The sequence below is a fragment of the Aliarcobacter sp. genome (genome assembly GCF_041672065.1).
In the GTDB taxonomy this organism is placed as follows: Bacteria; Campylobacterota; Campylobacteria; order Campylobacterales; family Arcobacteraceae; genus Aliarcobacter; species Aliarcobacter skirrowii.
In genome coordinates this window covers 1-43,690 of the sequence record NZ_JBAZAH010000009.1, presented here as the reverse complement: position 1 = coordinate 43,690, position 43,690 = coordinate 1, and the positions used below count along the sequence as shown (strand labels likewise).

At 28.8% G+C, this 43,690-nt stretch carries 45 protein-coding genes; 17 read left to right on the top strand and 28 right to left on the bottom strand.

The features are described 5' to 3' along the window. The 5 genes from WC168_RS02760 to plsY form a co-directional block, all read right to left on the bottom strand. Positions 1–599 (bottom strand): phosphatidylglycerol lysyltransferase domain-containing protein (locus WC168_RS02760; RefSeq protein WP_372617406.1); only part of this gene is annotated, 599 nt, incomplete at its 3' end. 245 nt (positions 600–844) lie between these two features. Beyond that, on the bottom strand, positions 845–1,942 hold the full coding sequence (gene prfB, locus WC168_RS02755) for a peptide chain release factor 2 (RefSeq protein WP_372617404.1): 1,098 nt from the start codon (positions 1,940–1,942) through the stop codon (positions 845–847). A 25-nt stretch (positions 1,943–1,967) separates the two neighbouring features. Then, positions 1,968–2,564, bottom strand: a complete 597-nt coding sequence (locus WC168_RS02750) for a hypothetical protein (RefSeq protein WP_066356291.1) — start codon at positions 2,562–2,564, stop codon at positions 1,968–1,970. A gap of 12 nt (positions 2,565–2,576) precedes the next feature. Further along, entirely contained in the window at positions 2,577–2,888 is a 312-nt protein-coding gene (locus WC168_RS02745; protein ID WP_066352784.1) for a dihydroneopterin aldolase, read from the bottom strand. Next, positions 2,885–3,508, bottom strand: coding sequence for a glycerol-3-phosphate 1-O-acyltransferase PlsY (plsY, locus tag WC168_RS02740; protein ID WP_279133307.1), 624 nt, complete (start codon positions 3,506–3,508; stop codon positions 2,885–2,887). The genes WC168_RS02745 and plsY overlap by 4 nt, the downstream gene beginning before the upstream one ends. A gap of 91 nt (positions 3,509–3,599) precedes the next feature. Between plsY and nadA the strand changes: the two genes are divergently transcribed. From nadA to ribD, 12 genes are read left to right on the top strand one after another with little or no spacing between them, the layout of a single operon-like run. Next, complete coding sequence (nadA, locus tag WC168_RS02735; RefSeq protein ID WP_066162826.1) at positions 3,600–4,589, top strand: quinolinate synthase NadA; 990 nt, start codon at positions 3,600–3,602, stop codon at positions 4,587–4,589. Next, positions 4,586–5,407: a carboxylating nicotinate-nucleotide diphosphorylase gene (nadC, locus tag WC168_RS02730; RefSeq protein ID WP_372617401.1), complete on the top strand. Its 822-nt coding sequence runs from the start codon at positions 4,586–4,588 to the stop codon at positions 5,405–5,407. The genes nadA and nadC overlap by 4 nt, the downstream gene beginning before the upstream one ends. A 6-nt stretch (positions 5,408–5,413) precedes the next feature. After that, complete coding sequence (locus WC168_RS02725) at positions 5,414–6,400, top strand: bifunctional oligoribonuclease/PAP phosphatase NrnA (RefSeq protein ID WP_066162819.1); 987 nt, start codon at positions 5,414–5,416, stop codon at positions 6,398–6,400. Beyond that, positions 6,393–7,772, top strand: a complete 1,380-nt coding sequence (locus WC168_RS02720; RefSeq protein ID WP_129098581.1) for a M23 family metallopeptidase — start codon at positions 6,393–6,395, stop codon at positions 7,770–7,772. Before WC168_RS02725 ends, WC168_RS02720 begins: the two co-directional genes overlap by 8 nt. Next, entirely contained in the window at positions 7,769–8,674 is a 906-nt protein-coding gene (gene lpxC / locus WC168_RS02715; RefSeq protein ID WP_066162813.1) for a UDP-3-O-acyl-N-acetylglucosamine deacetylase, read from the top strand. The genes WC168_RS02720 and lpxC overlap by 4 nt, the downstream gene beginning before the upstream one ends. A gap of 8 nt (positions 8,675–8,682) precedes the next feature. Then, positions 8,683–9,135 carry a hypothetical protein gene (locus tag WC168_RS02710; protein WP_372617398.1) on the top strand — a complete coding sequence of 151 codons (453 nt, stop codon included), beginning with the start codon at positions 8,683–8,685 and terminating at the stop codon, positions 9,133–9,135. 11 nt (positions 9,136–9,146) lie between these two features. Then, the gene (thrB, locus tag WC168_RS02705) at positions 9,147–10,028 is read left to right on the top strand and encodes a homoserine kinase (RefSeq protein WP_066162807.1); all 882 of its coding nucleotides are present in this window, start codon (positions 9,147–9,149) and stop codon (positions 10,026–10,028) included. A gap of 33 nt (positions 10,029–10,061) precedes the next feature. After that, positions 10,062–10,337, top strand: coding sequence for a DUF448 domain-containing protein (locus WC168_RS02700; RefSeq protein WP_066162804.1), 276 nt, complete (start codon positions 10,062–10,064; stop codon positions 10,335–10,337). Then, the gene (gene infB / locus WC168_RS02695; RefSeq protein ID WP_066352774.1) at positions 10,327–12,924 is read left to right on the top strand and encodes a translation initiation factor IF-2; all 2,598 of its coding nucleotides are present in this window, start codon (positions 10,327–10,329) and stop codon (positions 12,922–12,924) included. The genes WC168_RS02700 and infB overlap by 11 nt, the downstream gene beginning before the upstream one ends. A 1-nt stretch (position 12,925) precedes the next feature. Beyond that, entirely contained in the window at positions 12,926–13,288 is a 363-nt protein-coding gene (gene rbfA / locus WC168_RS02690) for a 30S ribosome-binding factor RbfA (protein ID WP_066162801.1), read from the top strand. Then, complete coding sequence (gene rimP, locus WC168_RS02685; RefSeq protein ID WP_066162799.1) at positions 13,285–13,713, top strand: ribosome maturation factor RimP; 429 nt, start codon at positions 13,285–13,287, stop codon at positions 13,711–13,713. Before rbfA ends, rimP begins: the two co-directional genes overlap by 4 nt. A 12-nt stretch (positions 13,714–13,725) precedes the next feature. Further along, positions 13,726–14,733, top strand: coding sequence for a bifunctional diaminohydroxyphosphoribosylaminopyrimidine deaminase/5-amino-6-(5-phosphoribosylamino)uracil reductase RibD (gene ribD, locus WC168_RS02680; RefSeq protein ID WP_372617395.1), 1,008 nt, complete (start codon positions 13,726–13,728; stop codon positions 14,731–14,733). Positions 14,734–14,778: 45 nt separating this feature from the next. On the opposite strand, the gene efp is transcribed toward ribD, so the two are convergent. The 7 genes from efp to pheS all read right to left on the bottom strand — a co-directional run bounded on the left by efp (position 14,779) and on the right by pheS (position 24,113). Next, on the bottom strand, positions 14,779–15,339 hold the full coding sequence (efp, locus tag WC168_RS02675; protein ID WP_066162793.1) for an elongation factor P: 561 nt from the start codon (positions 15,337–15,339) through the stop codon (positions 14,779–14,781). Between the two features lie 9 nt (positions 15,340–15,348). Beyond that, positions 15,349–16,935 (bottom strand): phosphoglycerate dehydrogenase, encoded by a 1,587-nt coding sequence (gene serA, locus WC168_RS02670; RefSeq protein WP_066409603.1) that lies wholly within the window; start codon positions 16,933–16,935, stop codon positions 15,349–15,351. A 13-nt stretch (positions 16,936–16,948) separates the two neighbouring features. Further along, complete coding sequence (locus WC168_RS02665) at positions 16,949–18,601, bottom strand: 30S ribosomal protein S1 (RefSeq protein WP_320340466.1); 1,653 nt, start codon at positions 18,599–18,601, stop codon at positions 16,949–16,951. A 64-nt stretch (positions 18,602–18,665) separates the two neighbouring features. Beyond that, entirely contained in the window at positions 18,666–19,505 is an 840-nt protein-coding gene (locus tag WC168_RS02660) for a 4-hydroxy-3-methylbut-2-enyl diphosphate reductase (RefSeq protein WP_066162785.1), read from the bottom strand. Between the two features lie 9 nt (positions 19,506–19,514). Next, on the bottom strand, positions 19,515–20,792 hold the full coding sequence (gene aroA / locus WC168_RS02655; protein WP_372617391.1) for a 3-phosphoshikimate 1-carboxyvinyltransferase: 1,278 nt from the start codon (positions 20,790–20,792) through the stop codon (positions 19,515–19,517). A 10-nt stretch (positions 20,793–20,802) separates the two neighbouring features. Continuing rightward, on the bottom strand, positions 20,803–23,124 hold the full coding sequence (gene pheT, locus WC168_RS02650) for a phenylalanine--tRNA ligase subunit beta (protein WP_372617389.1): 2,322 nt from the start codon (positions 23,122–23,124) through the stop codon (positions 20,803–20,805). After that, positions 23,121–24,113: a phenylalanine--tRNA ligase subunit alpha gene (gene pheS / locus WC168_RS02645; RefSeq protein WP_066162776.1), complete on the bottom strand. Its 993-nt coding sequence runs from the start codon at positions 24,111–24,113 to the stop codon at positions 23,121–23,123. Before pheS ends, pheT begins: the two co-directional genes overlap by 4 nt. Before the next feature lie 107 nt (positions 24,114–24,220). On the opposite strand from pheS, the gene WC168_RS02640 reads away from it, so the two are divergent. Next, on the top strand, positions 24,221–24,565 hold the full coding sequence (locus WC168_RS02640; protein ID WP_066162773.1) for a histidine triad nucleotide-binding protein: 345 nt from the start codon (positions 24,221–24,223) through the stop codon (positions 24,563–24,565). A gap of 19 nt (positions 24,566–24,584) precedes the next feature. Continuing rightward, the gene (locus WC168_RS02635; RefSeq protein ID WP_372617387.1) at positions 24,585–25,322 is read left to right on the top strand and encodes a TIGR04219 family outer membrane beta-barrel protein; all 738 of its coding nucleotides are present in this window, start codon (positions 24,585–24,587) and stop codon (positions 25,320–25,322) included. Between the two features lie 25 nt (positions 25,323–25,347). Here WC168_RS02635 and accA read toward each other — a convergent pair whose 3' ends face one another. The 7 genes from accA to queC all read right to left on the bottom strand — a co-directional run bounded on the left by accA (position 25,348) and on the right by queC (position 30,781). After that, positions 25,348–26,283 (bottom strand): acetyl-CoA carboxylase carboxyl transferase subunit alpha, encoded by a 936-nt coding sequence (gene accA / locus WC168_RS02630; protein WP_279133338.1) that lies wholly within the window; start codon positions 26,281–26,283, stop codon positions 25,348–25,350. Between the two features lie 41 nt (positions 26,284–26,324). Beyond that, entirely contained in the window at positions 26,325–27,584 is a 1,260-nt protein-coding gene (locus tag WC168_RS02625) for a beta-ketoacyl-ACP synthase II (protein WP_372617384.1), read from the bottom strand. 108 nt (positions 27,585–27,692) lie between these two features. Beyond that, entirely contained in the window at positions 27,693–27,923 is a 231-nt protein-coding gene (gene acpP, locus WC168_RS02620) for an acyl carrier protein (protein WP_066162759.1), read from the bottom strand. A gap of 91 nt (positions 27,924–28,014) precedes the next feature. Then, entirely contained in the window at positions 28,015–28,758 is a 744-nt protein-coding gene (gene fabG / locus WC168_RS02615; protein WP_372617382.1) for a 3-oxoacyl-ACP reductase FabG, read from the bottom strand. A gap of 57 nt (positions 28,759–28,815) precedes the next feature. Continuing rightward, entirely contained in the window at positions 28,816–29,580 is a 765-nt protein-coding gene (locus tag WC168_RS02610; RefSeq protein WP_372617380.1) for a 7-carboxy-7-deazaguanine synthase QueE, read from the bottom strand. Continuing rightward, complete coding sequence (locus WC168_RS02605) at positions 29,567–30,094, bottom strand: 6-carboxytetrahydropterin synthase (protein WP_372617378.1); 528 nt, start codon at positions 30,092–30,094, stop codon at positions 29,567–29,569. The genes WC168_RS02610 and WC168_RS02605 overlap by 14 nt, the downstream gene beginning before the upstream one ends. Continuing rightward, positions 30,095–30,781, bottom strand: coding sequence for a 7-cyano-7-deazaguanine synthase QueC (gene queC / locus WC168_RS02600; RefSeq protein WP_372617376.1), 687 nt, complete (start codon positions 30,779–30,781; stop codon positions 30,095–30,097). A 108-nt stretch (positions 30,782–30,889) separates the two neighbouring features. Here queC and WC168_RS02595 point away from each other — a divergent pair, with 108 nt between their 5' ends. Beyond that, positions 30,890–31,294, top strand: a complete 405-nt coding sequence (locus WC168_RS02595; protein WP_066162747.1) for a hypothetical protein — start codon at positions 30,890–30,892, stop codon at positions 31,292–31,294. After that, entirely contained in the window at positions 31,294–31,965 is a 672-nt protein-coding gene (locus WC168_RS02590; RefSeq protein ID WP_372617374.1) for a 16S rRNA (uracil(1498)-N(3))-methyltransferase, read from the top strand. The genes WC168_RS02595 and WC168_RS02590 overlap by 1 nt, the downstream gene beginning before the upstream one ends. A gap of 27 nt (positions 31,966–31,992) precedes the next feature. Here WC168_RS02590 and WC168_RS02585 read toward each other — a convergent pair whose 3' ends face one another. From WC168_RS02585 to argB, 6 genes are all read right to left on the bottom strand, one after another. Then, positions 31,993–32,388: a hypothetical protein gene (locus WC168_RS02585; RefSeq protein ID WP_320340475.1), complete on the bottom strand. Its 396-nt coding sequence runs from the start codon at positions 32,386–32,388 to the stop codon at positions 31,993–31,995. A gap of 29 nt (positions 32,389–32,417) precedes the next feature. Next, positions 32,418–33,446 carry a c-type cytochrome gene (locus WC168_RS02580; RefSeq protein ID WP_372617371.1) on the bottom strand — a complete coding sequence of 343 codons (1,029 nt, stop codon included), beginning with the start codon at positions 33,444–33,446 and terminating at the stop codon, positions 32,418–32,420. Between the two features lie 3 nt (positions 33,447–33,449). Next, positions 33,450–34,694 (bottom strand): cytochrome bc complex cytochrome b subunit, encoded by a 1,245-nt coding sequence (locus tag WC168_RS02575; RefSeq protein ID WP_066352730.1) that lies wholly within the window; start codon positions 34,692–34,694, stop codon positions 33,450–33,452. Positions 34,695–34,704: 10 nt separating this feature from the next. Then, positions 34,705–35,205 (bottom strand): Rieske 2Fe-2S domain-containing protein, encoded by a 501-nt coding sequence (locus WC168_RS02570; protein ID WP_066162731.1) that lies wholly within the window; start codon positions 35,203–35,205, stop codon positions 34,705–34,707. Positions 35,206–35,356: 151 nt separating this feature from the next. Then, on the bottom strand, positions 35,357–36,838 hold the full coding sequence (gene thrC / locus WC168_RS02565) for a threonine synthase (protein WP_372617368.1): 1,482 nt from the start codon (positions 36,836–36,838) through the stop codon (positions 35,357–35,359). Between the two features lie 13 nt (positions 36,839–36,851). Beyond that, entirely contained in the window at positions 36,852–37,751 is a 900-nt protein-coding gene (gene argB, locus WC168_RS02560; RefSeq protein ID WP_372617366.1) for an acetylglutamate kinase, read from the bottom strand. A gap of 79 nt (positions 37,752–37,830) precedes the next feature. Here argB and WC168_RS02555 point away from each other — a divergent pair, with 79 nt between their 5' ends. Next, complete coding sequence (locus tag WC168_RS02555; RefSeq protein ID WP_372617363.1) at positions 37,831–40,560, top strand: RecB-like helicase; 2,730 nt, start codon at positions 37,831–37,833, stop codon at positions 40,558–40,560. A 60-nt stretch (positions 40,561–40,620) separates the two neighbouring features. Here the strand turns inward: WC168_RS02555 and WC168_RS02550 are convergent, their stop codons facing one another. From WC168_RS02550 to metE, 3 genes are all read right to left on the bottom strand, one after another. After that, the gene (locus WC168_RS02550; protein ID WP_066162718.1) at positions 40,621–41,304 is read right to left on the bottom strand and encodes a F0F1 ATP synthase subunit A; all 684 of its coding nucleotides are present in this window, start codon (positions 41,302–41,304) and stop codon (positions 40,621–40,623) included. 90 nt (positions 41,305–41,394) lie between these two features. Next, complete coding sequence (gene ilvA / locus WC168_RS02545; RefSeq protein WP_066162713.1) at positions 41,395–42,600, bottom strand: threonine ammonia-lyase; 1,206 nt, start codon at positions 42,598–42,600, stop codon at positions 41,395–41,397. Positions 42,601–42,725: 125 nt separating this feature from the next. Further along, positions 42,726–43,690: 5-methyltetrahydropteroyltriglutamate--homocysteine S-methyltransferase (gene metE / locus WC168_RS02540; RefSeq protein ID WP_372617360.1), on the bottom strand; the 965-nt coding region annotated here is incomplete at its 5' end.

Below are 43,690 nucleotides of genomic sequence, written 5' to 3'. Positions count from 1 at the left end.
GTTCTATCACTAACCCATTTATTAAATAGATTTAAAATTAAAGTAGAGTGAACTTTTGTATCAAGAATCTCAATTCTATAGTTTGGATAAGCTTTTTTAAACTTATTTATCTCATTTCTTTTTGATTTATAAGCATCACCTTTTAGCTCAATTAAGTCATCAATTTTATAAATATAATCTACCAGTTTTTTCTCAATTAAAAAATCTTCTAAAGCCTCAAAGATTAATGTACCCTCTTCAAGATGATTTACAAACCCTTCTAACATCTCTTCGTGAACATACTCAATTTTTGAGTAGTATTTGTTGCTATTGTTTGCATTCATAATCTCAAAGCATTTAAAAATTGCTTTATGAACACTCTCTTTTTTACCCAAAGGTGGAAGAAGCATAGATAACTCTCCACCACTTAAAACAAAAAAGCAAAAAGTATCTTCTATAATGCAATAAAAACCGCTAGAAGAGCTTAACCAAATATAGTTTTGTGCAAATGTATAGTCGCTTAAATCGACATTTATCTCTTTTAAATATTTTTTCATTTGATCTTTTGCTTTTATATCAAATGGAATTAATGGTACACTGTTTATTGTCAAAGTTGACAAGATTTACTCCTTTAGAATTTTGCGAATTATACTACTATTTTAAGGTTTTGCAGTTGATAAAATAAGAAAAAATGAATTTTGTATAAAGTGCCATTTCTTGGCACTTTATGAAGTTATTTTGTAAAAATTTTAGATTAGAATTTTAGATTTAAACCAATATATGGTTTAATACTATTTTGAGTAAATTTATATTCAGTAGAAGAAATATCTTCAAATTTTTCCCATTTTTAATTTAAAATTAATTTTTAGTTTGTATTTGTAGCTATTAAAACATCTTCCATCATTTTAGTAATATCACCATCCAAAATTGCATCTACATTTGAATATCCAATGTTACTTCTACTATCTTTTATTTGTTGATATGGTTGTAAAACATAAGATCTAATTTGATGTCCCCAACCAATCTCACTCTTATCACCACTATTTTTACTATCTCTTTGTTTTTCAAGTTCAAGCTCATATAGTTTTGATTTTAGCATTTTAAATGCACTATCTTTGTTTTTGTGTTGAGATCTATCATTTTGACACTGAACAACAATTCCAGATGGAATATGAGTGATTCTAATAGCACTCTCTGTTTTGTTTACGTGCTGACCACCAGCACCACTTGCTCTGTATGTATCAATTCTAATATCTTTATCTTCAATTACAATATCAATATTATCATCAATTTCAGGACTCACCATTACAGATGTAAAAGATGTGTGTCTTTTTGCATTTGAATCAAATGGAGAGATTCGCACAAGTCTGTGAATTCCATTTTCAGTCTTCATATATCCATAAGCATTTTCACCTCGTATTACAAAGCTTACATCTTTTATTCCAGCCTCATCTCCAGCTTGATAATCAAGAACTTCAACTTTAAAATCATTTCTTTCAGCCCATCTTAAATACATTCTGTACAATATACTCGCCCAATCTTGAGACTCTGTTCCACCAGCTCCTGGATGAATTGTAACAATAGCATTTAGTGCATCATCAGGATTTGAAAGCATTACAGATATTTCAGTTGATTTAATTAAATCTTCTAAATCTTCAGCCTCTTCATATAAAAGCTGTAATGTATCTTCATCTTTTTCACTATACGCCATTTCATAAAGTTCATTTGTACCATTTAAAGAGTCATAAGCTTTATTAAACTTATTTAATTTTCCTAAAATTCTATTTTTTTCTATTCCAATTTTTGTGGCATTTTCAACATCATTCCAAAAATCTTGACTAGCTTCAAGCTCAATTATCTCTTTTAATCTAGCATTTAACTCATCTGGTTTTAAAATACCTTTTATATTATTTAGTTTTGTATTTAGTAATTTTAGTAATTCCGAATATTCGTACGCATCCATATATGCTTAATCCTTATTTTAATTATTAGTTAATTGAATCTAAATATTTTTTAATATCTTTTACAGTTTTATCATTTAAATTATTTATATGAAAACTTGAATATACTGAACTTGATTTATTTCCAACTCCATGAACATACTCTTTATAACCAGCTAACATATCATCTTCGCTAAGTTTATTTAGTCTTGAACCACCAATATAGCTCTCACCTTTTTCTCCATGACAGTTTTGACATTTTGAGATATAGATAGTTTTTGCATCTTCAACTCTAACCTTTGCTTCTTGCTCTTTTTTTAAGTCCTCTTTCTCTTTTTGTTTTGCTAAAACCGAAGCACTAATAGCATCTAAATCCATTTGAGCAATATTTTGATTAGAGTTACTGTTTTGTTGCTCTTTTTTAAATATATAAATATAGTTATTTCCATTTATTTTTATATCTGAAACAATATAACCCATTTTTTTCATATCATTAACTGAATGTTTTCCAGCACACTCACCACCATCAAGTGCTACTGTCTCAATTGTTGATAAAGATTTATGATTCTCTTTAAAACACATTGTTGTATTTGCAGATGCAACTGTAGCTAAAAGTGAAATAGCCAATAAAACTCTTTTTTTCATAATAATTCCTTTTTAAATAGATAGACTAACAATACAATCTTTCATAATTGTAGGTTTAGTAATTTTTAGTTTAAGATTAAAAATATCATAATTTTCATTTAAAATTTGTTTTAAATCTTCTAAAGCATCTTCAAGTAAAAAATATTTCATCTGTTTTACTCTATTTTTGATAAGTTTTGAAACTTCAGCATAATCTATAAATTCACCATTTTTAAACTCATACTCAAAAGATATATTAATTATAACTTTCTGTTTTTTTACTCTTTCAAAATCAAGTATTCCAATAATTGTTTTAAAAGATAGATTTTCAATCTCTATTTTCATACAACTTTTTTCTCTTCACCTTTTACAAGTCTAATGATATTTGGGATATGTTTATAAAAAACTATAAAAGCTATTAGATACATTGGTACGTTTGATCCAACATTTAAACCATCATATATAAAATTTGCACTTACTAAAACAGCTATTAGTGCAATTAAAGAAGATAAAGATGATATTTTTAAAACTTTTGCGCAAAATGCCCAAACAATAGCACCAATAATAGTAGCATAAGGAATTAAAACTATATAAGCACCAAGTCCTGTTGCTACACCTTTTCCACCTTCAAATCCTAAAAATATTGAGTAGCAATGACCTAAAACTCCTAAAACTGCAATCATCCAAAGTGTCTCTTGGCTTACATTAAAGCTAATAGCAATTAAAAGAGTAATAGTAACTTTAATTGCATCTAAAATAACTGTTGCAAGACCTAGTTTTTTTGCCAACTTTGGGTCTTTCTCTTTTACAACTCTTAAAACATTTGTAGCTCCAATACTTTTGCTTCCAGACTCTTTTACATTAACACCTGCAAAAATTTTTGCCAAAATAAGACCAAAAGGAATAGAACCAAATAAATAGGCTAATATATAGAAAATTATATTTTGATTTGTCAGAAAATCCATCAAATACCTTTGTTGTTTTTTAAAATTAAATGAGATTATAACTAAATTTTTGATATATTCCCACTTAATAAAAATTTAGAAGGTACTACTATTGAATTTAAAAGAAGAGATTTTAAAACTAAAAAAAGAGTTAGATGTTACTGTTGTAGCCCATTTTTATCAAAGAGATGAAGTTTTTGAATTAGCTGATATTACAGGTGATAGTTTAGAGCTTGCTAAAAAAGTTATGGATACTAAAACAAAATATGTAGTCTTTTGTGGTGTTGGTTTTATGGGAGAGAGTGTAAAAATAATGAGCCCCGAAAAAATAGTTCTAATGCCAAGAATTGCTTGTTGTGCAATGGCAAGAATGATAGATGAGGGTTATTTTGAAGAGAATTTAAAATTAATAAATGAAGCTGGAATTTCAAATGAAAATATTTTACCAATCACATATATTAACTCAAGTGCAAGAGTAAAAGCAAGAGTTGGAATGATGGGTGGAATGGTTTGTACATCATCAAATGCTTACAAAATTATAGAAAAAGGATTAGAATCTGGTAAAAAAATATTTTTTGTTCCAGATCGTTGTTTGGGACAAAATTTTGCTAAAAGTTTAAACCTTAAATCAGCAGTTGTTGGAGATGGAACTAATTTAAAAGATGCAGATATTATCTGTTACAATGGATTTTGTAGCGTACATCAACAATTCAATGTTGATGATATAGATTTTTATAGAGCTAAATATCCAGGTATTTTGGTTGCAGTTCATCCTGAGTGTGATCCAAAAGTTTGTGAAAAAGCTGATTTTATTGGATCAACTTCACAACTTATAACATATATAAAAAATTTACCAATTGAGCAAAAAGTTGTTGTTGGAACAGAGTTTAATATGGTAAATCGTTTAAGAGAGAAAAATACATATATTTTAAGTTCAACAAAACCAGAGTGTCCAACTATGAATGAGACAACTTTAGAGCATTTATATGCAACTTTAAAATCTATAAAAGATAACAAAATATCTCCACTAACAGAGATAACAGTAGATGAAGATACTATAAAATGGGCGAAAATAGCTCTACAAAGGATGTTTGAGATATGATAAATATAAAAAGATTTGTAAAACATGCAATCAATGAAGATAATGGAAGAGGGGATCTGTTTTATGATATTGCTCCTGAAGGTAAATTTACAGCAAAAATAATTTCAAAAAGTGAAGGAATTTTAGCAGGTGCTAAGTATGCAGAGATTTTGGCTCAAACAGAAAAAATAAAGATAAATTTTTTAAAAAAAGATGGAGATAAAATTCTTGCTGGTGATATTTTAGCAACACTTGAAGGAAGAGCTGCAAAACTTCTATCATGCGAGAGAACACTTTTAAATATGCTTCAACACGCAAGTGGAATTGCAACAATGGCAAATAGGTATGTAAAAAAACTTGAAGGTTACAAAGTTGTTTTACTTGATACTAGAAAAACACGACCACATTTAAGAGATTTTGAAAAGTATGCTTCAAGAGTTGGAGGAGCTATAAATCATAGGCTTGGACTTGATGATTGTTTGATGTTAAAAGATACTCACTTAAGAACTATTGATGATCTTTGTGAGTTTGTAAAAATAGCTAGAAAAAGAATCTCTTGGGTTACAAAAATAGAGATAGAGTGTGAGACAATGGAACAAGTTATTAAAGCTATGAGTGCTGGTGCTGATATTATTATGTGTGATAATATGACTTTGGATCAAATAAGAGAAGTTGTAATGTTTAAAGATAGCTCATATCCTCATGTTTTAATTGAAGCAAGTGGAAATATAAATCTTGATACTATTTGCGATTATGCAAAAACAGGTGTTGATGCTGTTAGTAGTGGAAGTATAATTCATCAAGCAACATGGCTTGATTTTTCAATGAGAGTTGATTAATAAATTATGAAAAAAGATTTTACTTTTAAAAATCAAGTTGATACAAATTTATATCAAGAGGCTTTAGAGCTAATAAAAAATAGTAGATATATTTTATTAATAACTCATGTAAATCCAGATCCAGATTCTATTGGGTCTGCTTTAGCTATTTCAAACCTTTTGTATGAAAATAAGATAAAACATAAGGTTTTTAATATTAGCTCTGATTTGCCACAAAACTTAGATTTTTTAAGTAGATTTGAAAAAATAACAGATATTTTTCCACCATTTTATGACTTAGCTATAAGTTTTGATTGTGGAACTTATAAACGACTTGGATTTGAAGTTCCAAAAGATATACCTTTAATAAATTTTGATCATCATGCTTCAAATGAGAATTTTGGAACTATAAATATAGTAGATCCATATAAAAGTAGTACAGCTGAACTTGTATTTGAGTTTTTTAAATATAATGGTTTAAATATTTCAAAAAATAGTGCTATTGCACTATATAGTGGTATTTATGATGATACTTTAGCCTTTTCTCTTCCAAGATGTGATGAGAAAACATTTAAAAAAATAAACTTTTTAGTTGAGTGTGGAGCTAATCCTTCATTTATTGCAAGTAAGCTTTTACGAAGAGACTCTTTGGCAAAATATAGAATTATTCCAAAAGTTTTAGATAGTTTAGAGCTTCATCAAAGTGGAGAAATAGCAACTATTTATGCTCTTGGTGAGTGGTTTAAACAAACAGGAGCTCATAGTAGAGATTGTGAAGATGCTCTTGATATGGTTATGAGTATGAGTATTGTAAAAATAGCTCTTTTTGTTAGATATATAAATGGAAGTTGCAGAGTATCTTTAAGAAGTAAAGGTGATATTGATGTATCGAAAATAGCAAAGATTTTTGATGGTGGAGGTCATTTTAATGCTTCTGGATGCACAATACAAATTGGTGATGTAGTTGAAGTAAAAAATTTAGTGTTAAAGGAAGTAAAGAAGATTTATGCGTAAAAAAGGTTATTCAAATATTATAATTATTGTTGTTTTATTAGCTATTGTAGGTTTAGGTTCATATATTTTTTTATTAGGTAAAAGTAAACCAGATATATATTTTCAATTAGAGACAAATGAAGAGAAAATCTATTGGAATCTTAAAAAAGAGTTAGCTGTTGATATAGTTAGTAAAAGAAAAATTGCAAATTTTAAAGCAGTTTTAAAAGATGGTGAAAACCTAATAGAACTTGATAGTAAAATTTTAAAAGAGGATTTAGATTCACAAGTTCATACATATTTAATTTTTCCACCAAAAACAAATAATTTAAATTCATCATCGAATTTAATTTTAGAAGTTACTGCAATGGATGATAATAAAATAAACCATTTATTAAAAGAGGAATCAACAAAAAGTGTTGATATTGTTATAGATAGAACATATCCAAAAGTAGAAGTTTTATCAAACTCTTACTCTATAAAACAAGGTGGAAGTGCTGTTGTTGTTGCAAAAATTGAAGATGCTAATTTAAAAGATTATTATGTAACTTTTAATGACGATGTTATATTTGAACTATTTCCATTTGAAAAAGAGGGTTATTTTGTATCAATTGTAACTTGGCCAATTGATTTAAAAGAGTTTAAAGGGTTCAATATTGTAAGTATGGATAAGGCTGGAAATAAAACAATTCAAAGAGTTCCTTATTATATTCAATCTTATGAACCAAAAATTGATAAACTAAAGATTAGTGACTCATTTATATATAGTGTCTCTAAAAATGTTTTAGAGATGAGTAACTTGCAAGTTCCAAATAGTGCTGAAGAGATTTTTATAAAAACAAATAAAGAGCTAAGAGAGAACAATCTAAAAACAATTAGAAATGTTGTAATAGAGAACTTTAATCAAGAGCCAGTCTTATTTGATATAAAACCATTTCTAAGAATGAAAGGTGCAAAAACTTTTGCAAGATTTGGAGAGAGAAGACACTACTATTATAATGATGTAAAAATAGATGAGGCTTGGCATTTAGGAATAGATTGGGCTAGTGTAAAACATGCAAATGTATATACATCAAATAGTGGAAGAGTAATATTTAAAGATTATTTAGGTATTTATGGAGAGAGTATAATAATTGATCATGGATTAGGTTTATCATCACTATATGCACATACAAGTAGTCAAAAAGTTGAAGTTGGTGATATGGTTGAAGCTGGAACATATATAGCAAATACAGGTTCAACTGGTGCAGTTTTTGGAGATCATTTACACTTTGGAATATTAATACAAGGAATAGAGGCAAATCCTAGTGAGTGGCTAGATGCTAAGTGGATTGATGAAAATATTGTAAATATAATATATAATGCGAAAGATATTATAAAGGGCATAGAATGAAACAAAGAACTTTACAAAAAAGTGTAGAGATAGTTGGAATTGGTTTACATAAGGGTGTACCTGTAAAAATGAGGTTAGAACCACTTCCTTCAAATAGTGGAATTATAATTTATAGAAGCGATGCAGGTGTTACAATACCTCTTAAAAAAGAGTTTGTTGTGGATACAAAAATGGCAACAGTTTTAGGAAAAGATGGAGTAGTAGTTTCAACTATTGAGCATCTTTTAAGTGCAATATATGCTTATGGAATAGATAATTTAAGAATTGTTTTAGATAATGATGAGATACCAATTTTAGATGGAAGTTCTTCTGGATATTGTATGTTAATAGATGAGGCTGGAATAGAAGAGCAAGATCAACCCAAAAAAGCAATTAAAATTAAAAAAGAGGTTGTTGTCGAAACTCCTGATGGAAAAAGAGTAGCTTTAAAACCATCAAATAAAATAGTTTATGATTTTGAAATAAAATTTGAACATCCAGCAATAGGAACTCAAAATTATCATTTTGATTACTCAATAGAGGAGTACAAAGAGAGTATTGCAAAAGCAAGAACATTTGGATTTTTGCATGAAGTTCAATATTTAAGAAGTATAGGACTTGCTCTTGGTGGAAGTATGGAAAACGCAATAGTTTTGGATGAAACTAAAATATTAAATCCAGAAGGTCTTAGATATGAAAATGAGTTTGTAAGACATAAGATTTTAGATGCAATTGGTGATATGGCACTTTTAGAGTACACAATGATTGGTGAGTATGAAGCAGTTGCTGGAAGTCATCATCTAAATCATCTTTTAACAAAAAAACTTTATGAAGATAAAGAGAATTATGAAATAATTGATTTAGAAGAGGCAAAAGAGGAGGCAAATGCCTTTGAATTAGCCTATGCTAAAGAGTTAAATTAGAGGTAAATTTGACAGAAGCTTTAGTTATAACTATATCAAATCCACTTTTAGTTGGAATTTATGAAAATAAAAAATTGATTAAGGAGTATAGATTAGATGGTCTTACATCTGATTTGCTCCCAATAAAATTTAAAGAGATATTTGAAGAGTTTGATATAAAAAGGGTATCTTATGTAAATACTCCTGGTTCTTTTATGTCAATAAAAATTGCTTATATATTCCTAAAAACTATTACAATGATTAAAAATATAGATTTTTGTGCAGTTGATGGATTTAAATTTAATGAAAATAGTCCAATAAAAGCTTTAGGAAAAAAATATTTCATAAATACAAAAGATGGTCTTAAAGTAGATTTTTTAGAAAAAGGTTGTAAAATCTCGGATTTTAAATTACCAAATGGTTTAGAAACTTTGGAGTTTTCTAAAGATACTCTTCCAATATATAATTTACCAGCAGTTTAAAAGGAGAATATTTGAGAGTAAGTGTACCAGCAACTAGTGCAAATTTAGGGCCAGGATTTGATTGTTTAGGATTAGCAGTAAATCTTAAAAATCAAGTCATTATAAAACCATCAAAATTTCACAGTGTTTCACTAAAAGGTGAGGGTTCTAATAACCCTGTTTTAAAAGACAATAATATGTTTATCTCTATTTTTAATGATTTTTATAACAATTTAACTTCAAGAAAGAGACATTTTAGATTTGAATTTTTTAATGAAATTCCACTATCAAGAGGTTTAGGAAGTTCATCTGCTGTTATAGTATCTGCAATTGCAAGTGCTTATGCAATTGAGGGAATAAAACTTGAAAAAGATAAATTATTGAATTTAGCTTTAGCTTATGAAAATCATCCAGATAATATAACACCTGCAGTGATGGGTGGTTTTTGTGTTGCAAGTGTTCAAGAGAATGAAGTTAAATATATAAATAAATCTATGCCAAAAACTTTAAAAGCTGTTGTTGTAATACCAAATAGAGCAATCTCAACTCAACTATCAAGAAAAACTCTTCCATACAAATACTCAAAAGAGGATGCAATTTTTAATATTTCACACTCATCGCTTCTAACAGCATCTTTTATGAGTGAAAACTGGGATATGTTAAAGTATGCTTCACAAGATATGTTTCATCAAAAATATAGAATGAAACATATGCCAGAGCTTTTTGAAGTTCAAAAAATAGCACTTTTAAATGGTGCTTTAATGAGTACACTTTCAGGCTCAGGTTCTACAATGTTAAGCATTTGTTTAAATGAAGATAGCAATAAATTAACTACTATTTTAAAAGAGAAGTTTCCTCATTTTAAAGTGCTAAGTGTAGATTTTGATAATGTTGGAGTTAGAGTTGAACTTTAAAAATCATATTTTAAGAAAAATTGGATATAATGTTTGGCTAATTTGAAAAAAATCTTAAGAACTTGTATTTTTTGTAGATCAAAAATAGAACAAAAAGAGCTTTTGAGATTTGTATATCAAAACGGTAGTTTGCTATATTATAATAAATTTGGCAGAAGCTTTTATCTGTGTGAACCTTGCACAATAAAGCTAAAAGATGATCTTAGTATAAAAGATAGTAAAAGATTAGAAAAAGTGCTCCAAAAAGAGTGCAAAGATAAAGAAAACCATGTTAAACAACTTAAGGAGATTTTATTAGATGTCAGATAAAGTAAAAGTTTTTGAAATTGCTGAAGAGGCTGGATCAACAAGCGCTGAGGTAATGCAAAAAGCAAAAGAGTTAGGAATAGAGTTAAAAACAGCTCAGGCTGCTGTATCTTTTGAAGATGCAGAAGAGATTATGCAATATATTCTTACAGGAAAAAGTTCTAAGATTAAAGAGCCTATAGAAAAACCAAAAAAAATTGAAGTAAAAAAAGAAGAGTCTAAAGAGGAAAAAATTGAACCTATAAAACAAGAGACTACAATAAAAAAAGCTACAAAAAAAGATTTAGATATTCCTATTGACGATAAAGAAGTTGAAGTATCTGCTGTGAAAGTTGTTCCAAAAAGAAAAGGTCTTGTAATTATTAAGAAAAAAAGAGATACTGAGATTGACAATAAAACTCCTGAAAAAGAGAGTGTTGTTCAAAAGAAATCTCAAAAATCTCTAAGTGAGATATTCAGCGATGATAGTGGAAATAAAAACTTTGAAAATCAAAATAGTAAAAAAGCTGATATTGCATCTTCAAAAGTAAAAAAAGAGAAGAAAAAAACTCCTATAAAAGCTCAAGAACATGGTAAAAAAATCGAAGTTATAAGTGATGATAAAGAGTTTAAAAGTAGTGATGACTCTTTATTAGGAGAAGAGGTTGTTTTATTTGATATGGATTTATCTGATACATACAAAATCTTTGATGAACCAAAGCCAGTTAATAGTGCAAATCATTCAAGAAGTTCAAAACCAGCCGCTTTTGGAAATGCACCAACAGGACTTAAAAGAGGGAAAAGAAAAAAAAGAGTTGTAAGAGTTCAAGAGAAAGCTGAAATAACTTCTGTTACAATTCCTGAAGATATTAGAGTTTATGAGTTTGCTGAAGCTTGTGGAAAATCTCCAGCTGAGGTTATAAAAGTTTTGTTTAGCCTTGGAATGATGGTTACAAAAAATGACTTTTTAAAACAAGATGAGTTAGAGATTCTTGGTGAAGAGTTTGGAATAGAGGTAACTGTAAAGGATGCCTTAGAAGATGTAAATTATGAAGAGAGTTATGATGAATTAGAAGTTGATACAAGTTCATTTATAACAAGACCTCCTGTTGTTACAATTATGGGGCATGTTGATCATGGTAAAACTTCACTTCTAGATAAAATTAGAAGTTCAAAAGTGGCATCAGGTGAAGCTGGTGGAATTACTCAACATATAGCTTCTTATACAATTACAAAAAATGGTCAAAAAATTACATTTGTTGATACTCCAGGTCACGAAGCATTTAGTGCAATGAGAACAAGAGGGGCTAATGTTACAGATATTATAATAATAGTTGTTGCAGCTGATGATGGAGTTAAAGCTCAAACAGAAGAGGTTATTTCACATGCAAAAGCAAGTGGTTGCCCAATAATAGTTGCTATGAATAAAATGGATAAAGAGAGTGCTAATCCTGATATGGTAAAAGCACAAATGGCTGAAAAAAACTTAACTCCTGTTGATTGGGGTGGAGATATTGAATTTATTGGAGTATCTGCAAGAACAGGTGATGGAATTGAAGATTTACTTGAGAATATTTTAATTCAAGCTGAACTTTTAGAGTTAAAAGCTGATCCAACAGCAAAAGCAAAAGCTACAGTAATTGAATCATCTTTAGAAAAAGGAAGAGGACCAGTTGCTAATATTATAGTTCAAAATGGTACTTTAAGAGTTGGAGATAATATTGTTTGTGATACAACATTTGGTAGAGTAAAGGCTATTACAAATGATATGGGAGAGCTTGTAAAAGAGTTAGGACTTAGTGAAACAGGAACAGTTTTAGGACTGAATGAAGTTCCAAGTACAGGTTCAAGTATGGTTGCAATGGATAGCGAAAAAGAGGTTAGAGAAATTGCAATGACAAGAGCTGAACATGCAAGATTAAAAGAGTTGTCAAAATCTACAAAAGTTTCACTTGAAGAGATGAGCGGATTAATTGCAGAAGGTAAGATAAAACAACTTCCAGTTATTATTAAAGCTGATGTTGGTGGAACTTTAGAGGCTATTAAAGGCTCTTTAGAGAAAATTGCTAATGATGAAGTTAAAGTAAAAGTTGTTCACTCTGCTGTTGGTGGAATTACTGAAAGTGATATTGTTTTAGCAAGTGCTAGTGAAGGTTGTATAATTTTAGGATTTAATGTAAGACCTACAGGTGCAGTTAAAGCAAAAGCAAAAACTGATGGTGTTGATATTAAAACTTACTCAATTATTTATGATTTACTTGATGATGTAAAAGATGCACTATCTGGAATGATGAGTGCAGTTATTAGAGAAGAGAATACTGGACAAGCAGAAGTTAGAGATACATTTGTTGTTCCAAAAATTGGAACTGTTGCTGGATGTATGGTAACAGATGGTAAAGTAATCAGAGGTGGTCACGCTAGAATTATTAGAGATGGAGTTGTTACATATACTGGAAAAATATCATCTTTAAAACGATTTAAAGATGATGTTAAAGAGGTAGCAAATGGGTTTGAGTGTGGAATTATGTTTGAAAAATTTAATGATATAAAAGTTGGAGATTTCATAGAAACATTTATTCAAATTGAAGAGAAGGTTTCTATAGATAACTAATATGAAAAGTATAAATCTTCAAAGAACAGAATCACTACTAATGGAGCTTATTCCTCAAGCTCTATCATCTTTAAGTAATGATCTTATAAACTCTTTAGCAATTACAGGAGTTAATTGCAAAAAGGGTAAATATGATGCAATAGTATATTTTGATGGAAGTGATTTTAGCAAAGAGCAAAATGATGAGATAATCAAAAATTTAATTAAAGCAAATGGTAGATTAAAAAGTGAAATTCTAAGTGCAACTGGATGGTATAAATGCCCAAATTTTAGATTTGAAGTTGATACAAGCCTAGAGAATTCAAAAAATATAGAAGATCTATTTGCAAAAATAAAGAAAACAAAAAAGAGTGATGAAGAATGAATTTAGAAGAGCAAATTAAACTAATAGTTGAAAATAGTGGACTTAACTTATATGATATTGTTACAACTAAAGAGCATGATAGAAATATATTTAGAGTTATTGTAACTTCAAAAGATGGTGTAAATTTAGATAAATGTGCTGAGATTTCAAGAGTTATCTCTCCTCTTTTAGATGTAGAAGAGCCAATGGGTGGAAAATATAACCTTGAGGTTAGTTCTCCTGGAATTGAGAGAAAATTAAAAAAAATAGAACACTTTATTGCAAGTGTTGGTGAAAAAGTTAAAGTAAAAAATATAGATACAGAAGTTTTTAAAGGGGAGTTAATTTTTGCTGATGAGAACAAAATAGTTGTTAAAACAGATAATTTAGAAGTAGAGATTGCTCATAATGATATTTTAAGTGCAGCAACTTATTTTGAGTGGTAAAAATATAAAACAATGAAAATTGATGATAATTTCTATATGAAATTAGCCATTGATGAGGCTTGGAAATATCAACTTTTAACATATCCAAATCCTGCTGTTGGGTGCGTTGTTGTAAAAGATGGAAAGCTTTTAGCAATAGAGGCTCACAAAGAAGCAGGATTTGCTCATGCAGAAGTAAATGCTTTAAAAACAGCACTTCTTAGCAAAGAGCCTAACTCTTTACTAAAAATATTAGAAAATAGTTCTGATATACATGAATATTTAATAAAAAATCATAATAATTTTTTTAATGATTGTGAAATATATACTACTTTAGAACCTTGTAATCATCACGGTAAAACTCCATCTTGTGCAAAACTTTTATCTATTTTAAAACCACAAAGAGTAATTATTGGCTCAATTGATACAAATAAAGTAGCAAGTGGTGGAATTAAAACTTTGGAAGAATCTAATATCAAAGTTACAACAAAAGTTTTAAAAAAAGAGTGTGATAATCTTCTTCTACCTTTTAAATCTTGGCAAAACAAAAGCTGTATCTTCTTTAAAATGGCACAAACACTAAATGGTATGATTGATGGTAAAGTTAGCTCACAAAGAGCTAAATTATATGTTCATATGCTAAGAGATAAGATAGATCTACTTTTAATTGGTGGAAATACTGTACGAACAGATAAACCTATACTTGACACTAGGTATGTAAAGGGTAAAAATCCAGATATATTTATTTATAGTAAAAATAGAGCTTTTAATCAAAATATACCACTATTTAGTGTACCAAATAGAAAAGTAATAATAAGTGATGATCTTTTTAAAATACTTGATTATAAGTTTATTATGGTTGAAGGTGTTTATAACTTACTTGATGTTTTAAAAGATAAGTTAGATTTTGTAGTTTTAATTGTAAGTCCAAAGATAAGAGATGGTATAAATGCTACAAACTCTTTAAATATTGATTTTGAGATACTTCATGAAAACTATTTAGGTGATGAGAAGATTGTTTTTTTAAAGAGGAGAGATTAATAAATTTATAATTTTTAGTAAAAAGCTAGAAAATCTAGCTTTTTACTATTTTACTTTTTCTAAGTATTCACCTGTTCTAGTATCTACTTTTATTACATCACCTTCAAGTATATGAAAAGGTATTTGTACAACAGCTCCACTTTCTAAAGTAGCAGGTTTTCTACCACCTTGAGAGTCACCTTTAAAGTTTGGTGGAGTCTCTATAATTTTAAGTTCAACTACCATTGGAGGCTCAACTGTAATAGCTTTACCATTGAAATACATCATATCTACTTGCATTCCATCTATTATCCAATCTTTAGCATCTCCTACTTGATCATAAGTAAGTCCTTCTTGCTCATATGTATTTACATCCATAAATTGAAGTAACTCACCATCATCATACAAAAATTGCATCTGCTTTTGAACAAGATTTGGAGTTTCACACTTATCTCCAGCATGGAAAGTTTTTTCAATAGTTTTTCCATTTAAAAATGATTTAATTTTTGCTCTAACAAATGCAGCACCTTTACCAGGTTTAACATGTTGATACTCTACAATTTTATATGGAATTCCATCAACTTCGATTTTTAAACCTTTTTTTAATTCACTCATACCAATTGCCATAATCTCTCCTTATATTTCAGCATAAGCAACAGCAATTGATGCTTCAAGGCTGTCAAGCTCACTTATTACTTTTGAGTTTGCTTTTTCATCTATTAGAATAACTGCTAATGCAGTTCCCTCTTTTCCACGACTTAGTCTAAAATCAGATATATTAATTCCATTTTGACCTAATATATTTCCAACTTTTCCTACAACTCCTGGGATATCTTTGTTTTTCATAATAATCATTTTACCTTTAGGCTCAACATCAATTTTGAATCCATCAAGCTCAACAACTCTTTGAACATCTTCACCAAATACAGTTCCAGAGATTGATTTAACACCTTTTGAAGTAGTTATTTTAATAGTAACTTTATTTTTATATCCGCTACTATTTGTTAAAGCTTTAGTTGAAAGATCAATACCTTTCTCTTTTGCAATAAAGTTTGCATTTACATAGTTTACACTACTTCCAGAGCTAACACTTAACACTCCAACACTTGCAAAAGTTTGTAAAGAGTCAACAAATTCAGATAGTTCACCCTCAGCACTTACTTCAATAGCTCTAATTTCACTTTTACTAATTTGTGCTAATAAAAATGCCATTTTTTGAGTTAATTCTATATATGGTTTTACAAATGAAGGTATTTTACTCTCATCTATTGGAAGATTTAAGGCATTTGGATATGAGATTCCTCTAGCACTCTCTATTGCATTGTTTGCACTTTGAATAGAGATCTCTTTTTGACTCTCTTTTGTATTTGCTCCTAAGTGAGCAGTTACTGTAACATTTGGTAAATCTAATAGTGGATGAGAAGTTGCAGGCTCTTTTTTGAATACATCAATTCCAGCCATTGCAATTTTTCCATTTTTTAGGTTTTCTACTAATGCTTCTTCATTATACAATCCACCTCTAGCACAGTTTATTAATACAACTCCATCTTTCATCTTTTTAATCTCATCAAAACTAATCATATCGATAGTCTCTTTGTTTTTTGGAGTGTGAATTGTAATAATATCACAAGCTAAAATATCATCAAAGTTAGTTGTATATTTAATTCCTAAATCAGTTGCTTTAGTGCTTGGAATATAAGGGTCATAAGTAATTACATCCATCTCAAATGCTTTTGCTCTAAGAGCAACTCTATGACCAATATTTCCAAACCCAATAACACCTAGCTTTTTACCATAAAGCTCATTTCCATACCAATCTTCTCTTTTCCAAACTCTATCAATTTTTAATTGATTATGAGCGTATGGAAACTTTCTCATACAAGATAACATATGTGCCATTGTAAGCTCAACTGCAGCTATAGTGTTTGCAGTTGGAACATTCATAGCAATAATTCCTCTTTTGCTACAACCATCTATATCAACATTATCATAACCAACGCCAGCTCTAATAATAGCTTTTAAGTTTGTTGCTGCATTTAAGAACTTCTCATCAACATCTGTTGAAGATCTAGTAATTGCAACATCAGCATCTTTAATAATATCTAATAGTTTAACCTTGTCAACATCAGCTGCATAAACATAATTAACATCTTCAGTGTTTTGTAAAATATTTAATCCAGCTTCGTGAATATGGTCACAAACTACAATTGTATGTTTACTCATTAAAAAATTCCTATTATTTTATTTGATCTTTTAAAATATCACCAAGAGTCATAGACATATCATCATTTACAGACTTTAACATCTCTCTTTCTTGTTGTTGCTCTAATCTTTTAATAGATAGTCTTACTCTATTTTTCTTTGTATCAATATTTATTACTACTGCTTCAAGCTCATCACCAATTTTAATCTCTTCAATATTAACTGGTCCAAAATCTTCTGTTCTAATAAGTCCGTCAAGATTATTTTCAAGTTTTATAAATACTCCAAAATCTTTTTTATCTTTAACGCTTCCTTTTACAATATCACCAAGTTTATAGTTATCTTGGAATTTTTTTGCAGGAGATTCAGCTATCTCTTTAATTGAAAGTGAGATATTCTCTTTCTCTTTATCAATTTTGATAATTTTTACTTCAACTTCATCACCTTTTTTGAATAGGTTTTTACACTTATTATTTGGTTCCCAAGATGCTTCTTCATTGTGTAATAATCCATCAACATCACCTAAAGTAACAAATGCTCCAAATTCAGTTAGAGTTGAAACTTTACCTTTTAAAACATCTCCAACTTTGTGTGTTTTAATAAATTTATTAAATGGTTTTTCTTGAAGATTTTTTAAACTTACTCTTAATCTTTTTTTATCAATATCAAGCTCAATAACTTCAACATTAATCTCATCACCAATAGTTAAAATATCTTTTGGATTTTTAATGTTTTTGTTCCATGAAAGTTCAGAGATATGTAAAAGACCCTCTATATCATTTCCTAAATCAACAAATGCACCATAAGATTCAAAGTTAGAAACTGTAACAGTAATTGTATCTCCAACTTCTAATTTATCTTTAATCTCTTCCCATGGATTTGAAAGAGCTGCTTTGATTGATAGGCTTAAGTGTTGTTTTGATTTATCATAAGATAGAACTACAACAGAAACTGTGTCACCTTCATTGTAGTAGTTTGCAGGATTAACAGGACCTTTATAAGAGATTTCATTGTAGTTTACAAGTCCATCAACTCCACCTAAATCAACAAACATTCCATAAGAAGTTATTTTTTTAACAACTCCATCAATTGCATCTTTATTTTCTAAAATTTTTGCAACTTTTTCATCTTTTAAGTTTTTGCTCTCTTCAATTAGTTTTTTTCTTGAAACTATTATTGAACCTTGGTTTTTATTTACTTTAATAACTTTAGCTTTTACGCTTTTCCCGATTGCTCCAATGCTTTTCATAAAAGATTGAGCCATTGGCATAAAGTATTCACAACCATTTTCATCTTCAATAGTAAAACCACCTTTAGGTTTTACAGCTGTTACTTTTCCTTCAATAACTACATCTTCAAAATTTTCACCATGAGCTTTTATGAAGTTGTCAAATTTTTCTCTTTGAATTACTTTTCTATGTGAAATATTTGGTCTTTCACCTCTATTTCCCATAAGCATAACAGGAATTGTATCTCCAACTTTATATTTTAACTCACCATTTACAGTAATTTCATTTAAAGATAAAAGTCCCTCTATTTTTTGACCAACATCAACTAAAACTCTATCATCAGTAATTTCAACAATCACACCATCAACTACAGAGTTATTCTCTGCTTGTTCAAAAGACTCATTAAGCATTTGCTCAAAATCAAAGTCTTCACCTAAATCTATATCTTCCATACGCATTTTGTACCTTCTTGTTTACCAGTTTTTTTTAAAATAGGAAGATTGTACAAAAAAAAGGCTTAAATTATAGTTTAAAGCCCTCTATTTTATTGATAACTTTTTGAATAACCCAATCAGGAGTGCTGGCACCTGCAGTGATTCCACAAAATTTTTTATCTTTAAACCAAGAAATTTCAAGCTCTTGTTCATTTTCTATTAAATATGAATCTTTGCAATTTTCTAAACAAATAGAGTGAAGCTGTTTTGTATTTGATGAACTTTTTCCACCAATTACAATCATAACATCAGCTTTTATTGAAATATCTCTAGCCGCATCTTGGTTTTCAAAAGTTGCATCACAAATTGTATTAAATACTCTAACCTCTTTATTTTTAAGTATTAGTTCATTTACTATTTCTAAATATGTCTCTTTTTTCTTTGTAGTTTGAGCAACACAAGCAATTTTACTCTTTTTGAATTTTAAATTTTTTAAATCTTCTTTGCAAAGAATTATATGAACATCTTCAATATCTGTTGCATAAGACATAACACCTTTAACTTCAGGATGATTTATATCTCCAAAAATAACTATTGAGTAGCCCTCTTTTGACATATTTTTTACAATATTTTGTGGAGTTGTTACAAATGGACAAGTTGCATTTATAACTTTTTTTGTAGTTTTTTTAAGCTCTTTTAACTCATCTTTTGGAATTCCATGAGTTCTAATAATTACAGTATCTTCAGGTTTTACATCACTTAAGTTTGAGTAAAGTCCAACATTGAAATCTTTTTTTAACCTATTAATCTCATCTTCATTGTGAATTAATGGACCCATAGTAGCGCTATTTTCATATTTTTGTGCAATATTTATAGCTCTTTTAACGCCAAAACAAAAACCATAACTACTAGCTAACTCAATTTTCAAAATTTATCCTTAGTATAAAGAGTCTAAAATCTCTTTAAAATTTGGGAATGAAGCATTTATGCACTCTACATCTTCTATATTCATTCCACAAACAAGTCCAGCAATAGCAAAACTCATAGCAATTCTATGATCTCCAAATGAGTCAATTGTTGCAGCTTTAAGTTCTCCTCCAACAATCTCATAACCATCTTCAAACTCTGTATAATTTACACCACAAAGAGCTAAATTATCAACTACAGCTTTTATTCTATCACTCTCTTTTACTCTTAACTCTTTTGCATTTTTTACAAGCGATTTACCATTTGCTAAACTCATTGCAATACTAAGAGCTGGAAGTTCATCTATAAGCCAAGATATCTTTTGGCTTACTTCAACACCATTTAACTCATTTCCAATTACTTCAATATCCCCAATTGGTTCATAAATATTCTCTTTTTCAATATAATTTACTATTGCACCCATTCTTTTTAAAACTTCATAAGCCTCAATTCTTGTTGGATTTAAAGATACATTTTTTATTACAACTCTTGAATTTTTATTAATAGCAGCTGCAACTGCAAAGAAAAATCCACTTGATGGATCTGCAGGTACTGTTATATTCAAAGGTTTTAAATAGTTAGTTAAAGGTTTTATATTAATAAATCCTTCATTATCAGTAAAAATTTCAGCTCCCATACCTTTTAACATTCTCTCAGTATGATCTCTTGTTAATTCATTCTCTTTATAACGACTTACATTAGTAGCTCTTAAAGCTGCTAAAATCATAGCTGATTTAACTTGAGCTGAATCAACTGGAGAAGAGTAAGTAAACGGTTGAAGATTTTTTTCACCTCTAATAAATAGTGGTGCTTTATTACCATTCTCTCTTCCATCAATTTTTGCTCCAATGCTTCTTAGTGGATCAGCAACTCTTTTCATAGGTCTGCTTCTTAAATATTTATCTCCACTTAAAACAAAACTTCCCTCTACGCTTGCTAATAAACCACAAAATAGTCTCATAGCTGTTCCAGAGTTCCCACAATCAAGTACATCATCAGGTTCACTTAGTTTTTTTACAGGAGTAATTTCGATGCTGCTTCCATCTTGAACAATTTTTGCACCAAGTTGCTCTACAATTTTTAAAGTATGTAGAGTATCTTCAGCTAAAAGATAGTTTTTTACATACGAAGTTTTATCAGAAAAAAGTGAAAACATCGCACATCTGTGTGATATTGATTTATCACTTGCTATATTGTCTATAACTACATTAAAAGGCTTTGATAATCTATTGATACAAAAATTTTTCACTTTTTATTCCTTATCTTAAAGTAATATTTAATTTCTCTTTTAAAATATCTAAAATTGAGTTCATAACACCATTTATATCATCATCTTCAAGTGTTTTATCATCACTTTGAAGAGTAAATCTTATTGTTAAACTCTCAAACTCTCCTAGCTTCTCATCACTATAAATATCTATTAAATTAAACTGTTTAATTAGTGGATTATTCAAAGATTTAATAACATCTTTTATTAATTTAAATTCCATATTTTTTGGTGCAATTATGCTTAAATCTTTTCTTGAAGTTTGAAATTTTGAGTATGAAGATACTTTTATTATCTCATTTTTTATTGCATCAAAATCAATTTGTGCAAAAAAAGTATCACTTAAATCATAATCAGTTGCAACACTTGGATGAAGTTTTGATATAAATCCAACAACTTTTTCATCAATTACAATATTTGCACTTTGATATGGATGAATAAATTTATTATCAATATTTGTCATAGTTTCAAGCTCAAATTCACCAACACTATTTAAAACTTTTTTAGCAAATGAAAAGAAGTCAATGTTTTTTGGTTTACCAGCATTTAAAACAGACTCTTGTTCAGCTGCTCCACTAAATATAAATGCAACTTTTTTACTCTCAACTCTATTCTCATCAAAAATAGTTCCAATTTCAAAAAAACTTGCACTTCTAGCACCAGTTTTAAAATTATTTGAACAAGCTTCTACTAAATTTAAAAGAAGAGTTGTTCTATAAGTATTTAACTCTTTTACAATTGGATTTATGAGTTCTAGCTCATCTTTTACGGTTTTAAAACCATATTTTAACAAGCTCTCTTTAGATGTAAATACATAAGTTAAAGTCTCAAAAAAACCATTTTCAATAGCTTTGTATCTAATTTTATTTTTCTTTAAAATATCTTTTGAAGTCTTATTTACTCTGTTTACTTCATCAATTGCTAAAGGTTTTGATTTAATATTATCAATACCAATCATTCTAATAACCTCTTCAGCAATATCTGCAATATTTTTAATATCGTGTCTATATAAAGGAACTTTTACTAAAACAAGATTGTCTACAGAGTCCTTAATCTCAAATCCTAAAGATGATAAAACTCTCTCAATCTCTAATTTATCTATATCTTGCCCAATTATAGAGTTTATTTTTTTTATATTAGTACTAATTGTTGTTTTCTCGAAATCATCTAAAAACTCTTTAGAACCAGCATAAATTGTAACTCCAAATTTAGCTAAATAGTCGCAATAATAATCCATTGCTAACTCGATATCTGGATTACTTCCTCTTGAAGTTTTATAAAAAACATCGCCTGTTTTTATCTTTTTGTCAAATACAAGTTTAGAGATATAATCAGGATTTTGATAAGATGCTTCAATTAAAAAATCTCCACTGCAATCTTTTATATCTTTGTGTTCAACACCAATTGTACTAAGCTCAATCTCATTAGCATAAAAACTATCAAAACCATTTTTATTTTTTTTGATTTCAAATGAGTACAAATCATTTTTAACTTTTGCATCTTTACTATTATATACATTTAAAATTGCACCAATAGAGTGACTTGCATACTCTAATGAATTTTTCATATCAAAGTTTTCTTTATATTTTGATATTGTTGCAACTCTTAAATTTGATAGTAGATCTAACTTAAGAGTTTTTATCTCAATACCTTTATAAATAAGATTAGAGTCTATTTTAGAAACATCTATAGAGAATTTTTGACCTATACTTAAACCTTCAAAATTTGATTGTTTTTCAAAAATATTTAGTGGAATATTATAATATGCACTAAGTTCTCTTGCAACTCCAAGAATACTTAGACAATCACCTCTGTTTGGAGTAAGACCAATCTCAATTACATCATCATTTATAAGTGGATAATCTTTTAACTCTTTTCCTAAAACTAACTCTCCAATTGAGTTATCTAAAACCATTATTCCATCATTTAATTTTGGAAGACCAAGTTCTGTTGAAGAGCATATCATTCCATTTGATTCAACACCTCTTAGTTTTGCTGCTTTTATTTTAAAATCATCACCAAGAACTGCATCAACTGTTGCAACAGCAACAAATTGATTCTCATCTACATTTGAAGCTCCACAAACTATTTGCTCAACTTTTGAACCTATATCAACTTGACAAATATTTAATTTATCTGCATCAGGATGTTTCTCTTTTTTTATAACTTTTCCAACAACAACTTTAGAAGCAACACTTCTTTTTTCAACGCTATCAACCTCTAAACCAATACTATTTAAAGTTTTACATATCTCATCAGTGCTAATTTTTGAGATATTAACAAACTCTTCTAACCATTTTTTTGTAACTATCATTTAAATTGTCCTAATAATCTTGTATCGCTTTCAAATAGTGATCTTAAATCTCCAATATTATGAATTAGCATAGCAAATCTCTCAATTCCTAAACCAAATGCATATCCTGATTTATCTTTATAGTTAACAGCATCAAAAACATTTTGATCTACAACTCCACAACCTAAAACTTCAAGCCAACCAGTTTGTGAACATACACGGCAACCACTACCTTTACAAAATACGCAAGATATATCAACTTCAGCACTAGGCTCTGTAAATGGGAAATATGATGGTCTAAATCTAACTTCAACCTCTCCAAACATATGTTGTAAAAATTCAACCATAACATGTTTTAAATTTGCAAATGAAATTTTATCAGCATCATCTACAACCAATCCCTCTATTTGATGAAACATTGGAGTGTGAGTTATATCAAAATCTCTTCTAAAAACAGTTCCTGGAGCTATCATTCTAATTGGAGCTTTTTGACTTAACATTGTTCTTATTTGAACAGGTGAAGTGTGAGTTCTTAATAGTGTATAATCTTTATTATAAAATGTATCAGCCATATCTCTTGCTGGATGATATTCAGGGAGATTTAAAGCTTGGAAGTTATGAAAATCATCTTCAACCAAAGGACCCTCTTCAACAGCAAAATTTAGATTTAAAAAGTAGTTTATAATTCTATTCATAGTTTCAGAAACAGGATGAACAGAGCCTGAACTAATAGTGTTGTTAAATTTTGTTACATCTATTTTTTCAAGTTCCAATTTTTTATTTAAAAGTTCAAACTCTAATAACTCTTTTTTGCTATCTAAAGCATTTGTTACTTGCTCTTTTTGAAGATTTAGGTTTTGGGCAAAACTTTTTTTCTCTTCATTTGGAATATCCTTCATCTTTGCAAATTCCAAAGTAAGAACACCTTTTTTACCTAAAAGCTCAACTCTAACAGATTCTAACTCTTCAATACTCTTTGAAGACTCAATTTTTTTTATCCAAAGTTCCAATTTTTTTCCTATTCAAATAATCTATAATTTTCTTATAAGCTTGCGATTGTATCTAAAAATTTATTAGAGTTTGGTTATAATCTTAAGGTCTATTTTAAGGAGAGTATATGTGTATTTTTTGCAAAATTGTTAATAAAGAGATACCAAGTAGTGTTGTTTTAGAAGATGATAACTTTTTAGCTTTTCATGATATAAACCCTACTAGAAAAATTCATGTTTTAGTTATTCCCAAAGCTCACTATGAATCATTTGAAGATGTGCCACCAGAAATTATGTGTGATTTAACTATTTTTATAAAAAAAGTTACAAAGAGTTTAAATATTTCAAAAAGTGGTTATAGAATGATTACAAATATTGGGATTGATGGTGGTCAAGAGGTTCCTCACTTACATTTTCACATAATTGGCGGTGAAAAAGTTGGAAGATTAGTTAGAGATAAAAACGATTTATAAATTTATATAAGGAAAAAAGATGAAAAAAGTTTTAAAAGTAGCAGCTATTAGCTCAACTTTACTGTTAAGTGTTGCAAATGCAGATTTTTTAAGAGCTGAAGTTGGAGCTGGTGCTTGGTTTTCAAAATCAAGTGGTAATATAAAAGCAGATAGTTCAGGTTTGTTTGGAATTGACTCATCAAAAGAGAAAACAAAAACAAATATGTATGCGTGGGCTTTGTTTAAGCACTTTGTACCAGTAGTTCCAAACTTAAAAGTAGAGTATTCAAAAGTTGAGAGTATTGGTTTAGCAAATGGAAATTTTAGTGGATATTCTGGTGGAGGAAATGAATCAAAACTTACAATGAAGCAGTTAGATATCATTCCTTATTATAATATTTTAGATAATACTTTTTGGACAACTATTGATTTAGGTGTTGATATAAAAATTATTGATGCACAGTATAGTGTTTCAAATAAGCCTGCAAGTAATGTAACAAAAACTATTCCACTTCCAATGGGATATGCAAGAGCTAGAGTTGAGGTTCCATTCAGTGGTATTGGAATTGAAGCAGATGCTAAATATATAAAATATAGTGATAATTTAGCTTATGATGCAAAAGCTAAAATAGATTATACATTTGATATAACGCCTTTAATTAAACCAGCTATTGAGATAGGGTATAGAGTACAAAAAGTTGAAGTAGATAGACTTGCAGATTTAAAAACAGATTTAGATTTTAAAGGTATTTATGCAGGATTAATGCTTAGATTTTAAGCATAAAAAAGAGTAGATATAAAATCTACTCTTCAAATGAACCAAGATTCATAATTTTTTGATATTTTCTCTCTTGTCTCTCTTTTGGTGATAGCTTTTTAAGCTCTTCAACTGAACTTAAAAAATACTCTTTTAAAGCCATAATAGCCTCATCTTTTTTTCTATGAGCACCAATTAAAGGCTCATTTACAACATCATCTATTAAATTTTGTTGTTTTAAATTATCTGAAGTAATTCTTAAAGCCTGAGCTGCTGTTTCAACTTTTGATGGATCATTCCATAATATTGCACTACACCCTTCAGGTGAGATAACTGCATAAACAGAGTATCTCATCATAGCTAATTTATCAGCAACAGAAATAGCTAATGCTCCACCACTACCACCTTCTCCAATTACAACTGAAACAGTTGGAGTAGTAAGATTCGCAAACTCGTAAAGATTCTTAGCAATTGCCTCACTTTGATTTCTCTCTTCAGCTCCAAGGCCTGGATATGCACCTGGAGTGTCAACTAGCATCAAAATTGGAACTTGAAACTTCTCTGCCATTAAAGCAGCTCTTAGAGCTTTTCTATATCCCTCAGGACTAGGCATACCAAAGTTTCTTTTTAACTTTTCTTTAGTTCCTCTACCTTTTTGTTCACCGATAATTAAAACTCTTTGATTATCAATAAATCCAAAATAGCAAACAATTGCATGATCATCAACATAGTGTCTATCTCCATGAACTTCATAAGCATCTGTTAAAAGTCCATTTATATAATCAAGAGCATATGGTCTATCAGGATGCCTTGCAAGTTGAAGTTTTTGGTAGTCATTTAAATTTTTAAAAGTCTTTTCAACCTCTTTTTCAAGTTTTTTTTCTAAAATCTCAATAGCAGGTTCATCAGCTTTTGTTCTAGCGATTACTATCTCCTCTTCGATTTTTCTAATTTTTTCTTCAAATTCCAGATATGTTGCCAATATTTTTTCCTTAAAAAAGTGTCTACTTTTAAATTTTTATTTTACTTTGTAAACTTTTTAAAAATTACAGAAGCATTTGTTCCACCAAAACCAAAGTTATTTGACATAACAGTAGTTAACTCAATTTTTCTAGCTACATTTGGTACAACATCTAAATCGCAATCAGGATCTTGGTTTTCAACATTTATAGTTGGAGGAATAATCCCTTCATTTAATGCTTTTATTGTCATAATTGCTTCAATAGCACCAGCAGCACCTAAACAGTGACCAATTTGTCCTTTAATTGAAGATACAAGTGGACTTTTCTCTTTTCCACCAAATAGCTCTTTTATTGCTGCTGTTTCATTTTTATCCCCAACAGGAGTTGAAGTTCCATGAGTATTAATATAGTCTATTTTTGGATATTCTCCGCTGTTTGCTTTTACCATCTCAAATGCAGCTTGCATTGCTCTTAATGGACCATCAATAACAGGTGAAGTTATATGATTTGCATCACCACTCTCTCCAAATCCAATTATTTCACAATATATTTTTGCACCTCTTTGTAGTGCACTATCAAGTGACTCAATAACTAATGCACCAGCACCTTCTCCCATAACAAAACCATCTCTACCCGTATCAAACGGTCTTGAAGATTTTTTAGGCTCATCATTTCTTGTAGATAGTGCTTTCATAGCGGCAAATCCACCAACTCCAGCTCCACAAACTGCACTTTCAGCTCCAACAACTAATATTCTATCAGCACCATTTAATGCAATAGTTTTATAAGCATCACAAATTGCATGAGTAGATGCAGCACAAGCTGTAACATGTCCTAAAGATGGACCTTTTAAGTTATGTTCAATAGATATAAATCCACTTAACATATTAGCTAATGAAGATGGTATAAAAAATGGAGATATTTTTCTTGAACCTCTTGTGTCACAAATTGTAGAATTTTTTTGAATTGTACTTAAACCACCAATTCCAGAAGCTGAAATTATTCCAAATCTATTTGCTATAGATTCATCTACTTTTTTGTTTTCACTAGTAACAAAACCACTATCAATCATAGCTTCAAGAGCAGCTTTAATACCTAGTTGAATAAATCTATCAGCTTTTTTTACCTCTTTTTTATCCATTACAGTTTCAGGATCAAAGTTTTTAACCTCTCCTGCAATTTGTACTGTAAAATCACTTGCATCAAATAGTGTTATTGTGTCAATACCACAAACACCATTTTTTATAGCTTCAAAAGACTCATTTACACTGTGTCCTGTAGAATTTATAGTACCAAGCCCTGTAATTACAACTCTCTTCATAAAATATGCTCCATTTTTTGATTTTAAATTATTCAATCTTTTAAGTTTAAAAAACTCAATAATAAAAAAATGAAAGATTTCTCTTTCATCTTCCTAACAACGCAAAAATTATGCGTTGTTTTCGATGTATGCTATTGCATCACCAACAGTTAAAATTTTCTCAGCTTCTTCATCTGGAATTTCGATATCGAATTTCTCTTCAAGAGCCATTACAAGTTCTACTACATCTAGTGAATCTGCTCCTAAATCTTCAATGAATTTTGAATCCTCTTTAACCTCTGCTGGATCGCAATCTAATTGCTCAACAACAACTGCTTTTACATCATCAATTAATGCCATTTTTTATTCCTTTTTTAAAATTGTCCCAAAATTATACCAAAAAAGTTTAAAAAAACTTTTAAAACAGAAAAATAAGTTCAAATAAAATATTTTAAACGTATAATCCACCATTTACTTTTAATATTTCACCTGTGATATATGATGAGTGATCACTTAGTAAAAATGCTACCGCATCTGCAATTTCACTTGGATTTCCAAATCTTGAAAGAGGAATATTTTTTTCATACTCTGCTTTTACTTCAGCTTTTAATAAATCTGTCATATCTGTTTGAATAAATCCTGGAGTTATTGCATTGTATCTAATATTTCTACTAGCTGCTTCTTTTGCAAATGATTTTGTCATAGCATTTAATCCACCTTTTGAAGCTGAATAGTTTGCTTGACCAGCATTTCCCATCTCTCCTACAATTGAAGATATATTCACAACAGCACCAAATCTTTTTTTACCCATAACTTTTAAAGACTCTCTACACCCTATAAAAGCTGAAGTAAGATTTGCATCAATTACAGATGTAAAATCTTCAACACTCATTCTAAGAGCTAATTTATCTTTTGTAATTCCAGCATTATTTACTAAGTATGCTAGTTCACCATCGCTATCAACAATAGTTTTAATAGCATTTACAAACTCATCTTCAACACTAACATCAGCTTTTATAATTGCTGCTGTTCCACCAGCTTTTTCAATAGCCTCTTTCACAGCTTCAGCTTCTTCAATTTTACTTCTATAATTTATCCAAACTTTTAAACCATAGCTTGCTAAATTCTTTGCAATTTGGGCACCTATACCTTTGCTTGCACCTGTTATTAAAACATTTTTTCCACTAAATTTCATATTTTTATCCTTTTAATTTTATACATAATCGATTATTATAACAATATTTAGTTTATATTAAACTCCTCTTTTATTATCCCACAATCTAATATGTAATCTATCTGAATATTTAAATCCATATTTAATTGCAAGATTTACAACATTTTTTGAATTTTTATCAATGGCTTTAGAACTATCACCAAGTGGCATTAAATATACTTCACACTTTGGAATATCTTTTAAAATATCCTCTATCTCATCTATTGCTTTTTCTAAAAAATCATCTCCAATAACAAATTTCAAATAAGACTCTTTTGTATTTGTTAAAATTTTTGTTAATGTAGATTTATTAACTCTTTTCTTTAAAGGTTCTAAAGAGTTGCTTAGTTTTACACTCATTGAAAATATAATTTTTTTTTGATACTCATCTTTGAAATCTATATTTAAAGATCCATTTGTCTCAATTGTAACTCTTTGATTTTTATTAATATAATGTTTTATCAGATTTTGAAACTCTTGATTATTCCAATATAAAAGTGGCTCACCGCCTGTAATTACTACATCAACACTATTTTTATAACTATAATTTTCAAGAAGTTTATTAGTAACATTTACTATATCAAGATGATTTTCATAACTTTTCCAACTATCTTTAAACTCCATATCAACAGCATAGTAAGAGTCACAAGCACACTTTTTAACTCCACTTGGAGTTTCATATAAAACATTAAATCCAACACATTTAAAATTACATTTTCCAAATCTAATAAATATTGAAGGAGAGCCAATTAATTTTCCCTCTCCTTGAATAGTTGGTCCAAAAATCTCATTAACTTCTAGCATAAAATGTACTTTTACTCTTTGGAGTTTCCAAAAACTCTATTTTTGAAACTTTTATATTTAATTTATCCATTTTTTCTTGAACAATTTTTAAAAGCCAAGCTGAAATATTTTCACTTGTTGGAACAAAATCAACAATAATATAACTCTCATAAAGCTCTAATAACTCATTTTCAAAATTTGTTAAATCTACTGTTTTGTAACCCTCTTTAAAACTTATTAAATCTTTTTTATCTATATTTGGAAGTAGAGTTTTAAATAGTGGATCATTTATATCTATTATAAACTTATGATCAATAACATCATCTAAAAATTTTTTAAACCAATTTAAGTGTTTAAAATCTGTAACCATTCCACTTTTTAGAGTATCAGACTTTAGATATACAATTGCTTTTCCTTGGTGTCCATGAAGATGCCTACACATTAAGCAGCTATCAAGTGAGAATTCAACATTTAATGATTGTGACCAAACTCTATGACCATAACAAAAGTCAAACTCTTTTGAAATTTCCCACATTTAACTCTCCTTGTATGGTATTAAATCTTTTTGATTTGCCTCTTTAAATCCATTTAATCGAAGCCTACAAGAGTCACAAACTCCACAAGCTTTATCTTCTTCTTTGTAGCAAGACCAAGTAAGTTCTAGTGGAACATTTAATTTTATAGCTTCTTCTACAATTTGAGCTTTACTTAAATGAACAAGAGGAGTTATTATCTCTATTTTAGTATCCTCTTTTGTCCCTTCATTTATAGCATTTTGCATTTTTTGAATAAAACTATCACTACAATCTGGATAACCTGAACTATCCTCTTGCACAACTCCAATATACATGGTACTTGCTTCTTCTTTTTCAGCAATTGCACTTGCGATACTTAAAAAAATACCATTTCTAAATGGAACATAAGTAATTGGAACAACACCTTTTTCAATCCCATCTACTGGTACATCTATTGTTTTATCAGTTAAAGCACTAGCTCCAATTTGAGAAAAAAATGGAATATCAATCTCATATTTATTTAAAACATTTAACTCTTTACAAATATCTCTAAATGCCTTTAATTCTCTATCTTGAGTTCTTTGTCCATAATTAAAATGAACTGCAATTAAATCATAATTACTATTTTTTGCTATATAAGAGCTAAGTGTTGAGTCCATTCCTCCACTTAAAATTACAACTGCTTTTTTCTTTAAATTATTATTCATATATTAAAAAATCCTTTTATTTCTAAAAAATGTATGAAGTATTGGAAATATAAACTTATTATAAGTTGGATATAATAGCAAAAATTTTTAAAAGTGAGATAAACCTATATGGAATTGATGCAAAGTGCAATTACAACACATATTTATGCGATATATATTTTTTTAGGAATAATGTTATTTAATTTATACTCTGTTATGACAAAAAAAGATTTTATATCTTTGGCAAAAAAATTAAAATTTATGACACCAATATATCATTTGAGCAATGCAATTGTAATTTACACAGGAACAATAGTTGCTTTTTATGCTCATCATTTTAGTGTTACAATTGCTTTAATGATTCCAGCTTCAATCTTTTTGCTTGTAATTGAGATAAAAAGATATAAGAAACAAAGGGTTATAAAAGTTGCAGATATAAAACTTCAAGAAGATTTTTATATTTATGCAAAGAAGATTTATATTATTGAAATTGCAGTTTTATTAGCTGTCTATACTATTAGCAAAGTATTTTAATGCAGTTTGTTTATGATAAATCTTCAAAAAATGAGATCTTAGAGCTAGTTGATGAAAACTACAACTATATAATAAAAGCAAGAAGACATAAAATAGATGATGAGATATATTTTAGAAACTTAGAAGATGATTTTATATATTTGTATAAAATTGTAGAGATAAATAAAAAAAGTGCAACTTTAACTTTAGTAAATAGTGAAAAAAAAGTTATAGAAAATAGTAGAAAACTGCATCTAGTTTGGTGTGTTGTTGATCCAAAAACAGTTGAAAAAAGTATATCTTCACTAAATGAAATAGGTGTTGATAAGATAACTTTTGTATATAGTGATTTTTCTCAGAAGAATTTTAAAATAAATATTGAAAAATTAAATAAAATATTAATTAACTCATCAAGTCAATGTGGAAGAAGTAGTATTGTAAAACTTGAAATCTCTAAAACACTAGATAGTTTTTTAACACAAAATCCAAAATCATATATTCTTGATTTCTCAAATAACTTTATAGATGATAAAAAAGATGAAATAGATACTTTAGTTATTGGTTGTGAAGGTGGATTTTCAAAAAGAGAAAAGGGTAATTTTAATAAAGATTTTGTTGTAGGTTTTAATTCTAATTTGATTTTAAGATCAGAAACTGCAATTGTAAGTGCAGCATCAAAAATATTGTTATAAAAGAGTATCTCTACTCTTTTATAATTTTTACCAATTTCTAACTATTGAGTGACAGTTAGAACATGCATTTAGCATATCTGAATAAGAGTTTGCAGCTTTAATATAAGCTTTATTTTTTAAACTCTCTTCAAGTTCAACAACATCTAAAGCAATTCTTTTTGATGCATTTTCTGCAATATTTACCATATGTTTTTTGTTTTCTGGTAGATACTTAGCAATTAATTTTTTATCAGAAAAAAGGTCATTTCCCTCTTTTACAAGTTTATTTCCCTCTTTAATTAAATCAAGATTATTATTTAAAAAACCTTTTTGAATTAGGTTCATACCTTTTTCCATAACTGACATTGATTTTTGCATTGAATCACTAGCATTTAAAAATGTAGTAACAAAAGTCGCAATAAATAGTAGTTTTAATAATTTCATTTACTCTCTCCTAATTTAGAAGGATGTTCTTAATGAACATCTCTCCATAGTTTTGCTTTCCATAAGAATGCAATAATTGCAAAAATTACAAAATAGATTAAAAATTTAGGTCCTAACTCTTCTCTTTCTGCTTTTTTAGATGCACCAATCTCTTCCATATATTGAATAACTTGCTCTTGAGCCTCTTGTGTTAAACCAACTCTTGGCATTGCTGTACCTTCAAGTAGCTTTTGAGGATCATTGATAAATTTACCTAAATAATCAGGTCCTCTACTAATTATATATTGAGATAAATCAGGAGGAAGTTTTCCCATATAGTTTTTAATATTTTCATCTGGTGTAAATGCACTCATAGTTCCATTTTGCATATCAGCATATTTTAAACCATGACATCTTTGACAAGAATCAACAAAAACCTCTTTGTTTGTCATCTCTTTTGGAGCAATTGATTGTAAATATGCAACCATATCAGCAATCTCTTGAGAACTCATCCAGTCATATCCTGGCATTGGATGAACTTTTCCATCTTCAAATTTATGTGAAACTTTAGATGCAAGTGCTGGATTTTTGATAAATCCTACTAAAAACTCTTTTGTATAAATTTTTCCAGAGCTTCCTAAATCAGGAGTTGCAACACCATAAGCTGCTGCTGTTGTTGCATTATCCATAATTTGAGGGAAACCTTGAGATTCAATACTATGACAAGCTGTACAGTTTGAAGTTACAAGAATTTGACCATTTGCAACATCTCCTTTTGCTTCAATAGCCTCTTTGCTACTTGCCCAAAATTCATTTATTGTTTTCTCAAATTCAATAGCTTTTGCTAAATCAGCTTTTGCACCATTTATAGCTTTTTCGTCTCCACCTTTAACAGCTTCATCTAAAGCTTTTTGAGCTTTTTCTATTGACTCTTTTGAAGTCTGTGCATCTGCTTGAACTAAATCAAAATTAGGATTTGATACAGCTGGATGCATTTGTGAGTGAGCAAAAGGCTCAACTCCCCAGTAAGTAATAAGAGTTAATACTACTACTACTGCTAATATTTTTAATTCTCTCATGTCTTATCCTCTTCTTTTTTGATCTAGTTTTGTAATTACTGGAAGTAGAATAAACAGTAATATAAATATAACAGCTGCGAAGAATCCTACCCATGCATTAGCACCTGTTGGAGGAAGTTTTCCATAAACTGTTAATACAATTAAATCTGCAACTAAAATCCAGAACCAAATGAAGAATAGTGGTCTTTTGTGAGCTGGTAAAATTTTATTATCTCTATCTAACCAAGGAAGTACAAAGAAAATACCATTTGCAAATGCAAATGCAATTAAACCAAGATCAAATGCTTTAATTCCAGCAATATCAAAGAAGAATCCTCTTAAAACTTCATACGACCATAAGAAATACCACTCAGGATAGATATGAGCTGGTGTTACCATTGGGTCAGCTGGATCAAAGTTTACAGGATCCATAGCAAAACTATAATGGAAGAATACTAAGTAGAAGTAGAATATTAAGAATACTCCAAGAACTGCTAAATCTTTTGATATAAAGATTGGCCAGAAAGGAATAACTTTTGACTCTTTTTTATTTCCAGCTAAATATTTTTCAGCTTCAGCATCAAAATCAATCTCATCAGATGATTGATTATTTACGTGAGGAATTCTTAGTGTATAGAAGTGTAAACCAATTAAACCCATAATAACTATTGGTAATAAGAATACATGTAACATAAAGAATCTTGTAAGTGTTGCATCAGCAACATTAAAGTCTCCTCTAATCCAAACAACTAGTGCATCCCCGATAACAGGAACTCCACCAAATAAGTTTGTAATAACCATAGCAGCCCAATAAGACATTTGTCCCCAAGGAAGCATATATCCAGAGAATCCAGCAGCACTAAATGTAACAAATAGTAACATACCTGAAATCCAAATCATCTCTCTACCTTGTTTATATGAACCGTAGTAGATACCTGTAAGCATATGAATATATATAAGTAGGAATACAACAGAAGCTGCAACACCATGAATATGTCTAAATAGCCAACCAAAAGCAACTTCTTGCATAATTGTATAGTTTACTGAATCAAATGCTAAATTGATGTCAGGCTTGTAGTACATCATTAAGAATAATCCAGAAACAACTAAAATAGTAAATGTAGTAGCTAATAAAACTCCCATTGCCCATAAGAAGTTAATATCTTTTGGAATCCAATACTCAGTCATCATAACTTTGTTAATAGCTTTTACATTTAATCTTTGGTCTAACCACTCACCAACAGAGTTAGCTTTTTCAAATTTTGCCATCTATTGCTCCTTATGCCATCATCGCTTCAGCGATTTTTTTATATTCAGGTCCTTCATTTCCAAGAACTAAAGTATTTCCCTCAACTTCAAATGGTGGTAAATCAAGTGGTCTTGGTGGTGGTCCAAAAGTTTGTTGTCCACTTGCATTAAACACTCCACCATGACATGCACATTTCCACTCATTTTTTTTCCATGCAGGAATACATCCAAGATGAGTACAAAGACCTATAGCAACAGTAAATCTATCATTTCCTACTACTAAATCTCTTTTATTATCTTCCATATCTGCAGTTTTTTTCAAAACAAAGATAGGTTTCCCTCTCCAAGTAAATGTTTCTGGTTCTCCTGCTTTTAATGCACTCAAATCAATTTTTGTGAATCCACCAGCTAAAACGCTAGGAAGTGGATCCCACACCTTTTTCATACCATAAAGAGACGCGGCTCCACCCACTGCAGCAACTGCTACAAATGAGTAACCAATAAAATCTCGTCTATTTGTATTGTTAGACATATTTGGCTTCCTTTTTTTAAAATTAGAATCAGGCTAGATTTTAGTATAAAGAATCTTAAGAGTTATTGATTTGTATCAAAATTTAAATGAAAGATTAACGAAATGTGTAGAAGAGTAAGATTATTTTATTTTTTATAATTATTAGAAAATCTTATGATTTTCTAATAAATTTTATTATTTCAGATTCAATATTCTCTTTATTTATTACTAAAGAGTGATTTATTTTGGCATTAAAAAGATTTTTAATAGATTGAGGTAAATTAGCACCAAATTTTGTACTAATCTCTTCTAAAGCCTCTTTATCACTATATTTATGAGAGTCTTGCTTTAAAGCATTTAAAACCGTTGGTGAAAATTTTGTCCACTCAGCTGTTGAGTATATTACAGTTTTTAGTGGTTTTTCTCTTAGGTCATTGTAAGCTTTTATACAAGTTGCTGTATGAGGATCCATTAAATATCCAGCATCTAAAAACTCTTTTATAGTTTTGTTACCAAATGAATCATTACTAAAAGTAGCACTAAAATATTTTTGTAGCTCTTTTGTCTCATTTTGAGTCATTGTAAATATATTATTTTTATTTAAATCTTCCATTAACTCTTTTGTTCTCAAGCTACCAAATAGATCAAAAATTACTCTTTCTATGTTTGAAGATTTTAAGATATCCATAGCTGGAGATTTTGTAAGTTTTAGAGCTTTATCTCTGATATCATAAACTCCTGTGTTTATCCATTGTGTTAAAATATTATTTTCATTTGATGCAACTAAAAGTTTCTCTATACAAAGCCCCATTTTTTGTGCATAATAGGCTCCAAGAACATTTCCAAAATTACCACTAGGAACTACTAAATAAATTTTTTCACCATTTTTAATAGCATTTTGACGAATAAGTTCTAAATATGACCAGAAGTGATAGATTATTTGAAAAATAATTCTTCCAAAATTAACACTATTTGCAGCACTTAATTTAATATCATCTTTTTCCAACTCTGCTTTAAAACTACTTGAAGCTAAAAGATATTTTAGAGCATTTTGTGCATCATCAAAGTTTCCTTTTATTCCTAAAACTTTTAGATTTTCTCCATCTTCACAAACCATTTGAAGCCTTTGAACATCAGAAGTTCCTCCATCTGGATATAGACAAACAACTTGAATATTCTTTTTATTTCTAAAAGTATTTAAAGCAGCTGGTCCTGTATCTCCAGATGTTGCTGCTAGTATTAGGTAGTTTTCACTTCTTTTTTGTGCAATAGAGCTAAAAATACTTCCAAAAGGTTGAAGTGCCATATCTTTAAAAGCCCTTGTTGGACCATGATACTGTTCATTTACATATAAATCATCTTTAACTTTTACAACAGGACTTGGATTTAAAGGATTATCAAAATTATCATATAAATCAAGTGCTTTTTGTATTTCACTATCATCAATATCTATTTCAAAAGCTTTTAAAATATCAAATGCAAGCTCTTTATAGCTTTTGTTTAAGTGACTTTCAATAAAATTATCACCTAAATTTGGTAAATCTTTTGGTACATAAAGTCCACCAAAAGAGCTACTTGGATTTAAAATAGCTTCACTAAAACTAACTTCTAGTGGTTTTACTCCATCATTTCCTCTAGTCTCTATAAAATTCATTACTCTATTCCTTTTAATTATCTAACAATTTTTTAATATCTACGCCATTATTTGGATTATCAACTCTAATAAACTGAGTTCCAATACCATCATTTGTAAATAGTTCAAGTAATATTGAGTGTTCAACTCTACCATCTATAATATGTGCTTTATTTACACCATTATGAATAGCCTCTATACAAGAATCAACCTTTGGAATCATTCCACCTGCAATTGTTCCATCTTTTTTAAATATCTCAACACTTTGTTTATCTAAAGTTTGTATTAGCTCACCACTTTTATTTAAAACACCAATAGTATCTGTTAAAAATATTACTTTTTGAGCTTTAACTGCCATTGCAATTTTACAAGCAGCTACATCGGCATTTATATTATATCCAGGGTGATTTGGCTCATCACTATTTGCTATTGGAGCAATTACTGGAATAAACCCCTCATTTATTAGTTTAAAAAGCATTTCACCATTAACTGAAGTTATATCTCCAGTGTATCCTAAAGCTCCATTATCTTTTGCAACAGCACTAATAAGATTTGAATCTTTTCCTGATATTCCAATTGCCTTTGCACCGTGATAGTTTAATAGCGAAGAGATATTTTTATTTATCTCTCCACTTAAAACCATCTCAACAACTCTCATGCTATCTTTGCAAGTAACTCTATATCCATCTTTAAAAGATGATGGAATTTCAAGTTTTGTTAAAAGCTCTGTAATTCTTGCTCCTCCACCGTGAACAACAATAGGTTTTATTCCTAAAAGTGTTAATAAAACAATATCTTGTGCAAATTTATCTTTTAAATCATCACTTGTTTGTGCACTTCCACCATATTTAATTACAACAACTTTTCCATAAAATTTTTTAAAGTATGGAATAGCATCAATTAGAGTTTGAACTTTTTGATTTGCTTGAGCCAATTTTTACTCCTTAGAGATTTTAAAGCTTTGATTATATCTTAAAATCGCTTTTAAAAAAGAATTATAGTAAAATCTATTTATGGAAAAATATTTAGCATTAAAAGCAAGTGCAGGAAGTGGAAAAACTTTTGCACTAACTGTTCGATACATTACACTACTTTTATTGGGTGCAAAACCAAATGAGATTTTAACTTTGACTTTTACAAATAAAGCTGCAGCTGAAATGAGTCAAAGAGTTTTAAATACTTTGCAAACTTTAGGAGATGATAAATCTTATTTAGGTGAGATTTCAAGAGTTTCAAACTTAAGTGAAGATGAGATTTTAAGTAAAAAAAAGAGTCTATTAAATCTATTTTCAAACTCTAGTTTAAGTATATATACAATTGATAAATTTGTAAATAAGATTTTAAAAGAGTTTGGTGGTTATGCTGGAATAAGTGATGATTTTGAGATTTTAAGTGATGATGAGGAGCTTTTAGGTTATCACTTTTTAAACTCTTTAGATGAAAGTAGTTTCAAAGATTTGGTTGATTTTTCACTATATGAGGGTAAAAAATTTAACTCTTTATTTACTTTGTTTAAAAGCTTAATAGAAAAAAATGAAGAGTTTGATACTTTAGAGATTGATTCCTCTTTAATTGATTTATTAAAAGATGAGATTTTAAAATGCTCTTTTAAAATAAAAGAGCATTTTTTAAATTGTAGTGAAGCAAGTAGTAGTGCAATAAAGGCAGTTGATTTTACAAATTTTGAAGAGCTATTTTTAAAAACTTGGATACAAAAAGATAGTTTATTTGATTACTCATATTTTAAAAAGTGTGCAAATGAGACTATAAATAATGAGTTTTTAAATTTAAAAGAGCTTTTCTTTAAATATTACAAAGTAAGAGCTAGTTATAGCTTAAGTAAAATTTTTAAACTTTTTAATAAGTTTAAAGAGTTTAAATTTGAATTTAATAAAAGAAAAAACTACTATGAATTTAACGATATTTCAAATATGGTTTATATGCTTTTAAATTCAAAAATAGATAGAGACTTTTTATATTTTAGACTCGATAGTAACTATAATCACATATTAATAGATGAGTTTCAAGATACATCAATTTTGCAATATAATATATTAAAACCACTAATAGAAGAGATAATTTCAGGAAATAGCGAAAAATTTAAGACATTTTTTTATGTTGGAGATCCAAAACAGAGCATTTATAGATTTAGAGGTGGAAATAAAGAGCTTTTTGATTATGTATTAAAACAAAATAGTCAAATATCTTTAAATAGTTTAAATACAAACTATAGGTCAAACAAAGTTGTAGTTGATTTTGTAAACTCTGTTTTTACAAAATTGGATAACTTTGATTATGAAGTTCAAAATAGTATAAAAGATGGTGGCTTTGTTGAGGTTATTGAAGATGATAGTTTAGAACTTGATGATAAATTTTTAAATATATCAAAAAAGATTGAAGAACTTTTAGATAGTGGAATAAATCAAAGTGATATTGCAATTTTATGTTATACAAATAGTGATGTTTTAAATCTATATTACTATTTAAAAAAGGTTTTACCAAATATAAAAATAAGTACAGATATGAGTTCAAAACTTATAAATGCACAAAATGTAAAAGCAGTAATAAACTTAATAAAATATCTCTATTTTAAAGAGGAGATTTACAAAGAGAATTTTAATGCAATTATTGGGAAAAATATTAATAGCTCTTTGGATACAAATTTTGAATTTAAAGAAAAGAGTGTTGAAGAGATTATTTTTTTCCTAGCAAACTCTTTTGAGTTGTTAGATGATAATGTAGTAAAACTAATGCAAGATACAACTAAATTCAAAAATATAGTTGAATTTATTTATGGAATTGACAAGCTTGAAAGTAGTATTGAAAATAGTGAAAATAGTGGAGTGCAAATATTAACAATCTTTAAATCAAAAGGTTTAGAGTTTCAAACTGTTATTTTACTAGATAGAATAAAAAGAAAAAATCATGATAGAAGTTCATTTTTATTTAGTTATAAAAATATGCAAATAGATAAAGTTTTTTATAAAATTGCTGGTTTAGAGAGTTTTGATAAAGAGTATGAAAAGGCTTTAGAAAAAGAGAAAAGTCTATCTTTGGATGATGAAAAAAATGTTTTATATGTAGCATTAACTAGAGCTAAATCAAATTTAATTGTATTTAAGAAAACAAAATCATCTGTATTTGATATTTTAAATTTAAAATCTTACAAAGATGGAACTTTAGAAAAAAGTAGCGAGAAAAAAGTTGATAAAAGTGTTGAAAAAATAGAGTATTCTGCTTTATTTCTTGGTAAACAAGTGCAAAAAATTAAAGTGGATTTAAATCTAGGAGATGATTATTTAAAAGCAAAATATTTAGGATTGGCAACGCACTACACTTTAGAGATGATGAATGATTTTACAAAAGATGATTTAGATTACTCATTACAACTATCAAAAAGTAGATATTTAACTTACTTATCTATTGAAGATTTTAAAATTATTGAAAAAAGAGTTGAGCTTTTAATACAAAATAGTCAATTTTTGAACTTAGTAAATAACTCTTTAAAAGTTCACGAACAATCTTTAATGTACAAAAATGAGTTAAAAATAGTAGATTTATTATTATATAAAGATAGTTTTTACACAATTATAGATTATAAAACTACAAGTGATATTTTATCAAGTCATAAAATACAAGTAAACTATTATAAAAAGGCTATTAGTGATATTTTTAAGACAGAAAATGTAAAAGCTTATTTAGTATATTTAAAAGAGAGTGGTATAGATTTAATAGAGGTTTAATTGCATAAAAAAAGGTAAGATAGAAACTATCTTACCTTTTTTGTAGACTAAGAAAAAATCTTAGTGCTCTTCTTCCATCATAATAGATCCAGCTATATAAACATAAGTTAGGATACTAAAAATAAATGCTTGTAAAACACCCATTATTGTTAAAAGGAAGAAACCAGAGATTGGCACTATCCATGGAGTAAGCATTAATAGAACCATTAAGAACATATCATCTCCTCTTACAGAACCAAACAACCTGAAAGATAGAGAAACAATTCTTGAGAAGTGAGAAATAATCTCAATTGGGAACATTAAAGGAGCTAATATTGGCATAGGTCCCATAAAGTGTTTAAAATAGTTTACAAAACCATTTTTCTTAATCCCCAAATAGTTGTAATAAACAAAAACAATTAAAGCCAAAGCAGCTGTAAAGTTAATGTTACTTGTAGGAGCTTCAAATCCTGGGATTACTCCAATCATATTACTAACAAAGATGATTAATGCTAAAGAACCAATTAGTGGCATATAAATTCTTGCATTTTTATCTCCCATAGAGTCTCTACCCATAGCAACAATACCACCAACAAATGCTTCCATAACATTTTGACTACCAGTTGGAACTAATTGAAGTTTTCTAGTAGCAAATCTTGAAACTCCAAATACAATTAGAATAACTAAAACAAAGTGAGATAAAATTATCCACACTTGGTCGTGTCCACCGATAGAACCTAAAAATGTAAACAGTCTTCCTTCCATTTTTTTCCTTTTTTCTTTTCTACAATTACTAAATTATGCGAGGATTATAATATTTGTTTTCTAAAATCTTTATAAATATAAAAAATTAATCTAAATTTGTTTAAATCTAAATCCCTCTTGTTTCAATTTTTCACTTATTTGCTCTTGATGCTCTTTTCCTTTTGTCTCTAAGGCAATTGTTACATGTGCTTCACCAAACTCTAATTTTAAAGAGTTTCTATCAAAATCAATTTGAACTATATTTGCAGAACATTTTGTAAATAGTTCTGTTAGTTTCATTAAAGCACCTGGTTTGTCCATAAGTGTAACGATTAGATTCATTTTTCTATGAGATTTTATTAAACCTTTTTCAATGATTAGTGAAAGCATTGTAACATCAATATTTCCACCACTAACAACTGCACAAACTTTTTTTCCAGCTATATCAACTTTATCATGCATAATTGCTGCAACACTAACAGCTCCTGCACCTTCAACCATCAATTTATGTTTTTCAAGTAAAAATAAAATTGCATTTGCAGTCTCATTATCACTAACTTCAATTATCTCATCAACATACTCCAATATAATATCAAGAAGTTTTGGAGTTACATCTCTTACGGCAATTCCATCAGCAATTGTTCTAACACTACTTGAATCAATTGGCATTCTAGCTTCAAAAGACTCTTTCATTCCTTTTGCACCGCTTGCAACAACTCCTGTTATTTTTATATTTGGATTTATACTTTTTGCTGCAATTGCAATACCAGAAATCAATCCACCACCACCAATTGGTACAATAATTTGATCAATATTTTCTATTGATTCTAAAATCTCTAAGGCAATAGTTCCTTGACCAGCAATGACTTCATCATCAGCAAATGGATGAACAAACTCTTTGTTATTATCTTTTGCAAATTTTATAGCACTTGCGTATGCCTCATCAAAATTCTCACCTGTTAAAACAACATTTGCTCCATAAGATTTAACTCCTATCACTTTTGTAAGAGGTGTTGCTTCTGGCATAAAAATAGTTGCAACACAACCAAAATATTGAGCTGCAAAAGCTAATCCTTGAGCATGATTTCCAGCACTTGCAGCTACAACACCAGCTTCTCTTTTTGCACTATCAAGCATTGCAACTTTGTTAAATGCACCTCTTAATTTAAAGCTTCCAGTAATTTGAAGGTTATCCTCTTTTAAATATATTTGAGCATTTTTTTCTTTGCTTAAAATTGGAGCTTTCATAAGTGGTGTTTTTGATATTGTATTTTCTAGCCTTTTTTTGGCATCTTTTATATCGTTTAGTGTAATCATTTGGCATCTTTTTTTAAAATTTTGTGCAAATTCTAACGAAATTTGATTAAAGAGTAGTTTTTACATAGATAGTATTATTTAAAATATATATAAAAATAGAGTCAAATCGACTCTATTTTTTATTTTTAGCTATTTTTTACAATTTTTACAGCTTCAACCATATTTTTAAGACTCTCTTTAACTTCTGGCCATTTTCGAGTTTTTAATCCACAATCTGGATTTATCCATAACTGCTCTTTTGGTAAAACTTCAATTAATGCTTTAATTTGATTTACCATCTCTTGCACACTTGGAACTCTAGGACTATGAATATCATAAATTCCAGGTCCTATTTCTTGTTTATAGTTTACATCTTTAAAGATTTTTAAAAGTCTATTTCCACTACGTGCTGTTTCAATAGAGATAACATCAGCATCCATAGCTTCAATAGTTTTTATAATATCATTAAATTCACTATAACACATATGTGTGTGAATTTGAGTATTAGCTTTTGCGCTACTTACACTTAAACGGAAGTTTTCAACTGCCCAATTTTCATAAGCTTTTATATTTTCAGCTCTTAAAGGATAACCCTCTTTAAATGCAGCTTCATCAACTTGAATCATCTTAATTCCAGCATTTTGTAAATCATCAACTTCTTTATTAATACAAAGTGCAATTTGTTTTGTTACTTCATTTCTTGGAATATCGTCTCTTACAAATGACCAATTTAAAATTGTAACAGGTCCTGTTAACATTCCTTTCATAACTTTAGAAGTTTTACTTTGAGCATATTTAATCCAAAGAACTGTCATAGCATTTGGTCTTGAAACATCACCAAAAATAACAGGTGGTTTTACACATCTACTTCCATATGATTGAACCCAAGCATTTTGTGTAAATGCAAAACCTTCCAATAATTGTCCAAAATATTCAACCATATCATTTCTTTCAGGCTCTCCGTGAACTAAAATATCAAGTCCGATTTCTTCTTGAAATGCTACACAATCATCAATATATTTTTTTATTTGAGTTTCATACTCTTCTTTTGAAATTAAATTTGCTTTATAATTCTTTCTATTCTCTCTAATTTCAGGTGTTTGAGGAAATG

Excerpts from the sequence above, each read along its gene's own strand:
- prfB (WP_372617404.1), bottom strand. The coding sequence starts at position 1,942 with ATGGATGCGTACGAATATTCGGAATTACTAAAATTACTAAATACAAAA.
- WC168_RS02750 (WP_066356291.1), bottom strand. The coding sequence starts at position 2,564 with ATGAAAAAAAGAGTTTTATTGGCTATTTCACTTTTAGCTACAGTTGCA.
- WC168_RS02745 (WP_066352784.1), bottom strand. The coding sequence starts at position 2,888 with ATGAAAATAGAGATTGAAAATCTATCTTTTAAAACAATTATTGGAATA.
- plsY (WP_279133307.1), bottom strand. The coding sequence starts at position 3,508 with ATGGATTTTCTGACAAATCAAAATATAATTTTCTATATATTAGCCTAT.
- nadC (WP_372617401.1), top strand. The coding sequence starts at position 4,586 with ATGATAAATATAAAAAGATTTGTAAAACATGCAATCAATGAAGATAAT.
- WC168_RS02725 (WP_066162819.1), top strand. The coding sequence starts at position 5,414 with ATGAAAAAAGATTTTACTTTTAAAAATCAAGTTGATACAAATTTATAT.
- WC168_RS02720 (WP_129098581.1), top strand. The coding sequence starts at position 6,393 with ATGCGTAAAAAAGGTTATTCAAATATTATAATTATTGTTGTTTTATTA.
- lpxC (WP_066162813.1), top strand. The coding sequence starts at position 7,769 with ATGAAACAAAGAACTTTACAAAAAAGTGTAGAGATAGTTGGAATTGGT.
- infB (WP_066352774.1), top strand. The coding sequence starts at position 10,327 with ATGTCAGATAAAGTAAAAGTTTTTGAAATTGCTGAAGAGGCTGGATCA.
- rbfA (WP_066162801.1), top strand. The coding sequence starts at position 12,926 with ATGAAAAGTATAAATCTTCAAAGAACAGAATCACTACTAATGGAGCTT.
- rimP (WP_066162799.1), top strand. The coding sequence starts at position 13,285 with ATGAATTTAGAAGAGCAAATTAAACTAATAGTTGAAAATAGTGGACTT.
- ribD (WP_372617395.1), top strand. The coding sequence starts at position 13,726 with ATGAAAATTGATGATAATTTCTATATGAAATTAGCCATTGATGAGGCT.
- efp (WP_066162793.1), bottom strand. The coding sequence starts at position 15,339 with ATGGCAATTGGTATGAGTGAATTAAAAAAAGGTTTAAAAATCGAAGTT.
- serA (WP_066409603.1), bottom strand. The coding sequence starts at position 16,935 with ATGAGTAAACATACAATTGTAGTTTGTGACCATATTCACGAAGCTGGA.
- WC168_RS02665 (WP_320340466.1), bottom strand. The coding sequence starts at position 18,601 with ATGCGTATGGAAGATATAGATTTAGGTGAAGACTTTGATTTTGAGCAA.
- pheT (WP_372617389.1), bottom strand. The coding sequence starts at position 23,124 with ATGATAGTTACAAAAAAATGGTTAGAAGAGTTTGTTAATATCTCAAAA.
- WC168_RS02640 (WP_066162773.1), top strand. The coding sequence starts at position 24,221 with ATGTGTATTTTTTGCAAAATTGTTAATAAAGAGATACCAAGTAGTGTT.
- WC168_RS02635 (WP_372617387.1), top strand. The coding sequence starts at position 24,585 with ATGAAAAAAGTTTTAAAAGTAGCAGCTATTAGCTCAACTTTACTGTTA.
- WC168_RS02625 (WP_372617384.1), bottom strand. The coding sequence starts at position 27,584 with ATGAAGAGAGTTGTAATTACAGGGCTTGGTACTATAAATTCTACAGGA.
- acpP (WP_066162759.1), bottom strand. The coding sequence starts at position 27,923 with ATGGCATTAATTGATGATGTAAAAGCAGTTGTTGTTGAGCAATTAGAT.
- fabG (WP_372617382.1), bottom strand. The coding sequence starts at position 28,758 with ATGAAATTTAGTGGAAAAAATGTTTTAATAACAGGTGCAAGCAAAGGT.
- WC168_RS02610 (WP_372617380.1), bottom strand. The coding sequence starts at position 29,580 with ATGCTAGAAGTTAATGAGATTTTTGGACCAACTATTCAAGGAGAGGGA.
- WC168_RS02605 (WP_372617378.1), bottom strand. The coding sequence starts at position 30,094 with ATGTGGGAAATTTCAAAAGAGTTTGACTTTTGTTATGGTCATAGAGTT.
- queC (WP_372617376.1), bottom strand. The coding sequence starts at position 30,781 with ATGAATAATAATTTAAAGAAAAAAGCAGTTGTAATTTTAAGTGGAGGA.
- WC168_RS02595 (WP_066162747.1), top strand. The coding sequence starts at position 30,890 with ATGGAATTGATGCAAAGTGCAATTACAACACATATTTATGCGATATAT.
- WC168_RS02590 (WP_372617374.1), top strand. The coding sequence starts at position 31,294 with ATGCAGTTTGTTTATGATAAATCTTCAAAAAATGAGATCTTAGAGCTA.
- WC168_RS02585 (WP_320340475.1), bottom strand. The coding sequence starts at position 32,388 with ATGAAATTATTAAAACTACTATTTATTGCGACTTTTGTTACTACATTT.
- WC168_RS02580 (WP_372617371.1), bottom strand. The coding sequence starts at position 33,446 with ATGAGAGAATTAAAAATATTAGCAGTAGTAGTAGTATTAACTCTTATT.
- WC168_RS02575 (WP_066352730.1), bottom strand. The coding sequence starts at position 34,694 with ATGGCAAAATTTGAAAAAGCTAACTCTGTTGGTGAGTGGTTAGACCAA.
- WC168_RS02570 (WP_066162731.1), bottom strand. The coding sequence starts at position 35,205 with ATGTCTAACAATACAAATAGACGAGATTTTATTGGTTACTCATTTGTA.
- thrC (WP_372617368.1), bottom strand. The coding sequence starts at position 36,838 with ATGAATTTTATAGAGACTAGAGGAAATGATGGAGTAAAACCACTAGAA.
- WC168_RS02555 (WP_372617363.1), top strand. The coding sequence starts at position 37,831 with ATGGAAAAATATTTAGCATTAAAAGCAAGTGCAGGAAGTGGAAAAACT.
- WC168_RS02550 (WP_066162718.1), bottom strand. The coding sequence starts at position 41,304 with ATGGAAGGAAGACTGTTTACATTTTTAGGTTCTATCGGTGGACACGAC.
- ilvA (WP_066162713.1), bottom strand. The coding sequence starts at position 42,600 with ATGATTACACTAAACGATATAAAAGATGCCAAAAAAAGGCTAGAAAAT.